Origin of the sequence: Dethiothermospora halolimnae, from assembly GCF_037577855.1 — a bacterium.
In the GTDB taxonomy this organism is placed as follows: Bacteria; Bacillota; Clostridia; order Tissierellales; family VENL01; genus Dethiothermospora; species Dethiothermospora halolimnae.
In genome coordinates, this window is the sequence record NZ_JBAKFX010000031.1 from 1 (window position 1) to 40,401 (window position 40,401).

54 protein-coding genes are annotated in these 40,401 nt (G+C 28.5%); 51 read left to right on the forward strand and 3 right to left on the reverse strand.

The window, feature by feature from the left end:
- Positions 1 to 236 precede the first annotated feature (236 nt).
- The 37 genes from V6137_RS12500 to V6137_RS12680 all read left to right on the forward strand — a co-directional run bounded on the left by V6137_RS12500 (position 237) and on the right by V6137_RS12680 (position 24,287).
- Positions 237 to 455, forward strand: coding sequence for an MBL fold metallo-hydrolase (locus V6137_RS12500; protein ID WP_425448280.1), 219 nt, complete (start codon positions 237 to 239; stop codon positions 453 to 455).
- Positions 456 to 736: 281 nt separating this feature from the next.
- Complete coding sequence (locus tag V6137_RS12505; protein ID WP_425448281.1) at positions 737 to 1,828, forward strand: radical SAM family protein; 1,092 nt, start codon at positions 737 to 739, stop codon at positions 1,826 to 1,828.
- Positions 1,821 to 2,648 (forward strand): multinuclear nonheme iron-dependent oxidase, encoded by an 828-nt coding sequence (locus V6137_RS12510; protein WP_425448282.1) that lies wholly within the window; start codon positions 1,821 to 1,823, stop codon positions 2,646 to 2,648. The genes V6137_RS12505 and V6137_RS12510 overlap by 8 nt, the downstream gene beginning before the upstream one ends.
- A 152-nt stretch (positions 2,649 to 2,800) precedes the next feature.
- Positions 2,801 to 3,580 (forward strand): alpha/beta fold hydrolase, encoded by a 780-nt coding sequence (locus tag V6137_RS12515; RefSeq protein WP_425448283.1) that lies wholly within the window; start codon positions 2,801 to 2,803, stop codon positions 3,578 to 3,580.
- A gap of 25 nt (positions 3,581 to 3,605) precedes the next feature.
- Positions 3,606 to 4,529, forward strand: a complete 924-nt coding sequence (locus V6137_RS12520; RefSeq protein WP_425448284.1) for a prenyltransferase/squalene oxidase repeat-containing protein — start codon at positions 3,606 to 3,608, stop codon at positions 4,527 to 4,529.
- A 153-nt stretch (positions 4,530 to 4,682) separates the two neighbouring features.
- Positions 4,683 to 4,907, forward strand: coding sequence for a hypothetical protein (locus V6137_RS12525; protein ID WP_425448285.1), 225 nt, complete (start codon positions 4,683 to 4,685; stop codon positions 4,905 to 4,907).
- 283 nt (positions 4,908 to 5,190) lie between these two features.
- Complete coding sequence (locus tag V6137_RS12530) at positions 5,191 to 5,535, forward strand: nitroreductase family protein (protein WP_425448286.1); 345 nt, start codon at positions 5,191 to 5,193, stop codon at positions 5,533 to 5,535.
- A gap of 45 nt (positions 5,536 to 5,580) precedes the next feature.
- Positions 5,581 to 5,748, forward strand: a complete 168-nt coding sequence (locus tag V6137_RS12535) for a nitroreductase family protein (protein ID WP_425448287.1) — start codon at positions 5,581 to 5,583, stop codon at positions 5,746 to 5,748.
- A 16-nt stretch (positions 5,749 to 5,764) separates the two neighbouring features.
- A complete protein-coding gene (locus V6137_RS12540) occupies positions 5,765 to 6,196 on the forward strand; it encodes an N-acetyltransferase (protein WP_425448288.1) in 432 nt (143 codons plus the stop codon).
- A gap of 47 nt (positions 6,197 to 6,243) precedes the next feature.
- Positions 6,244 to 6,744, forward strand: coding sequence for an NUDIX hydrolase (locus V6137_RS12545; protein WP_425448289.1), 501 nt, complete (start codon positions 6,244 to 6,246; stop codon positions 6,742 to 6,744).
- Positions 6,745 to 6,978: 234 nt separating this feature from the next.
- Positions 6,979 to 7,101, forward strand: a complete 123-nt coding sequence (locus V6137_RS12550) for a hypothetical protein (protein ID WP_425448290.1) — start codon at positions 6,979 to 6,981, stop codon at positions 7,099 to 7,101.
- On the forward strand, positions 7,076 to 7,852 hold the full coding sequence (locus V6137_RS12555; RefSeq protein ID WP_425448291.1) for a nucleotidyltransferase domain-containing protein: 777 nt from the start codon (positions 7,076 to 7,078) through the stop codon (positions 7,850 to 7,852). The genes V6137_RS12550 and V6137_RS12555 overlap by 26 nt, the downstream gene beginning before the upstream one ends.
- A 227-nt stretch (positions 7,853 to 8,079) precedes the next feature.
- Positions 8,080 to 8,784, forward strand: a complete 705-nt coding sequence (locus tag V6137_RS12560) for an HAD family hydrolase (protein ID WP_425448292.1) — start codon at positions 8,080 to 8,082, stop codon at positions 8,782 to 8,784.
- A 64-nt stretch (positions 8,785 to 8,848) separates the two neighbouring features.
- Positions 8,849 to 9,436, forward strand: coding sequence for a GrpB family protein (locus V6137_RS12565; protein ID WP_425448293.1), 588 nt, complete (start codon positions 8,849 to 8,851; stop codon positions 9,434 to 9,436).
- A gap of 48 nt (positions 9,437 to 9,484) precedes the next feature.
- The gene (locus tag V6137_RS12570; RefSeq protein ID WP_425448294.1) at positions 9,485 to 10,045 is read left to right on the forward strand and encodes a YdcF family protein; all 561 of its coding nucleotides are present in this window, start codon (positions 9,485 to 9,487) and stop codon (positions 10,043 to 10,045) included.
- 46 nt (positions 10,046 to 10,091) lie between these two features.
- Positions 10,092 to 10,853 carry a Nif3-like dinuclear metal center hexameric protein gene (locus V6137_RS12575; RefSeq protein ID WP_425448295.1) on the forward strand — a complete coding sequence of 254 codons (762 nt, stop codon included), beginning with the start codon at positions 10,092 to 10,094 and terminating at the stop codon, positions 10,851 to 10,853.
- A gap of 47 nt (positions 10,854 to 10,900) precedes the next feature.
- Entirely contained in the window at positions 10,901 to 11,620 is a 720-nt protein-coding gene (locus V6137_RS12580) for a hypothetical protein (RefSeq protein ID WP_425448296.1), read from the forward strand.
- A gap of 32 nt (positions 11,621 to 11,652) precedes the next feature.
- Positions 11,653 to 11,961: a nucleoside triphosphate pyrophosphohydrolase family protein gene (locus tag V6137_RS12585; protein WP_425448297.1), complete on the forward strand. Its 309-nt coding sequence runs from the start codon at positions 11,653 to 11,655 to the stop codon at positions 11,959 to 11,961.
- A 25-nt stretch (positions 11,962 to 11,986) separates the two neighbouring features.
- The gene (locus V6137_RS12590; protein ID WP_425448298.1) at positions 11,987 to 12,634 is read left to right on the forward strand and encodes a Type 1 glutamine amidotransferase-like domain-containing protein; all 648 of its coding nucleotides are present in this window, start codon (positions 11,987 to 11,989) and stop codon (positions 12,632 to 12,634) included.
- A gap of 30 nt (positions 12,635 to 12,664) precedes the next feature.
- Positions 12,665 to 12,940: a hypothetical protein gene (locus V6137_RS12595; protein ID WP_425448299.1), complete on the forward strand. Its 276-nt coding sequence runs from the start codon at positions 12,665 to 12,667 to the stop codon at positions 12,938 to 12,940.
- Between the two features lie 150 nt (positions 12,941 to 13,090).
- Complete coding sequence (locus V6137_RS12600; protein ID WP_425448300.1) at positions 13,091 to 13,660, forward strand: hypothetical protein; 570 nt, start codon at positions 13,091 to 13,093, stop codon at positions 13,658 to 13,660.
- A 17-nt stretch (positions 13,661 to 13,677) separates the two neighbouring features.
- Positions 13,678 to 14,592: a GNAT family N-acetyltransferase gene (locus V6137_RS12605; RefSeq protein WP_425448301.1), complete on the forward strand. Its 915-nt coding sequence runs from the start codon at positions 13,678 to 13,680 to the stop codon at positions 14,590 to 14,592.
- 50 nt (positions 14,593 to 14,642) lie between these two features.
- The gene (gene mraY, locus V6137_RS12610) at positions 14,643 to 15,605 is read left to right on the forward strand and encodes a phospho-N-acetylmuramoyl-pentapeptide-transferase (RefSeq protein WP_425448302.1); all 963 of its coding nucleotides are present in this window, start codon (positions 14,643 to 14,645) and stop codon (positions 15,603 to 15,605) included.
- A 72-nt stretch (positions 15,606 to 15,677) separates the two neighbouring features.
- Positions 15,678 to 16,145, forward strand: a complete 468-nt coding sequence (locus tag V6137_RS12615) for a VOC family protein (RefSeq protein ID WP_425448303.1) — start codon at positions 15,678 to 15,680, stop codon at positions 16,143 to 16,145.
- A gap of 67 nt (positions 16,146 to 16,212) precedes the next feature.
- On the forward strand, positions 16,213 to 17,250 hold the full coding sequence (argC, locus tag V6137_RS12620; protein WP_425448304.1) for an N-acetyl-gamma-glutamyl-phosphate reductase: 1,038 nt from the start codon (positions 16,213 to 16,215) through the stop codon (positions 17,248 to 17,250).
- Between the two features lie 48 nt (positions 17,251 to 17,298).
- A complete protein-coding gene (locus V6137_RS12625) occupies positions 17,299 to 17,841 on the forward strand; it encodes a GNAT family N-acetyltransferase (RefSeq protein WP_425448305.1) in 543 nt (180 codons plus the stop codon).
- 156 nt (positions 17,842 to 17,997) lie between these two features.
- A complete protein-coding gene (locus V6137_RS12630; RefSeq protein WP_425448306.1) occupies positions 17,998 to 18,318 on the forward strand; it encodes a hypothetical protein in 321 nt (106 codons plus the stop codon).
- A gap of 78 nt (positions 18,319 to 18,396) precedes the next feature.
- Positions 18,397 to 18,807: an SF0329 family protein gene (locus tag V6137_RS12635; protein ID WP_425448307.1), complete on the forward strand. Its 411-nt coding sequence runs from the start codon at positions 18,397 to 18,399 to the stop codon at positions 18,805 to 18,807.
- A 14-nt stretch (positions 18,808 to 18,821) separates the two neighbouring features.
- Positions 18,822 to 19,088 carry an LUD domain-containing protein gene (locus V6137_RS12640; RefSeq protein WP_425448308.1) on the forward strand — a complete coding sequence of 89 codons (267 nt, stop codon included), beginning with the start codon at positions 18,822 to 18,824 and terminating at the stop codon, positions 19,086 to 19,088.
- A gap of 39 nt (positions 19,089 to 19,127) precedes the next feature.
- A complete protein-coding gene (locus V6137_RS12645; protein ID WP_425448309.1) occupies positions 19,128 to 20,051 on the forward strand; it encodes a class I SAM-dependent methyltransferase in 924 nt (307 codons plus the stop codon).
- Between the two features lie 98 nt (positions 20,052 to 20,149).
- A complete protein-coding gene (locus tag V6137_RS12650) occupies positions 20,150 to 20,863 on the forward strand; it encodes an HAD family hydrolase (protein ID WP_425448310.1) in 714 nt (237 codons plus the stop codon).
- Between the two features lie 129 nt (positions 20,864 to 20,992).
- Entirely contained in the window at positions 20,993 to 21,304 is a 312-nt protein-coding gene (locus V6137_RS12655) for a TIGR04076 family protein (protein WP_425448311.1), read from the forward strand.
- Positions 21,305 to 21,322: 18 nt separating this feature from the next.
- On the forward strand, positions 21,323 to 21,769 hold the full coding sequence (locus tag V6137_RS12660; protein WP_425448312.1) for a hypothetical protein: 447 nt from the start codon (positions 21,323 to 21,325) through the stop codon (positions 21,767 to 21,769).
- A gap of 483 nt (positions 21,770 to 22,252) precedes the next feature.
- Positions 22,253 to 22,618, forward strand: a complete 366-nt coding sequence (locus V6137_RS12665) for a RidA family protein (protein WP_425448313.1) — start codon at positions 22,253 to 22,255, stop codon at positions 22,616 to 22,618.
- Positions 22,619 to 22,675: 57 nt separating this feature from the next.
- Positions 22,676 to 23,179, forward strand: coding sequence for a GNAT family N-acetyltransferase (locus V6137_RS12670; RefSeq protein WP_425448314.1), 504 nt, complete (start codon positions 22,676 to 22,678; stop codon positions 23,177 to 23,179).
- Between the two features lie 33 nt (positions 23,180 to 23,212).
- Positions 23,213 to 23,884 carry a nucleoside/nucleotide kinase family protein gene (locus V6137_RS12675; RefSeq protein ID WP_425448315.1) on the forward strand — a complete coding sequence of 224 codons (672 nt, stop codon included), beginning with the start codon at positions 23,213 to 23,215 and terminating at the stop codon, positions 23,882 to 23,884.
- Between the two features lie 22 nt (positions 23,885 to 23,906).
- Positions 23,907 to 24,287: a nuclear transport factor 2 family protein gene (locus V6137_RS12680; protein WP_425448316.1), complete on the forward strand. Its 381-nt coding sequence runs from the start codon at positions 23,907 to 23,909 to the stop codon at positions 24,285 to 24,287.
- Positions 24,288 to 24,322: 35 nt separating this feature from the next.
- Here the strand turns inward: V6137_RS12680 and V6137_RS12685 are convergent, their stop codons facing one another.
- Complete coding sequence (locus tag V6137_RS12685) at positions 24,323 to 24,826, reverse strand: NUDIX hydrolase (RefSeq protein ID WP_425448317.1); 504 nt, start codon at positions 24,824 to 24,826, stop codon at positions 24,323 to 24,325.
- Positions 24,827 to 25,146: 320 nt separating this feature from the next.
- On the opposite strand from V6137_RS12685, the gene V6137_RS12690 reads away from it, so the two are divergent.
- The 13 genes from V6137_RS12690 to V6137_RS12750 all read left to right on the forward strand — a co-directional run bounded on the left by V6137_RS12690 (position 25,147) and on the right by V6137_RS12750 (position 35,699).
- On the forward strand, positions 25,147 to 26,127 hold the full coding sequence (locus V6137_RS12690) for an alpha/beta hydrolase (RefSeq protein ID WP_425448318.1): 981 nt from the start codon (positions 25,147 to 25,149) through the stop codon (positions 26,125 to 26,127).
- A 249-nt stretch (positions 26,128 to 26,376) separates the two neighbouring features.
- Positions 26,377 to 27,141 (forward strand): MBL fold metallo-hydrolase, encoded by a 765-nt coding sequence (locus V6137_RS12695; protein WP_425448319.1) that lies wholly within the window; start codon positions 26,377 to 26,379, stop codon positions 27,139 to 27,141.
- 48 nt (positions 27,142 to 27,189) lie between these two features.
- Positions 27,190 to 27,684 (forward strand): GNAT family N-acetyltransferase, encoded by a 495-nt coding sequence (locus V6137_RS12700; RefSeq protein ID WP_425448320.1) that lies wholly within the window; start codon positions 27,190 to 27,192, stop codon positions 27,682 to 27,684.
- Between the two features lie 49 nt (positions 27,685 to 27,733).
- Positions 27,734 to 28,453, forward strand: a complete 720-nt coding sequence (locus tag V6137_RS12705) for a WecB/TagA/CpsF family glycosyltransferase (RefSeq protein WP_425448321.1) — start codon at positions 27,734 to 27,736, stop codon at positions 28,451 to 28,453.
- Positions 28,454 to 28,499: 46 nt separating this feature from the next.
- Positions 28,500 to 29,324, forward strand: coding sequence for a GNAT family N-acetyltransferase (locus tag V6137_RS12710; protein WP_425448322.1), 825 nt, complete (start codon positions 28,500 to 28,502; stop codon positions 29,322 to 29,324).
- 55 nt (positions 29,325 to 29,379) lie between these two features.
- Positions 29,380 to 30,378, forward strand: a complete 999-nt coding sequence (locus V6137_RS12715; protein ID WP_425448323.1) for a hypothetical protein — start codon at positions 29,380 to 29,382, stop codon at positions 30,376 to 30,378.
- Between the two features lie 40 nt (positions 30,379 to 30,418).
- The gene (locus V6137_RS12720) at positions 30,419 to 31,192 is read left to right on the forward strand and encodes a PIG-L family deacetylase (protein WP_425448324.1); all 774 of its coding nucleotides are present in this window, start codon (positions 30,419 to 30,421) and stop codon (positions 31,190 to 31,192) included.
- 56 nt (positions 31,193 to 31,248) lie between these two features.
- On the forward strand, positions 31,249 to 31,752 hold the full coding sequence (locus tag V6137_RS12725) for an NUDIX domain-containing protein (RefSeq protein ID WP_425448325.1): 504 nt from the start codon (positions 31,249 to 31,251) through the stop codon (positions 31,750 to 31,752).
- Entirely contained in the window at positions 31,737 to 31,913 is a 177-nt protein-coding gene (locus tag V6137_RS12730) for a hypothetical protein (RefSeq protein WP_425448326.1), read from the forward strand. Before V6137_RS12725 ends, V6137_RS12730 begins: the two co-directional genes overlap by 16 nt.
- Before the next feature lie 302 nt (positions 31,914 to 32,215).
- Positions 32,216 to 33,421 carry a GNAT family N-acetyltransferase gene (locus tag V6137_RS12735; RefSeq protein ID WP_425448327.1) on the forward strand — a complete coding sequence of 402 codons (1,206 nt, stop codon included), beginning with the start codon at positions 32,216 to 32,218 and terminating at the stop codon, positions 33,419 to 33,421.
- A 232-nt stretch (positions 33,422 to 33,653) separates the two neighbouring features.
- Positions 33,654 to 34,328, forward strand: a complete 675-nt coding sequence (locus V6137_RS12740; protein WP_425448328.1) for a class I SAM-dependent methyltransferase — start codon at positions 33,654 to 33,656, stop codon at positions 34,326 to 34,328.
- Positions 34,329 to 34,460: 132 nt separating this feature from the next.
- Positions 34,461 to 34,694 carry a hypothetical protein gene (locus tag V6137_RS12745; protein WP_425448329.1) on the forward strand — a complete coding sequence of 78 codons (234 nt, stop codon included), beginning with the start codon at positions 34,461 to 34,463 and terminating at the stop codon, positions 34,692 to 34,694.
- Positions 34,695 to 34,775: 81 nt separating this feature from the next.
- Positions 34,776 to 35,699 (forward strand): transposase, encoded by a 924-nt coding sequence (locus tag V6137_RS12750; RefSeq protein ID WP_425448330.1) that lies wholly within the window; start codon positions 34,776 to 34,778, stop codon positions 35,697 to 35,699.
- A 220-nt stretch (positions 35,700 to 35,919) separates the two neighbouring features.
- Here the strand turns inward: V6137_RS12750 and V6137_RS12755 are convergent, their stop codons facing one another.
- On the reverse strand, positions 35,920 to 37,362 hold the full coding sequence (locus V6137_RS12755) for a vWA domain-containing protein (protein ID WP_425448331.1): 1,443 nt from the start codon (positions 37,360 to 37,362) through the stop codon (positions 35,920 to 35,922).
- 49 nt (positions 37,363 to 37,411) lie between these two features.
- The gene (locus V6137_RS12760; RefSeq protein WP_425448332.1) at positions 37,412 to 38,623 is read right to left on the reverse strand and encodes an AAA family ATPase; all 1,212 of its coding nucleotides are present in this window, start codon (positions 38,621 to 38,623) and stop codon (positions 37,412 to 37,414) included.
- Positions 38,624 to 38,942: 319 nt separating this feature from the next.
- Here V6137_RS12760 and V6137_RS12765 point away from each other — a divergent pair.
- A partial coding sequence (locus V6137_RS12765; RefSeq protein WP_425448333.1) for a leucine-rich repeat domain-containing protein occupies positions 38,943 to 40,401 on the forward strand: 1,459 nt, incomplete at its 3' end.

Below are 40,401 nucleotides of genomic sequence, written 5' to 3' on the forward strand. Positions count from 1 at the left end.
TTAGACATTATACTTCTTTTCAAAATTAGTTAACATCTTATCTCATATTTATACGACGCTAGTCGCTTTTAAAAATTTTCGGATGAAAGTTTTGGTTTGAATAAATCTTCATGCGATTCCCGTGATTCAAAACTTATCATACTGACTGGTCTATAGGATATTTATTTCATTTTAGAGGTAGAAAAGTTGCTTTATTCGGGGATGTTGGGATACCACACAATAGGGCAAAGGAATCAATGATTAGAAGTATAAAAAAAGCTGACGTTGCAATTATCGATGGGGTTCATATTCCTGCCAAAGAATCAGCCATTATTGCTAGAAAGGCCAATGTAAAAAAACTTTATCTTATGCCTATACTTCTTAATAAAACAGAAGAAGAAGTACTAAAAGAGGTATCAACAATTTTTAATAATACATTTGTTCCAAATGACTATGAGGAGTTTATTGTGAAGTGATTAAGGAAGAAACCGGTTACTAGTTATAGATATGGACTTAATATTTAGATAATTTAAATAGAAGGAGAAATAATATGTTTTTGATTCAGATGGCAGGATTTCCTGGAGCGGGGAAGTCTACTTTAGCTAAAGAAATTTCAAAATTTTTTGACTTAGTGATTGTCGATAGGAATATTAGATATATAAAAATGTAAATATTGGACAAGCATAGGGACAGTTCATTATAAAGTATTATATATAGATAATAAAATTTCAAGAAATATTAATAGAGGTGATTATATATGCCAAAGTTTAAATCAAAAGAAATTATAATATCGATGGATATGGCGGGGTGCCCCAATAGGTGTAAGCACTGTTGGCTTGGACATGCTCCAAATAGGAAAGTGGATAAAAAGTTATTAAAAGAAGTAGTAGATACATTTAAAAACTGGGTTAAAGCAGGGGATACTGAACCATACTTTGACAAAGTAAATGTTAACTCATGGTATAGAGAACCGGACTTCTCTGATGACTATAAAGAACTTTATGAGTTAGAAAAAGAACTAGGAGATAAAGTAGTGAGATTTGAGCTCCTTAGTATATGGAGAGCAGCCAGAGACCTAGATTATGTTAAATGGGCAAAGGAAATAGGAACTAAAAAATGTCAAATAACCTTTTTTGGTATGGAAGAAAACACTGATTATTTTACTGGTAGAAAATGGGCTTTTAAAGATAATTTAATTGCTACAGAAAGATTACTGGACGCAGGAATTGTACCAAGATGGCAAGTGTTTTTAAATGATAAAAGTAAATATGACTTAAATGAACTGGTAAAATTAGTTTCAGAACTTAACTTAGAAGAAAGGGTAGCTAAATTGGGAGGTGAGTTTGAAATATTCACCCATATACCTAGCACCGATGGAAAATCCTTTGAGCTAGAGGATATAAGACCTAAGAAGGGAATAGACAAATTTATACCTGAATATATAAAAGAAAAATCAAAAAAACATTTTAGAGTAGAAGATTTTTCTGATATATTAGGCAAACCAGAAAAGGAATTGTTAACTGAACTTCTTAAAAGGGATGAACCATATAATAATTATCCTCCTTTAGCTTTTATGATAACACCAGACTTAGATGTTTACTCAAATATAGGGGAACCGATGGCTTGGTGGTGTCTCGGAAATATAGAAAAAGATGGCATTGATAAAGTCATGAATAGGTTTATCAATAATGAAGTTATAGGATTGAATGCTAATTTCGAAGTTTCCGTTTCACACTTAGCTAAAGAATATGGTAGAAGAGAAAGTGATTATTTATATACAGAAGATGATTTAATAATCAGGTGGTTAAGACTTTGGGGAGAAGATAGAAAGGATGAAATAATTGGTTAAATTAGCATGTAATTATTTAGTAGAAGCTGTAGAGTTATTAAATGAGGAGAAAATAAAATTTGATTATTTTAAATATCCTAGCTTAGGTAGTGATGATAGTTTTAGATCTTTTAAAGCATTTAGTGAAAAGATAAAACATATTAAAACTATTAAACCGGTGTTATATCATGGATTTTACCCCTATAAAGTAAGTATATGTAATCAGAGATTTCAAGAGAACTTTGACATTGAATCCTTCCGTAAATTGTGTAATATTTCAGAAACACCGGGGATATCATTCCATCTAAATGGAGCAGATTTAAATGACTCAAAAGATATGGTTATAACAAGTGCTATAGAAAATATCCTTTTTATTAAAAAACACTTTAAAGATATGGAGTTTATAACCTTTGAAAATGCTATGGGGAACCTTAATGAACATGAACTTAACCCAGAGGTAATATCTGAGATAATTAATAAGTCAGATTCAAAGTTTTTATATGATGTAAGTCATGCCTATTGGAGCTCTAAGAAACGAGGTGAGACATTTGACGATTATGTATCAAAATTACCTTTAGATAGAGTATACGAAGTTCATATAAATGGATGGCAGGAGTCTGATGGAGATATTCAGTCCCACATGAAGATACAAGATGAATTATATCCCCATCTTAAAGATATAGTGTCTAGATATCCAGTTGAGATTGTAACACTGGAATATGGGAGACATTATGATAGAATTAACTGTGGATGTCCAGTAGTAAATATTAATAAAGTTAACTTAGAGGCTAAGAAAGAAGTTAGGGAACAGTTGTTGAGATTAAAGGAAATAATAGGATAAAACTAAAAGGGTAGGGAAAATTAAATAGTTGAATAACAGGGACAGTTCATTACAAATGTTTGAACTAAGTAAGAATAAAATACGTTAGCTGAAGATTGTCTAGTTTAATATTTAATTTTAATAAAATCTATAAAAAGGGAGACAAGAGAATTATGAAATGTAATATAGGAAATACGGTAATTAATTATGAGGTTAAAGGTTCAGGAAAACCTATTTTATTGTTTAGTGGATTTGCAACTGATATGAATACAATGAAAAATTGTATGGAGCCGATTTTTAGTAAAAAAAGTGGTTGGAAGAGAATATATGTAGATCATCCAGGGGTGGGGGACACTTTAGTAGGTATTGATATTAAAGGACCTAAAGATTTCTTTAATACTATACTTGAGTTTGTTGAAGCAGTGATTGGAAAGAAGGAAAGGTTTGTGTTAGCTGGTTATTCATTTGGAGGTTATATTTCAAGGTATATATTAAATCATAAATTTAATATGGTTGATGGATTACTGTTAATAAACCCATTAATATTTCCAGGAATTGAAAACTGTGATATAGATACCAATGTTAAAGAAATAAAAAATGCTGATAAAGGGACTCAAGAAAAAATAGAGAAAAGAACAGCTATAGACATAGATAAGTCAATGGCTAAAACAAACTTTGAGTTTCTTAATATGTTAAAGGATACTGGACATGAATTTATTATAGAAATAGATAACTTTAATAAATCCTTTGAAAAACCAACCTTAATCTTAACAGGTAGGCAGGATAATGCGGTAGGATATAGAGATGCTTTTAAAATCATAGACAAATATCCTAGAGCAAGTTATTGTGTATTAGATAAAAGTGGACATACGATTCAAATTGAACAAGAAGAGCTTTTTAATAAATTGGTTGAAGAATGGTTATATAGAGTAGAGGAAAATGCAAATTGTTAAAAATATCAAGAGAAAGGGTGATAATATGAAAACAGTATCTAAAGAATTGTTTACTCAATTAGGAAACTACATGAATAAAAAATCTAGGTCTTTAGAAAAGGCATTATTTAACTATTACTTTAATAATTCTAATGGCGAAGATATATTAGATGCATTAGAAAAATTTCAAAATACAGACGGAGGATTTGGACAGGGGATTGAGCCTGATTTTAAATTAAAGGAATCATCCCCTATGGCAACATCAATCGGGCTAAGATATTTAAATTTAGTAGATAATAATGATAGATGTGAAAAGATGATAGCTAAAGCTATTAGATATCTTGAGAATACTTTTAATGATGATAAGAATGGATGGTATAGTGTTCCAAGCAGTGTAAATGATTATCCCCATGCACCCTGGTGGGAATATAAAAAGGATATAAACATGACAGTTATTGACTACTCTTGGGGTAATCCTACAGCTGAATTAGTAGGATATCTATATAAGTACAGGAGGTATTTAAAACATATAGATATTTATAAGCTAGTGGACTATGCAATAGAAAAATTAAATGAAAGGAAGGAATTTAAATCTGAACATGAAATATTTTGTTATATAAAAATGTATAATATAATAGACCAAGAGTTTTCAAGGAAGATGAAAGATACCTTAAAAATAGCTGTAAAGCAACTAGTTAACACAGATAAATGTCAATGGACAGATTATGTTCCCACTCCAGTAAGATTTATAGAGTTTAAATCTAAAGACTACTTTGGAATTGATAATAAATCTATAGATGATAATTTAGATTATTTAATAGATTTATTTGAGCAGCAAGGAAAGATACTACCTACTTGGGAGTGGGGAGTTTATTTAGAACAATGGGAAATATCAAGAGAAGAATGGACTGGAATTTTGACTTTTAGGGCTTTGGTATCCTTATTAAAGTTTAATAGGATAGAGATATAACATAAAACAGCAAAATATAAATTATTAAATGGACTAAGTAAGGAGACATTAAATCTTGAAGATTCAGCATCTTGTTATAATCATATTAATAAAACTTTATTTGTTGGAGATAACATAGACGATCCCATACCAAGTTATATTTGTTGGACTGAATTGAAGAAATATAAACAGACACTAGAGGGATATATTAAATTTGTCCCAGAGTTTGTAGTACAAAGTCATGGAGATGTCATGGAGAATAAAATAATAAAAAAGAATATAGATTATATTTCCAAACTTATAGAAAATGAAGAAATGGAATTTGAAGACAAAGAAGTATTAAAGAAACATTTAGGAAATGTAGAATATTTAGATTATATGAAAACAGAGTGTACTTAACTTCGATCTACTACAAATGTTATTATAATAACATTTGTAGTAGATCGTTTTCTATAGAAAACATAAAATGGAAACCTTTATAGAGGGGATTTAGGAAAAATGAAGAATATATATTAAGAGGACGTATTAAAGTTAATATCTGCTTTCTATAAGGGATATTTGTTTTTAAATAAGAGAGAAGCAATAAGTCATAAAATATTTGTAGACCTGATATATTTAGTAAATAAAATATTAATAGAATATTATGAAAAGCAAAAGAGAAGCTTAAGAGGGAGAGATATTATTGAATACTATAGATTCAATTTATAAGAGAAGGAGCATAAGGAGTTTCAAGTCTGATGTAGTTGATAAAAATATCCTAATTGATCTTATAAAGGCTGGAATGGCAGCACCAACTGCGTGTAATAATCAGCCATGGGAGTTTATAGCTATAAATGAACCTAATGTAATGAAAGAGTTAAGGGAAAATTTAATGTTTGCTAGATATAATGCCACAGCAGCTATAGTAGTATGTGGAAATATGAAACTTGCAAGAGGAGGATATAGACTTCATTGGGAACAAGATTGTAGTGCTGCCATGGAGAATATTTTGTTGGCTGCCACTTCTATTGGTCTAGGATCATTGTGAATCGGCGTGCATCCAGTAGAGAATTTTACAAGTTCAGTTAGAAAAGTGCTTGATATACCTGAATATGTGGTTCCCCTTGGAATAGCTTATATCGGTTATCCTGCTGAAGAAAAAGAGCCTAGGACACTATTTAATGAGAAAAGAGTATATTTTCAACAATATGATAAAACTAGAAAACATAGGTCAAGACCTAAGAATCTAAAGAAAAGCTGATTTACCAGGAGGAAATATGATTAGAGAATTAGAAAAGAATGAAATAGAAGATATAATGAACATTTGGGAAAAATCTACAATAGAAGCCCACAAATTTATTTCTGAGGATTACTGGATAAGAAATCATGCAGTTGTAAAAGAAAAATATATACCCCAGTCAAAGACATTTATATATGAAAAAAATAAAGAAATAAAAGCATTTATTAGTGTTATTAATAAAGGATTTATAGGTGCATTATTTGTTGATGTAGGTTGTCAAGGACAAGGGATAGGGACTAAGTTAATAAATTTTACTAAGGGAATTTATAATGAATTAAGTTTAGCAGTATATAAAGAAAATAAGAAGTCAGTAAAGTTTTACAAAAAAGTAGGCTTTACAATTGAAAAAGAGCAAATTAATGAGGACACCGGAGAAAAAGAACTTATTATGACTTGGTCTATTAATTGAAACTCAACTAAATGGTTTGAGGTTTTTATATAAAGGAGGAAATAAATATGGAATTCTGGGATGTATTCAACAAAAAAGGGAATAAAACAGGGAAAATGGTTAAAAGGGGTGAGTCATTGGAAAAAGGAGAGTATCATTTAGTTATATTTGCATGGATAAAAAATAGGGATGGAAAATTTTTAATATCGAAACGTAACCCTAATAAAGCCGGAGGGAACACATGGGAGACAGTAGGTGGATCAGCCATATCAGGAGAAGATAGTATCGATGCTGTGTTGCGGGAAGTAAAAGAAGAATTGGGAATAAATCTAAATGCTAAAGATGGTATCCATTTAAAAAGGCTTAGATATGACACTGAAGCACCATGGCTTAGTGATATATGGTCTTTTAATTATGATATAGATATTTCTGATGTTCACTTTCAACAAGAAGAAGTATGTGATGTAAAGTGGGCAACGAAAGAGGAAGTATTAAACTTAATTGCTAAAGGGGAATTTTTCAAAGGAGATATGCATTTAAAGAATATATTTGAAAATAATTTGATTTAGTTAAATAAAGAATGATTATACGAGGTAATGACATTGTGGGACAAGCTAGGGACAGTTTATTATAATAAATTAAAATTTTATATATTTAATTTTTGTGAAAATTCACTTTTATAGGTTTTATCTATCAACAAAGTATTTAAAGGGGCAAATCACTTTCTAATAATACTCATTTATAATGAACTGTCCCTAGCTTGTCCTATTGAGGGTATAAACATCTTAGCTTCAATATGAAGTTTGGAAAATTACTTACATGTAGTCATCTGTAAGGTTAATATAACTATGAATGATAGAAATAAAACTAGGGCCATGAAACAGGGAGGGATAGCAGAATATGAAAAATCAATTAGAGATGTATGATGAAGTAAATAATATTATCAAATTATTATTAAAAAAGATTAAAAAAGTTCTGCAACATGAGTTTGTAGGTATGTATATTCATGGCTCCATTGCCATGGGAGATTTTAATATTGACACTAGTGACATTGATTTTTTTGTGATAACAGAAGATATAATTTCAAGACAAAGGTTTGTTGATTTAGAAAAAATGCATAAGGATATTATAAGTAACTGTTGTGAGTGGGCTAATAGATTAGAGGGGTCTTATGTTCCAAAAAAGAATTTACTAAGTAAAAGTCCTCCATATATATCACGTCCCTATTTTAATAATGGCAAATTAATATTAGCACCCCATGGATATGAGTGGATTCTTGAACTATATACTATTAGAGAATATGGAGTTATTATAGATGGACCAAACCCTAAAAGTTTAATTGATACTATATCATCAAAAGACTTGCAACGAAGTAGTTTAAAAATATTAAACAACTGGTGGAAACCAATGTTAGCAGATTCTTCATACTTGGAGAATGGAGAATATCAAGTTTATGCTATTTTGACAATGTGTAGAATAATGTATATGTTTACTTATGGAAATATAGTTTCAAAGAAAGAAGCTGCAAAGTGGGTTCAAAAAGAAGGGAATAGTAGATGGGAAGGTTTAATTGAGCAAGCATTTTTATGGAAAAGAGGATATGATTTTAATAAAACAAACGAAACAAAGGATTTCATTAGATACATTATTGAATTTACAAAGGATAGTTTTAGATGAAAGAATGTAATAATAAAAAAATAAGGTAAGGGTTAAGTGGGAAAGGGTCTATATAATAATGTTTTTAATTTTTAAAGACTTTACTTTTAAAGAATCCTATTTACTAATAAAGTATTTAACAGGGGTAGTTTAATCTTTAGTCATATCGACTTTTTATAATGAACTGTCCCTAGCTTGTCCTTAAAAGATTATTAAATTAACAAACTTTTATTTATGAGGAGAATTATATGATAAAAGCAATAATATTTGATTTAGATGGGACACTTATGGATGATGAGAAGACAGAAAAATTAGCTATGACTAGATGGATAAAAAAATATATAGCAATATTTAATTTATCGACAGATCAAATAATAGATCTATGGCATAAAAAATCTAAAATATACTGGGAAAAATATTGGTCCAAAGAATTAACATTAAAAGAGCAAAAACTGTTAAGGGTACAAGTTTTTTTTAAAGAAATGGGACAAAATGTTTCAAAAAAAGTTGCTTACGAAAGATACAAAGATTTGGGTGAATTATATCCTTTGAGTTATACATTATATAATGATGTTATTGACTGTTTGGAAAAGCTAAAAAAATATAAACTAGGTTTAGTAACTAATGGAACTTCACAAATCCAAAGAGAAAAAATTAAAAATCTAAAAATTAAAAATTTCTTTTCATCTATAGTAATTTCAGAAGAGGTAGGAGTATCAAAACCAGATTCTAAGATTTTCGATACCTGCTTAAAAGAATTAGGGGTTAGCAGTGATGAGGCTATTTTTATTGGAGATAGATTGGAAAAGGATATAAGGGGTTGTGAAAGTACAGGCATTAGAGGAGTATTAATTAACAGAGATGGTAGTATGGACAAATGTAAACTAGGAGAAGTAGAAGTAGTAGATTCTCTTTATAGTTTTTTGCGGTTTCTCAAGAAGAAAGATAAATAATAGTCAAAGATGATAAGGAAAATAGTAATAAATTTTATAATATGGATTAAAAAAATAAAATAGATTGTATTATAAATTAAAGAAAGGCTATAGGAGGTGTTTAGTAATAATTGGTTTAAAAAGGGGTACAGTAAAACTATTACCATATGATAGCCAATGGAAAAAAGAATATGATAATGAAAAAGAACTATTGAACTTCACTATAGGAAAATATATTTTAGATATTCAGCATATAGGAAGTACATCCATAGAAGGACTTTGGGCGAAACCTATAATTGATATAGCTGTAGGGGTTGAATCTCTAGATTTAGTAACTGAAATCAAAAGTCTATTAGAAGATATAGGATATGAATACAGAGGTAATGCAGGAGTTGAAGGTAGAGTATTTTTTACAAAAGGCAAGGAAGAATTAAGGACACATTATTTACATATAATAGTTTTTAACGGATATATATGGAGAAATCAAATAAACTTTAGAGATTATCTTCGTGTACATAAAGAATATATAGACGAATATAGTAATCTAAAAGAGAAGTTAGAAGCAAAGTTTTCAGAGGACAGGGGTTCCTATACAAAGAAGAAGAGTGAATTTATTAATATGATATTAAAGAAGGCAACAAATGTGGACAAGCTCAGGGACAGTTCATTATAAATAATTATTTATAATGAACTGTCCCTGTGGGAGAAGGGAAGTGATAAAATGAGACAAGCAATTGATGGAATCACAGATTTTATTTTTATGGAAGATAAATTACGGACTTCGGATATAATTTTGATTCCCGGTGGAAGTCGCAGGGAATTGATGGAACAGGCTGCAAAGTTATATCATGAAGGTCTAGCTAAATACATATTACCCTCTGGTAGCTATAATAAAAAAATACCGAAATATAAATCGGAGTGGCAATTTCTATATGATGTAGGAATCGAATTAGGGGTATCAGATGAAGCCATATTAAAAGAGGATAAAGCAACTCACACATTTGAAAATGCAAAATGTTCATATGATGTTATTAAACAAAAGGGGATTAAAGTAGATAGAGTGATTTTAGTGTGTAAATCATTTCATGCTAGACGGGCATATCTAACATATAAGACAGCATTTCCTTCATCAATAGAAATTCTTGTTTCACCTATTATAGATGAAAGGGATATTAGAAAGGATAATTGGTTTTTGGACCCAGATAAAACTCATAGGGTTATGGGGGAAGTTATTAAGATAGGAAAATACTTTGAGAAACATATACCTAATTTAGTAAAATAACAAGTACTTAAATAAAAAAACATAATAAAATTGAGGAGGTAAGTACATGGATGTTACATATATCGTTGAAAGAATTAATGAGCTTTTTAATATAACAAATAAGGAAATCTACTCTAATGAATCTGGGATTACATACAATGGAGATAAAAAAGTTGAAAAATTAGGATACTGTGTTAACCTAACCCTTGAAACTATAGAGGAAGCAAGAGCTAATGGAGTTGATATGATGGTGACACACCATGATGCATGGGATGAAATATATGGACTAAAAGAGGCATGCATAGAAAAACTCGCAGAGTATGGTATAAGTCACTACTATAATCATTTGCCACTTGATGACTGTAATTTCGGAACAAATGATAGTTTATTAAAAAAACTGAATTTAAAAAATGTCACAAGAACCCACCAATGGGAAGGGTTATATTTTGGTAGAGTGGCAGAATATGATGAAGAAATTGAATTTAATAAATTAGTAAAAAATGTTGAAAATCTACTTGAAGAACCAGTTAAATCTTGGCGATTTAATAAGGAAAAGATTAAGCGGGTGGGATTAGTTTGCGGTAATGGAGGGCCAACGGCATGCCTTAAAGAAGCAGTTGAAAACAAGTGTGATGTATATATTACAGGGGAATGTGATTTGTATACAATTCAATATGCTCAGTTTAAAGGGATAAATCTTATCATTGGTAGTCATACTTTTACAGAATTCTTTGGAATTCAAAGTTTAGCATTGAAGTTGCATGAGAATGAAAAAGAACTTGAAGTAGTTAGACTTAATGAAGAGCATTATGAAGTAAATATAAAATAAGTCGGTGTAGGGCGTATTACAATATACATAGTAAGGAGAATGGTAAAATGGATTTTTATAGGGGCACAAAAAAACACTCAAGATATTTTAGATATAAGGAAAGTTTTATACATAATACTGGCTTAGTAGCAAGTGACAAAGAAAAAATCATAGGAGTATTTGAATATAATATAAAAAATATAGAAGAAGGGGAAATTATAAACTTTCATATGTTTAAACCCTACGATGAAACTATAGCTCTTAAAGGTTTTATTAATGAAATGCTATATTGGAATCCATATTTAAAGAAGATTAGATATAAAAAAGAGGGTAACTTTCTCACAAGTGAAGTTTTAACCTATTTTGGGTTTAAAGAAGATATTGTATGGACACTAAATACTAATAGTAATATTGAGGTTTTTAAAATTGGTATAGACAAAATAACTCCTGGGCAATTAACTGTTAGTAAAGATAAACTTAGCAGAGTAAATAAATGGATAAATAAATCAGAGGATATTGTGATTACCTGTATGAAAATAGGAGATAAATTAGTAGCCATAGATGGACATACCAGGTTAGTTGCAGCATATAATAAAGGATTTCAATATGTTTATGCTTTTTTAGATTTAGAAAATGATAATATGGATCTATATAAAACATGCGTCAAGTGGTGTGAAGAAGAAAACATTTTAACTATTGAAGACTTGGCTAACAAAGTAGTGACACCTAAAGAGCACCAAATATTATGGATTAATAGATGTCAAGAATATTTAAAAAATAATAAGTAATACCACATAACTATAGATTAGGGGTGGGTTAGGTGGATAAGTTGTATGATATGGTACAAGGATACTTTAAACGCTTCCCCAATGGGGTAGAACCTTTTCAAATGGTTACAAGGTTATTAGAGGAATGTGGAGAGGTAGCTAGTGAAGTTAACCACTTTGAAGGCAGTGGATTGAAACATCAAAAACATGGAGAGCCAAACAAAGAGGCTTTGGCTAGTGAAATAAAACAAGCTATTGTTGCATTAATGCAAATAGCTGTATATTATTCTCTTGAGGAAGAATTAGATAAGTCAATAGATGATTCATTGAGAAGAATGAGGAATGAAGGGTTAATTGATTAATTTATCAAAAACGGAGGAGATAATAATGATATATTTACTAGGCGGTGGACAGGGATTTAATAATAAAATAGGAGAAGATTTTAAAATAACTTTAAAGGACAAAAAAAGTATAATTTTCATACCTACTACACCGGAAGATAAAGAGAAATCTAATAAATATAAAAAAATAAACTTAGACTGGTTTAAAGATCTGGATATAAATTTTGAAGAATCATATATGATAAATTCAGATGATACATCTAAAGAAGTAGAAGAGAAGATACAAAATAAAGATGTTATTTTCTTAATGGGAGGAGACCCCATTGGACAACTTAAACTAATGAAGGATAAAGAACTTAAAAGTTACTTAAAGAATAGCAATGCAGTGATAATAGGAATAAGTGCTGGAGCCTTATCTATTTGTGATAAATGTATAATAACAAAGGATAAAGATTATCCAGAAAATATTGTACTAGAGGGATTGAACTTGACAAATGGAATCAATGTAGAAGTTCATTATGATGATAGTCATGACGAAGACATTTATGAAATAATGTCTGATAATTCTATCAGTGAAGTCTATGGAATCCCTGAGGATTCTGCAATAAAAATAGATGGAAATAATCTTCAATTTCTAGGCGAAGAAAAGTTTTATATATTTAAAGGTAGAGTAAAAAAAGAAATTAAGTATTAACAAAGAATATATAGGTTAGGAGGAGCACAAATGAAAAAGATTATTATTGATTTTGAAATTTCAGGATGTCTAAATAATTGCTATCATTGTCATTGTAATGGAGGAATTAAAGAAAGGAAGTTTATGAATCAAGATAAAGTTATGGATATAGCTTCTAAATTTAGGGACAAGCTAGATGTTGAGGTATCAGTTAGATTAGTTCAAGAACAAACCTATTATCCAGATTTCTTTGACTTAGTTACAAAATTAGAAGACAATGGATTTTTGAAAAAGGGTAATGAAAAGCTTCTTGTAACAAACTGTTGAGGATTAGCTAATAGAGATGGTTTCGTAAGTAAAGTAAAAGAGCATTTCAATGTTGTAAAACCAACACTATTTGGTCTTTCCAAAACCCATGATATCCACGCTGGAAGAAAAGGAAGTTTTGACGAGATTATTAAAGGAACAAAGCTTTGTTTGAAAGAAGGAATAGACATTGTATGGCAGATTATGGTTACCCAGAAGAATTCCACAGAAATTGATGAGTTATATAAGTTAGGTAGGGACTTAGAGGTCGAAAAAATATTTATAACAGCAGAACACTATTATGTTGGTAGAGTACAAAGTTTCAATAAAATGAATGAGTTTTTCCCAAGGATATCTAACTTAAAGGATGTAAAAAAAGAAGTATACCAATTAGAAAATGGGGTTATTAAACCAGAAAAAGAGTATATAGAGGATTTAGAAAAGAATATTAATTATAAAATAAGCAATGTAAATTTTAATGAAATATATATTGATAAAGACTTTAATGTTTATCCTATATTTCATCTTTCATCGGAGTTTTTATTGGGAAATGCAATTGATTCCTTTGATAAAGTAAGGGATAGAATTTTACATAATAAAGACCTTCCATCTAAAATGATAGAAAAGAATAGTTTGAACTTTATTGATTTGATAAGAAAATATGCAGATAAAGACTCAAATGAATTACATACACCCCAATCACTTTTTGATAAATTAAGTACAATAGAGTTACAGGGTTAACGAAAAGGAGAGATACTATGGATAAAAAAGTAAAAAGGCTAGAGAAAGATATTAAACTAGAATATAATATACAACTTAAGTATCAGACACCGGAAGTGTTTTTTAAATATTATTCTATTTACTACGGCAAAAAATACAGTAATTACTATTTTAGAAAATCTTCGGAGGAATTATTAGAAAAAGTTAAATATATAGACTCCGGTTATTTTATTTTAAAAGGTGAAAAAATTATAGGGGGAGTTTTAATTAAGCCTAATTTTATTAGTGATTTATTTATAGTTCCTCCTTATGATGATTATGGAGAAATATTAGAGAAGGTACTGAAATTGTTAAAAACAATATCAAATAAAAATGAAGATATATTAGTTCAAGAGGTTGTGGAAGAGTTAGTACCATTATATGAAAGTAAAGGGTGTAAAATTGGACAACAGGGTTTCTGGATGATTAGACCTACAGAGGAGATAGAGTATACTGTACCAGATAATTATATAGTTAATCCTATAGTTGAAGAAGATAAAGGGGAGATTGCCTCAGTAATAGTAGAAGCATATAAAGCTAACCCAAGTTTTAGATCCGTTGGAACAAAAAAAGATTATATTGGAGGTATTGAAAGCTTTATTAAAAATCATAAAAACAATAAAGTGCTTGATGATAGTTCAAAAGTAGTTATTAATAGAGATACAAAGGAGATTGTAGGAGTATGTTCCCATATGGAGTTTGAAGGTTTTCCGTTGATTACTCAATTAGCTGTGAAGCCTGGTCATCAAGGTAAAGGTATAGGATCTTATCTACTTAAGAATTCTATTAATCATACAAAGAAAAAATATTTAGCTATAAGGCTATATGTATACAAAGATAATCCAGCTATGAAACTGTATAGAAGTATGGGCTTTCTAAACGATGGCACATTAAATGATATGTTACTAGTATAGATTAGTAAGTAATGTTAAATCAAGAATATTTAAAAACGGGGGAGAGTTTAGTGGTAATTATATATATAAGTAGCTTATTATGTACCATCATATTTATGAGATGTTTTATAAGTTTTTTAAATAATAAAAAAGAAATTAGAAGTGACGAAAAAATTGATAGTATAAAAAAACCTTGTATAAAAGAATTACATAAGAATAAGCTTGGTACACCAACTATGGGTGGAGTAGTAATGAATAGTGTACTATTAATCATGTCTATAGTTTATTATTTATTAAATCGGGAGATTTTATGGGTTAATATCTTTATTTTACTATTTGGTATGATGGGGTTTGTTGATGATTACATAAAGGTAAGAAAAGTCAGAGACGGAGTAACCCCAAAGGAAAAATTAATAGGTTTAACTATTATAAGTACAGCCTTTATACTATTTTTAATGTATACAAACAACATAAATACAGATATTTTAATTCCTTTCATTGAAGGAACTGCCAAATTAAACACAATAGTTTATTCAATATTTATGATCATACTATTAGTGGGAACAACCAATAGCATAAATATAACAGATGGATTGGATGGATTAGTATTAGGTATATCTATAATAGTGTTAACCTTTATAGCTATCATTGCGTGGCAAACTAACAATGCTGAGATATTGTACAGTGCATTAGTAATACAATCTACTTGTATAGGTTCATTAATATTTAATAAATATCCAGCTAAAATATTTATGGGGGATACAGGAGCGTTATTTTTAGGAGGAGCTATTTCTATATTTATGATAAAGTTAAGAATTCCATTATGGATACTTATAGTACTTATACCATGTCTATGGAATACTTTGACAGTTATAATACAACTTACATCTTTGAAATTTTCAGGAAAGAAAGTATTTAAGATAGCACCCTATCATCATCACTTAGAAAAATGTGGATGGAAAGAAACCAAGATAGTATATAGTTTTTGGCTAAGTACGGCTGTAATGTGTGCTGTTGGATATATTGCACTATAGATTTTCTTGTTAAAGTTTAGTCATGTTTTAAGAGGATAATAATAAATAATGGGAATATAAGGAGGAAATATAATGAAATTTTTAAGTCCATTGATAGTTGTTTCAGATATTGAAAGGTCAAAGGAGTTCTATTATGATGTACTTGGTTTAGAAGTCGTTGATGATTTTGGTGCAAATGTAGTCTTAACAGGGGGTATGGCATTACAAACAAAGGATACTTGGCTAACTTTTATCCATAAAAAGGATAGTGAAATTAATTTTGGTGGAAATGTTTCAGAACTATATTTTGAAGAAGATGATTTCGATAGTTTTATTGAAAAGATTAGTAGTATTAAAGGGATTAACTATGTACATCCCACATTGGAACACTCTTGGGGACAACGGGTTGTTCGTTTCTATGATCCCGATAGGCATATTATTGAAGTGGGAGAAAATATAAATATGGTTGTAAGACGATTCATAAATAGTGGATTATCAATTAAGGAAACTGCTGCTAGAATGGATGTAGCCATTGATTATGTAAAATCTTGCTTAGAGTAGATTATGAATAGGACTTAATTTTTAAGCTTTGGAACATAAAAAAGCAAAAGAAAGGTAGGAAAAACAAATGATAGATGTGGGAATAATAGGAGCAACAGGATATGCCGGTGAAGAATTAATAAGACTTCTTCAGAATCATAGAGAAGTTAGAGTTAAAAAAATAATATCTAAATCCTATGAAGACAAGAAATTTAGTTATGTTTATAGAAATTTTGCAGGTATTCAGGAAAAGGTTTGCGAAAAATTAGATTGGAAAACTGTTGCCGACGATATTGATATATTATTTTCAGCTCTTCCCTATGGAGTATTAATGGAAAATCTAACAAAAAACATGATGGACAAACTAAAGATAATAGATATAGGGGTGGATTATAGATTTATGGATAAAGAAAACTATAGGAAATATTACGGCAGAGAGCATAAATCAATAGAAATATCAGAGAAATTTGTATATGGACTTAGTGAGTGGAATAAAGAGAAAATACAAACAGCTAAATATGTGGCCAACCCAGGATGCTATGCCACTGCTATACAACTGGGAATATTACCATTAATAAAAGAAAACATAATAAAACCGGATTTAATAGTAGATGGAAAATGTGGGTTATCAGGGGGAGGTAGAACCTTAACAATTGGAACCCATTATGTAGAATGTAATGAGTCAATGAAAGCATATAGAATAAACAATCACCCCCATACCCAAGAGGTTAAAAAGGGTATAGAATATTTTCTAGATAATAAGATAAACTTAACCTTCACCCCCCACTTGATACCAATGCAAAGGGGAATGTTAGTAACTGGGTATACACAATTAAAGGAAAAAATCAAGGATAAAGAAGTAAGGGAAGTATATCATAGGTACTATGGTAATAAAGAGTTCATACAAATATTGGATAAAGGAATTTACGTTGAAACTAAGTGGGTTAAAGGTTCAAATATGTGTCATATAAACTTTGAAATTGATGAAGAAACTAATAAGCTTATTGTAATAGTTGCAATAGATAATTTAATGAAAGGGGCATCGGGACAAGCTATACAAAACATGAATATTATGAGTGGATATAAAGAAAACATGGGATTAGGTTATGTGCCTATATGTATATAAATAGATTAAGATATAGGCTAAAATTTAATTTGTACAGAGAGGAGAAGTATGATGTGTTCAAATACGAAACATTCGATAAAGTTAATAGAGCCTAGTATGGACTATGAAGATAATTTCAAAGAATTGGTATCAGAATATAAGAAAGTAGGAGAAAAAAGGTATTTTGAAAAGTATAAAAAAGCATTAGAAGACTTCCCACAATTCATATCTGAGCTAGAAAAACAGTCTAAAGGATTACATGATGAAGATGTAGGGGCTAAAACTACTACATATTGGTTAACTGATGAAGATGAAATACTGGGAGTAATAAGAATAAGACATGTTCTAAATAGCCAATATTTTAGGACATATGTTGGACATATAGGGTGTGACATTTCTCCAAAACATAGAAACAAAGGTTACGGTGATAAGATATTAAATGAAGGGTTACATAAAGCAAAAGAAATAGGGTTAAATAAAATATTAATTACATGTGTATCTAATAATATAGGATCAATTAAAGTGATAGAAAAAAATGGAGGTATATTTGAGTCAGAGGTGTATAATAAAAAAATTGATAAAATCATGAGAAGATACTGGGTAGAAATATAATGTTAATTATAAAATATGGTTTAAAAATAGAAGCAAAGAAAAGGGGGTTCTGTAAACAATATAGAAAAAATCAGTTGAAATAGATTTGGAGGATTATAATTATGAGAAAGAGAGGAATATTAGGAAAAGTTTTAATTATTTTTTTTCGTATTAATTATGGCTACAGTATATGTAAATAAAACCAAAATACATGAACCTCAAATAGGAAAATATATTATAACAAATGCTGAAATAAAAAATTCCGTTTGGGTTTTACTTAAAAAAGATAATAAATTTGAATTTAAACGGGGATTTAATACATCCTATGTGCCTTCTGGAAACTATTTAGTTGAAAATAATATATTAAAATTAATTGTTAATAAAAATGAAATATACAAATTTAAAATTGATGGAGATAAGTTAATTTTTGAAGGCAGTAATGTTGATAGCAATTTAGTTGAAATCGGAACTATTTTTAAATTATATAACAGGAAATGATTTTCTATACTCTTTAAAAAGTTAGTATATACATTGTATAAAGAGTATAAATATTGTAAATGGAAAGGAAAAAATATTTTGTGGACTAAAACAAAAAAACGATTAGAAAATTTTATATGTGATTCACTAAAGGGTAGGGTTGAATTTCATTGCTCAAATTATAGGATACATGATGGAATAGGTAGAACCTATATAACAGTAGATGGCATAGAAGTGTATAATATGTGTACCTTAAAAAGAGATTACTATAGTAATCCTAAAAAGGGGTTAATATCTCAAGTTGAATTTATGAAGAGTGTAGAAAAATATTTTTTAAGTCCAATAGATAAATGTCTAGAAAGTAAGGATACTGCAATGAAGATTTTAGTTGTTTTAGATAAGAGAATAGGTAAAAGAAGACTTAAAAAAATGAAGGGAAAAATTAATAATGAAACAGATATAATAAAATATTTTTATAAGTTAAGGTGTGATGCAGAAGGATTGGATTAATACTATTAGCTGCCATGGTTTATGGGCCAGAAAAAGTGATAATTGTTGTAGGGAAAAATAAAGTTTGTGATACATTAGAAGCAGCAATAAAAAGGGCAAGAAACATTGCAGCACCATTAAATGCTAAAAGAGCAGGATATAACCCACCATGCATAAAGATGAAAAAATGTATAGATTGTAAAAGTGAAGAAAGGGTTTGTTTTAACCTAAATATTATAGAAGGTCAATATGATGCCAATAGAATGAAACTTTTTATAGTAAATGAAGATATAGGTTATTAAATGCATTGTAATTATATATTAAACATAAGGAGGTTAGTTATGCCAAATTTCATATGGTCTAAAAAGTTACAAGGTATCTTAAATCTTGACTTAAGTAGAGAAATAAGATTTAGGGATGATAAGAAAGATTTATTTATTAAAACTTTAGGGTTAAAACCTGAAATGACAATAGTTGATATTGGCTGTGGTCCAGGAGCAATAACAAGGAAACTTGCCATATGGTTAGGTGAAGGGACAAAAGTAATCGGGGTAGATAGGGATACTAACTTTATAGAATATGCTAAAGAAAAAGCGAAAAAATTAGATATTAAAAATATAAAATATATAGAAGGAGATGCATTGTCCTTACCATTGGAACATAATTCTGTTGATGCTTGTATTTCCCACACTGTTATAGAACATATACCAAATAAAGAGTTTTTATTAGAGCAAAAAAGGATATGTAAAGATGGTGGTATAGTTTCTGTTATGTATTGTAGACCAGATAAATATATAAAGGCGAAATCACCACACACACCTAAAATAACTAAAAGAGAATATGAATTATGGGAAAAATTAAATAAAGATTCAGAAGATATTGATAAAAAATACAAGGTTGGGGAGTATTGGCCAAAGGAATACGAACTTCCAAGTTTATTTGATGAATTAGGTTTTATAGAAGTAAAGGTGGATGCCTTTGCAATACCTGTATCAATAGATGATGCTAGAAATAGCAGTGAGGAAAAAGTTCGGTTAATTGAAATCGAAAAGAAACAACTATTAGAAAATCTTAACTTAAACTTAGAATTGAATAAGAATAACATTACAGATAGGGAAATTTATGAACTAAACAATTTAATAGAAGAAAGATTTTTAGAAAGGCTACACCTTTTAAGAAAAGGAAAAAAATTATGGGATTATACAATTGTAATGGTTCAAGTGGTATCTGGTGTAGTAAAAAAAGGGTATAATGATAAGTCCTAAAGTGTTGGACAAACTCTAAGGCAGGGACAGTTCATTGCAAAGAACTGAGTACAAAAATCATTTCCAAAATAAATAGTTATTAATGGAAGGGGGCAATGATGAAAAAATATAAAGCTATTTTCTTTGATAGAGATGGAACAATATCCACTAAAAATCAGGAGAAATTAGAAAAAAGAGACGAGTATTTAAGTAAGGTATTAGGTGAAGATAAATTTGAAGTTACACCAAAAATTTCAGGAGAAGCAATGAATAGAGTAGTTAAAAAAGCACCTGAATTAGATTTTCAGAAAAACTTAGTAAATACGATAGAAAAGGAAAACAGATATTGGGAATTATATTTTAAAGAAATTTTGCTTATGGCTGGATATAAAGGTAACATTGAAACTGAACCAAAGAAGTTAAATAAAAAATTTTCATTTACAGATATGCTACAACCCTATCCAGAAACTGAAGAGGTTTTTAGATACTTTAAAGATAGAGGCTATAAAATTGGGATAATAAGTGACACGTTTCCATCATTACAGGCTACAATTGAAAAGATGAATTTAGGAAGATATGTAGACTCTTATACATCAAGTTCTATTGTAGGGGTTTTTAAACCTGAGCCTAAAATATATATTCAAGCATTAAAGTCTCTTAATGTTACTGCCAAAGAAAGTATTTATGTTGATGACTATAAAGTCGAGTCAGATGGAGCTAGGGATATAGGGTTCACATCTTTTCATATAGATAGAAAAAGAAAAGGGGAATGTTGCAAAAAATGGGAAATCAATAACTTGAAAGATCTAATAGATTATGTGGAAAAATATTAAACTTTGAAATAGTAAGTACAAGCTTTTAAAATGAACTGTCCCTATGGAAAATTTATCTTATAAGGTTTATAATTAAATGGTGTATATATGAAAAATAATATAAAAAAATTAGTGTTTGGAGGAATAAAAATGGAAAATAAAAACTTTGATGTTAAGATTACAATATTAAAAAAACTAAAGGATGAAGATATACATAGGGAATATGCAAAGGACAATTTACCAGTAGTATGCGCAAAAGGAGAAGTGGGGGAAGAATATATATCAAAAAATTGTGACATGCCCAATGGATTTTGTCCCGGTGCTTGGGAAGGACTTAAAAGTAAAGTTTCTTTATTGGCATCGGGTAAAAATAGTCCCTATGTAAAACAAGAGGGAATTGCTATTCACTCTTGTAATGATGGACTACATCCGGTTATCTATAAACTAGAAAGAATAAAATAATATATCGGAGGTATAGAAATGAGATGCCCAGAATGTTATAGTGAGTACTCTAGAATTACCCCCTTAAGAAAACCAAAGGATTGTTTGGAAAATCATAAACAATATATATGTTCTGTTTGTGGAAGACATATTTGTATTAGCTTACAAGGAAAGAAAAGGGCGAGATGTTTTTTTCCATTTAGTAGTTTGGAACAAGCTATTTTATATTTGAAATGTGCAGAGATTATAACTAAAGGCTCTTGTGGCATATATGAACTAAAGGATAAGAAGTCAGGAAGAAAATCATATAAAATTTTTCCTAAAGTAGATGAATTAAAGGAGTACTTACATAAAAATCCGAAAAAAATCTGTGAGACAATGGAGCCAATATATGTTTCACCCAATTATATAAAAATTAAAGATAATCAGATAAAAAGATTGAATAAAGAAGAAATGGAGAAATACTTAGAAGAAATGGAAGTTTAATTTTATGCATTTTGGCAAATGTTAAAAAATATAAATGTTAGTAGAAGTTTTATCTTATGATATAATAAACTTATCCAGAACATACGTTTGTAAATATTTAGTATGCCGACCCAAAGGTTATATGAAATGCTATGATTAATTAATATCTTCAAAATGATCAGAGGAATAAATTTTATGTTTGAAGAAAATAGTTTTAAAAGTTTTATGATAGGATTTTTAAGTTATTTTGTGATATCTATTATTTTAGACTTTTTGGGTATAGAAAAACTGTTTATTAAAGTTATTATTTTGAGTATAATGCTATTGTTAAGTTATTTAATAATTAATCGTAAAAAAAGTAATAAATAAAAGAGGGGGTTAATTTTTTTAGATAAACCATATAATTGGGTATTAGACAACTTTCCACAAAAATATGGAGCATAAGTAATACGGTAAGTTATCTAAAATAAGACCTATCTTAATGAAGATAAGGAGCGAAGATAAATGAGAAAAATAATTAGAAACGACGTAAATGAAGATTGGGCTCATTCCGGGATTATTGAGGCTGGAGATTTTGCTTTTATAGGTTATTGTGTAGGTAATGTTGGACAATCTATTGAAAATCAGATTAATGGTGCTTTTGATCATCTGATAGAACGGCTGGAATCTATAGGTTTAAAATTGGAATCTGTTGTAAAGATTGATTGTATGTTTAGAGACATATGGAATATTCCCGTGTTAGAAGCTATAATAAAAGAAAGATTTGAAGGAAAATATCCAGTACGAAAATCAATACAAACAGAGTTTGCCCATCGTGGTGGTTCTGGTGGACTTCAGTTTCAACTAGATGCTGTAGCGTTCAAGGGGTAGAAAGAGAAAAAATGAAACAATATACTTGCCAGTATATTATTAAAAGGTGGAATACAAATGAAAAGAGAAGAAATAAGATATAATATTTACCAATTAAAAGATATAAATAATATTCCTTATAATTTACTATTATCAGCCGATCCCAGTGAAGAAGCCATAAGAGATTATATAAAAAGAGGATTTATTTATATATGTGAGATTAATGAAATAATTGGAGTTTATGTACTAATAAATACTAGACCTAATACAATGGAACTTGTAAATATTTCTGTTAAAGAAAATTTCCAGGGAAAAGGGATTGGAAAACAACTGGTTTTACATGCTATAAATACTGCTATAGATAAAGGAATTAAAACACTGGAAATAGGTACGGGAAATTCAAGTTTAGACCAACTTGCCCTATATCAAAAATGTGGATTTCGTATAGTAGGTGTAGACAAAGATTTCTTTATTAGACATTATGCTAAAGAGATTATTGAAAATGGAATCAAATGCAGAGATATGATTAGATTGAGTATGGATTTGGATAGTTATTTATTAAGAAAGGATGTGACTATCTAGTGATGTTTAACATAATATCACTAAAAATAATCTATGGATAATATAACTAAAGTTTTTCAAGAAATATATATAAATATAAAAGAATTAAATCCAATTGATCGACCTTGTATTATAGGGGTAAACGGTATTGATACATCAGGGAAAACTGAATTTGCTAAAAAGTTCAAACAATACCTAGAAGAAAAAGAACATAATGTTCAAATAGTACATATAGATGATTTTCATAATCCTAAAAAAGTAAGATATTCAGGAGAAAATCAAGTAGGAAATTATTTTAATAAAAGTTTTGATATAAAGAATTTAGTAGAAAATATATTAGTTCCAATAAAGGAAGAAGGATTTCTACATACAAAACTCAAGTTATTGGATCTAGGAACTGATGAATATAATATACAGAAAGAATTCTACATTGAAAAAAATACAATAGTGATTTTAGAAGGGGTATTTATTTTTAGAGAAGAAATATATCCATATTTAGATTATAAAATTTTTATTGACATTCCTTTAAATGAGTGTAAAAGAAGAGCCATAGAAAGGGATGTACCACTATATGGAGATGAAATTTTAGAAAAATATGATACAAAATATATACCCACTCAAAAATATTACTTTAAGAAATATCCTATTAAGAAGTATGCAGATGTCATTATAGATAATACAAATTGGGATAAGCCCAAAATAGTTTCTGATTTAAAGGAACAATAGTGCTGAAAAAAGGAGGTGTAGTATGGGGGAGAGAGTAGTAAAATTATTTTGGCAATATATAAATAATGCAGATTTTGATGGTCTTGATAATGTAATGACTAATGATGCAATGGTATGGTTACCTAATACAAAAGAAGTTTTTAAAGGTAAAAGTAAATATATAGAGTTTAATAAGAGATATCCAGATAGGTGGTATGTGGATTTAGAAAAGCTATATTCATCGGGAGAAACTATTATTTCAGTGGCTAAAATATTTAATAAAGAAAGGTCTATGAGTTTCTATGTAACATCTTTTTTTAAGCTTAAAGATGATTTAATAGAAGAAATAACAGAATATTGGGGAGAAAATGGAGAACCACCAAAGTGGAGGATAGATGAAAAACTATCTGAAAGATATAAATAAAAACATAGGGAAATTGAAAATATATAAAGATAAAGCTAGGTTCCTAGCTTTATCTTTATATATTTTTTTAAAGTAATTACATGCATTGGATAAAATTTATTAATATTTTCATCTAATAGTTTTTTCAAATCATTTAAAGATATCCACCTAATATTTTTAGTTTCATTTGTTTCTGATAAAGTTTGTCCCTTAACTTTACATATGAATGTTTGTACCATTATAGGATAAGTTCCTTGTATATTTTGGCTGGATGAAAATGGAGTATAGTTTAGTACTTTATAACCGTTGGATTCAAAAACAACAGCATCTTGTTCACCTTCTATCTCTAATACTTGTAATCCTGTCTCTTCCATGATTTCTCTTTTTAAACATTCATAAAGATTCTCAAACTCTCTTATCTTACCAGAAGGAATTTCTATTAGACCCTTTTCCAATGGAGCATCTTCTTTGAATCTTTCTTGAATTAGAATATAATCTATTCCCTTTACTGTTTTTTCTATTATGCCAGCAACCCCTGGTTTAGCAAATATTTCTTTCATGATATTCCTCCTAAAAAACTATTTAAAAGTTATTATTTAATATTATATTCCGAGCTTAATTAGAACAGTATATTAAAACAAGATGATTTTTTATTATACAACTTAATTTAACATATAATTTATTACTTTACCAATAATTTTTAGTTGTTAAATTTGGAAAAGCTTAGTTTATAATATTAGTTTTCAAAATATCATCATAATAAATGTTATCATAAATGATAATAAACTATGACTTTAAAAAGAACAAAAGTTATAATATAATTATCATTAATTAAAATAATAAGACATAAATAATAAATAACGGAAGGGAGGTGAATTATTTGAATAGCTTAAAAACCAATAATGAAAAAAAATCAATACATAAAAATAGAAAAAGAAAGAAACTAACTAAAATAATTATAGTTACTTTAGTTATACTAATTATATTAGCATTGGCTTTTTTGTTTATAGTACCCCATATGGTCATGAATGACATGGTTAATATCCATGTGAATTTTGATAAGATGTATTCTAGCGATGATTTTGGAGTAGATTCAGAAAAATTAAAATTAGAAACTTCAGATGGCTTGGATGTAGTGGCCTATGAAGTAAGCCTTGATAATCCTAAGGCAATTGTAATATTTACATCAGGGATCCATAATCCATCGGTTACTGCATTTTTTGGTCATGGAAAACTGTTAAAAGAAAATAATTATGGTTCTATATTATTAGAAATGAGAGCCCATGGAGAAAGCGATGGGAACGTAATAGGATTGGGGTATAAAGAACATCTAGATACTAAAGCAGCAGTTGACTACATAACTGAAAAATACAATGATATACCAATAGTAGTTCATGGCTTATCAATGGGGGCAGCAACAGCAATAAATTCCATAGGTGAAATTGAAGAGATAGATGGACTTATTAGTATGTCTTCATATTCGTCATATGAAGATGTCTTTTATGAAACTATGCTAGACATGGATGCTCCGAAGGCATATGCCATTATTCAAAAACCCTTTGTAAAAATATATAATATGTTTAAATACGGATTTAAGGTAGCCCATATAACACCAGAAAACCAGATAAAGAAACTTGGAAAAAGACCGGCATTAATCATGCATTCCACTGAGGATTCTCAAGTTTCATTTTCCAGCTTTAAAAGAATTATGAAGAATGCACCGAAACATGTTGAAACCTATATAGTTGAAGGGGATAGGCATCTTATTTTGAAAGATGATGATTATTTTTTACATCCAGAGAAAGATAAGGAATATTCTAAACGAATTTTAAAGTTTTTAGATGATAATTTTAAAAGATAGTATTTAAGTTAAAGTCATATTTACTAAATAAAATAGTAAGTATGGCTTTATTTTTAGCTTGTTTATATAGTATTTGATAAGTTTTATTTAGATGATTTTCCTTTATATGATATAATTTAAGGTAATTATAATAAAGAAGACAGTAATTAGTTTAAGTAAAATTAAAGAGATATTAAATTTTATGATAGCAGATTATTAGCAGGGGGAATAAAAATTGACCATTTTCTTTTTTTATGGGAGGCAATAAATATGAAGTGGTTTACAATAGAAAAACTTAATAATAATACTTATGCAATAAGTGAATATAATCATTGGGAAGAGGTTCATTCTTATTTATTATTGGGAGAAAAATCGGCACTTTTAATAGATACAGGTTTAGGAATTGGAAATATTAAAAAAGAGGTGGAAAAGTTAACTGATATGCATATCAAAGTTATTTCCACCCATATTCATTGGGATCATATAGGTGGTCATAAGGAATTTAAATATATCTATGCCCATGAAGATGAGGTTTCATGGCTTAAAGAAGGGATTCCAATTCCTTTAGAGGTTGTTAAGAAAAATGTAGTTAAAGATGTTAAAGAGTTCCCTAAAGGATTTGATATAGACAAATACAGTATCTATACTGGGGATCCTTTTAAAATAGTTAAAGATGGAGATATTATCGATATTGGAAATAGAAAAATTGAAATAATACATACCCCAGGCCATTCACCGGGACATATTTGTCTATATGATAGAAAATATGATTATTTATTTACAGGAGACTTAATATATTCGGGAACTTTATATGCATTTTATCCAAGCACAGACCCTTTGGAGTTTAAAAATTCAGTTGGGAAATTATTAAAATATAAAAACATAAAAAAATGTCTGCCATCCCATCATGACTTAGATATACCAGTTAAAATGATAAGAAAAGTTTATAATGGTTTTTTAAAAATAGAAGACATATGTGGGCTAAAACAAGGGGCAGGAGTATTTGATTTTGATGGTTTCAGTATTTATATTTAACTTGTAACGATTTTATATAGTTGGTAGGAAAATTTAGGGGGAATTGAAATGATTTTTGAATGGGAAGGCTTCTATGTAGATTTAATTAAAGATGAAGACTTAAATGATGTAATGGAGGTATATAATTCTAACAAAGATTTTTTATTAAGTCATATGAATACCGATAAAATAGATTACAAATGGATAATTAATGAACTAAATACTATGAAAGAAGCTAATTTTAAATCTTGCAAAATAATTGAAAAAAGTTCAGATAAGTTAATTGGAATAATAGATTATAAAAATGGTCAAGAAACTTATTTATCTTTATTAATGCTACATAATAACTATAAAAATAAAGGATATGGGAAAATAATCTATAACAAATTTGAACAATATATTAAATCATTAAATAGTAGTGGTATAAGAATAGACGTGGTTATTAACTATGATAATAATGTCCTTAACTTTTGGACTAAAAATGGGTTTAAAAAGATTAAGGATATAAAGTTAAATTGGACAGGCAAAGTTTTGTCGGCTGTTGAAATGAAGAAAAATTTATAATTTTTTATGACAGAATAGATATGAAATCCAATGTGGAGGGTGAAATATTATGAAAACTAATATATTAGAAGTACCATTTGATAACTTAACTAAGGAAGAAGCATTAACAAAACTTTTAGAATTTTTAGATAGTAATAAAAATAATTTGTTGGTAACACCTAATCCTGAAATTGTAATGGAGGCCAATGGTGATAAAGAGCTTTTAAAAATACTTAGTGAAGCTGACTTAGTAGTCCCCGATGGTATCGGTATAATATTAGCAGGAAAAATAATGAAGAATAAAATAAAAGAAAGGGTAGCAGGTTGTGATTTGATTTTTTCATTGTTTGATAAAATGAAGGATACTGATAAAACAGTATATCTATTAGGGGCAGAGCCTGGGGTAGCAGAGATAGCGAAAAGTAATATGGAAGAGAAATATAAAAATCTAAAAATTGTTGGAGTACATAATGGATACTTTGATGAGAAAGAAGAAGAATTGATAATAAAAGAGATCCAAGACTTAAAACCAGACATACTTTTGGTGGGATTAGGTTGTCCTAAACAGGAAAAGTGGATATATAAAAATAAAGATAGACTACCTGTAAAAATAAGTGCTGGAATTGGTGGCGGTATTGATACCATGGCTGGAAAGGTAAAAAGAGCACCTAAGATTTTTCAAAAAATTGGACTTGAATGGTTACATCGCCTTATATTAGAACCCCGCCGTATTTTTAGAGTGAAAAAGATTCCTTTATTTTTGATTAGATGTTTTAAGGCGAGATCATAAATTTTAAAATAATAACTTTAAATATCATAAAAGGGAGAAAATATATATGAAAAGAGTAGAAAATATTGATAAAGATTTGAAAAAAAGAATATTAGAATTGCTTTATAGAGATGAAATATATAATGCCATATTAATAGAACTGATTGAAAAATATCAAGATGACTTAGGAGAATTGTATATCGGGGAAGGAAATAATGAAGTTACTGATATTTTACATATTAAAAGTGATGGAAATTCAGACTTCACTAGCTTTTGTTCCAATAGAGAAAATGGTTTAGAAAATATTGCACTTCAAATTAAGAAATTAACCTATGAAAAAATTTTATTGGCTGGTAGACTTAAAGATATAAAAGCTTTATTAGATAAATTAGGAGTTAAAAAAGATATCACTCCTAATAATTTCTATAGATTAAATATAGATAAATACAGGGATTTGGACTTAGAATATAATAGTGAAGTCAGGGTTGCTAAATTAAATGATGAAGATATAAAGAAAACAAAAAATTTCACAATAGATTTTTTTGAAGCAGAGACAGAAGAAGAGATTGAAGAAGTATCTGATACTGAAAAAATAATAGATAAAATTAAAAAAGGGGTTTATCTTTTACAATACAAAGATGAAACAATAGGAATGGCAAGGTTTATAGGTGAAACTAATAATTTTGCAGAAATTACAAGTGTTTATATTGATCATAAATATAGAAATCAAGGCTTTGGCAAACAGCTAATAGGACATATGATAGATGTATCTATTAGGAAGGGAAAAGTACCAGTATTAGTTACATCATCGACTAATTTTCCTGCTAAGAAAACATATGAGACTATGGGATTTGAGAGATATGGGGATTATGCCTATGAATTTATCAATTAAATATCTATAATTATTTTAGTTTATATAGATTGTTTAACAGAGAGGAGAATTAATTATGGCAGTTCATCAATATGATAATGATATGAGGTCTGATACTGAATTTATCAATGGAAATATAGACTTTTTAGCTGAAGGGAATCATTGTAGACTCCTTGATGGTAGAAGGACCTCAGGAATTATAGAAAAATATTTTAAGGATAGTGCTATGTTTAGATGGAGAATTACTAAGTATGAAGATAAGGGCAAGTATTGGGACTTGCCAGCTGAAAATATAAAGAGATTTCAATTTGAAAAAGATTCTAAAAGGCTGAGTAGTAAAGAAATATTAGGGATAGAGAAGGCAATAGAAAATTATCAAAAAATAATCACTATAACAGTAGATGAAGATGAGAGGGAAAATATATTAGAAGAAGTTAAAGAAACTATGGAAGAAACTGTTGGATGGTTAAAGGAAAACTCACTATTTATTAGAAATGGAGAGAAGCTAAACTTTTCATCTGCTGAAGGTCCAGAGGATTTAGCAAAGGACTTAAAAAGCTACATGAAATACATAGGACTATCAAAGGAAGAAGAATTAACAGCTGATACTATGGTACTAAATCCCAACTCAGGGGAATGGATAAAAGGGATGAAAATTGTTCTTGCAGAAATGGGATTGGCTTCTTTTAAAGGTAAGGTGCCGCGAACCAAAGATATTTTTCAAGGGATAGGAAGTAAAGAAAATAGAAGAAAGTACATAATCAATAGATTAGCTTTTATAAGAGCTTATTTCAGTATACTAGGTATCAATGAAGTCATCTTATACAGGGGAATGTCCAATGAAAACTTATGGCAAGATATTTCAAGAACCCTGTTACCATGTACCTTTAGCTTAGAAGTAGGACAAGCCTTTAGTGATTTTAATAGAGAAAGTAAATATAGAAGTTCTTATCTAGTGAAGATGACAGTTCCTGTGGAAAAGTTATTTATGACCTATTTGGAAACTGAAGCTATGAATAGGCAATATAAAGAAGCCGAGGCATTAATACTTTATGATAAACCTATGAAACTTTAAAATGAAATTTCCATTGGGGGATTAGAAATGGGGGAGTAAAATGTTTAAAAAAGATAAAGTTAAAATACTTGGTGTTTTTGCTCATCCCGATGATGAGTTTACAATTAGTGGATTATTAACTGGAGCTTATAATAAGGGAATAGAAACTCATTTAATTTGTGCAACTCGAGGCGAGGGATGTAGAATTCGTCATCCAGAGATTATGAATGAAAAGAATAAAGCAGAAGTAAGAACGAAAGAATTAGAAGGTGCCTGTAATATACTAGAGGTTTCTTCATTAAATTTTTTAGATTTAGAAGATGGAAAGTCAAAGGACTGGAATTTAGATTATACTTTAAACAAACTTTATAATCATATGGAAGATATTGATCCAGATATAGTTATAACCTTCGATAGCAATGGTGGAAATGGAAATCCAGACCACATATCTGTATCTAAGATAACCACAAAGGCATTTGAAAAACTAGATAAAATAAAGAACAGAAGATTATATTATACTACACTACTTCCAAACTCAATAGCTAGTACAGCTATTGATAAGCTGGAAGTACCCCAGGGACATAAAGATAAGTTTCTTAAAAACCTTACAACAGATGATAAAAATGTAACTTCTATTATAAAACTTGAGTCAGGTGAATTAAAAAATAAGATGAAGTTACTACAAAATTATAAAAGTCAATTTCCTGACACAAAAGGAAATTACTGTGGTATGCCCCTAGATATTCTTAAGAAATTAGCTGTGTATGAATGTTATTATCTAAAGAGAAATTCAGAGATAAGTAATAGCGGTTATAATACTGTAGATATGCTTTAGTGAATCTACAGTATAATAGTTTATAATTAAGAAACACATAACAGGAGGAACCAGCTTTGATAAAATTAAGGACAATGACAACTGCATATTTAGTAAATAATAAAGATATTTTACTCATGAAAAGGGCATTAAATAGAAAATTTGCCCCTGGAGTATGGGTAGGTGTTGGTGGGCATGTGGAGCCTGATGAAATTAATGAACCTAAAGAAGCATGCTTAAGAGAAATATTCGAGGAAACAGGTATAAGTAGGAAAGATATAAAGGACTTTAAATTGAAGTATATAATTTTGCGTAAGAGCAAAGATGAAATAAGGCTACAATATGTTTATTTCGGAATATCAGAAAAAAGAGAATTTTTAGACACAGATGAGGGAAAATTGTTTTGGGTAAATAAGAAGGAACTGTTTAATAGGGAACTATCAACAACAACAAGATACTTGTTAGAACACTATATAGACTATGGGAATAGTTTCAAGGATGTTTTAGTTGGAACTGTAAAATGTGAAAGCAATAAACCAGTGATGAACTGGTGTCCAGTACAGGATTGGGAAGAAATATAATTGATAAATTTTTAAATTTATGTATATCTGTAGCTAGTCTTATCCCTATGAAAGTAAGGGCAGGAGGATTTTATACCGATGGAGGTAAATGGTTACGTATAATAAGAAATAAAAAGGATAGATTAATTAAAGTTGATTTATTTAATCTTAAAGAGATATAATAAGACTTTTTATTTGACAAAATAAACTAATAAAAATATAATATAGTATATAATAATATAAGAGGTGTCTTGTTTGAACGTAGTTTATTAATCTAATTAAAAAATAAAATATAATTCTCTAAATTTAAATAGATATATTTTGCTGTGGGTGGAGTATGTCCAATTTAGGTTATTTTAACTTAAGAGAATTATAAAATTTAGATTAATAAGCCTATAGTTTAAGAATAATGGAGAGTAAATTTATAATCATAGTCCATGGGTTTGTTAACCTATGGACTTTTATGTTTAAGGGGGAATTTATGATGAATAAAATCAATTATGGTATTGCAAAAACAGGAAAAGACTTTGAAGGGATATTAAAATTGGTTAAAGAGGTTTTTGACGATGATACAAAGAAATTAGCCAAAGACCTAATGTTTAATTCACCTAAGAAAGATAGAAATATCTTTTTTTATGCTTATGACCAAATTAAAGAGAAATATGTGGGCACAATATGTTTAATAGATGTATCAGTTAAATTTTCAGGTGTAAAAGTAAAGGCTGCTGAATACGGTATAGCAGCTACTGATAAAAGATACAGAGGTCTAGGGATAAATCAAAGATTATCAGAAATGTTTTTTGATGAATGTGTAAAGGGTGATTATAGTATAACCCTATTAGAGGGGATACCAAATTTTTATAGAAAATATGGATTTAATTATGCAGTACCTATGGAAAATGAAAGCTTAAATCTATCTGATATTGAAACTAATCATTATGAAAATATAAAGATCAGAAAAGCCAACAAGGAAGATATTAATTTAATAAATAAAGAGCATATAAAAGCAACAGATAAATTAGGATTTTGTAAATATAAAGAAAAAGAAATAATAGATGCTCAAATGCATAGTTATACTTCTAAGGTTACAACTAAAGAATACTATATACTTGAAGAAGACAATAATATTAAAGGATATTTTACTTTAAACGATGATAATGGAATTAAGGTTACTGACATTAGTTACAATCTACCCTTTAAGTTTTATGAGAAAGTATTAAGTTTTTTAAAAAAAGAAAAAAGTATGAAACAGCTATCAGCTAACATACCTAATAATACAAAGTTCACAAAGTTTCTCAGGATAAAAGGGTCAAAAAGAGAGGGGCAATATGCTTGGCAATTGAGAATAATTGACGATTATAAGTTCCTTAAAGATATCAAATCTATTTTGGAAAGTAGGTTAAACAAGTCTATATATAAAGATGAAGAGATAGAATTCTACTATAATAACTTCAAATATTTAGTTAAAGTTGCTATAAACAATGGTAAAATTCATTTAGAGAAACAAAAAAGAAAAGGATGCTTTGATTTTAACTTAACATCTCAAGGGGCAACTAAACTATTTTTTGGAGATAAAAATATGGATGAGATTAAGTCCTTTTTACCAGATTGTCATGTAGATCAGAAGTATAAAAACATAGTATATATCTTGTTCCCCAAATTGTTAACTCACTTTTATAATAACTATTAGTCAAAATTACATGAATTTGATGTAAGGGACAGTTCATTATAAATAACAGATAAACTTAAATCTCCCCGAATATAAATATTTATAATATATAAGAATATTCTTAATGAAAATTTATGGCATAAATTGCTTATTTTGTATCAATTGAATTCATATAAAGAAATAGAGAAGAATATTGTTATAAAGAATATGAATAGTATATGCGGGGGAATTGTTTAGAGGAGGTTTATAAGTTATGGTAAACAATTACTATACAAAAAATTTAAATGCACATAGATTACTACAAGTGTATGAAACTAAAATTCCTAGAATAAAACAGTACCTAGATAGGGAAATATCTTTTGTTAAAGATAGTTTAACTGGGAACGAAAAGATTTTAGAATTAGGAGCAGGTTATGGACGAATTGTAAAAGAATTGGAAGACAATTGTAAATCAATAGTGGGCATTGATATTTCTCATGAAAATGTTTTATTAGGTAAGGCATACTTAAAAGATAGTAATAACGCAGAAATCATGGTTATGGATGCCCATAATCTTGAATTTAAGGAGCAGTTTGATGTAATACTTTGTTTACAAAATGGTTTATCTGCAATGAATGTGAAATCCCAAGATTTTATTAAAAAAATATTGAATATGGTTGTTGATGGTGGAAAGGTTTACCTTAGTACTTACAGTATGAAATTCTGGAAATATAGACTGATGTGGTTTGAAGAACAGGCTAATAAGGGTTTATTAGGAGAGATTGATCTAGATAAAACAAAAAATGGGGATATAATTTGTAAAGATGGTTTTAAAGCTACTACCCACAGTATAGAAGATTTAAAAATGATTGGATATTTATCAGGATATAAATACGAAATTCAAGAAGTAGATGAATCAAGTGTTTTTCTTATTATCCATAAAAGATAGAATTATATATAATATTAGTACAACTTGATTTATGGCATAATAGAAAATATAATGTAAAAAACAAAAAAGGATAATATTGTAAGTGTAGAAAGTATATAAAGAGAAATTAATCAATCAAAGGGGAAAAAATATATGATAATATTGTTACAGTCTTTATTTTTACTTGTTATATTTAGCATTGTAGGTGGTGCCATAGCAGGAGAATTAGGAGTGTTAATAGGGATTATATCTGGTATTATAGTTCCTGTTATATTAGCTTTAAAGGATATTGAAAAAAGAATAAATAAAATAGAGAAATATATCTATAAAGAAGATGAAGATAACGAAGAAGTATATAAAGAAGATGAAGATAACGAAGAAGTATAGGGACAGTTCATTATAAGTAATTATGTATATAAATCTATATTTTGCCAATAATATCACTTATAAAATATGAGGAGTGATATTATGCCACGAACAGCTCGTAAGAAAAGTGCCGAATGTATATACCATATTATGGTTAAAAGTGTTGGAGGTACAAGATTATTTAGAGAAGATAATAATAGAGAAATGTACCTAAGTATAATTAAAAAATATCAAAATATATTTGATTTTAAGCTCTATGCTTATTGTTTAATGGATAATCATGGGCACTTAATGATAGATGCCAGTGGAGCAGATGTATCAAAATTTATGCACAGAATAAACCAGTCTTATGCCCAAAGATATAACAGGATGTATAAAAGAAAAGGACATCTATTTGCTGATAGATTTAGAAGTGAGATAATAGAAGATGAAAAATACTTAAGAGTATGCTTTGGATATATACATAACAATTGCAAAGATATTCCTGGATGGAAAGGCAAAGAAGAGAGATATCCATATTCTAGTTTTGGAATATATATGGGATTAGTAGAAAATAAATACTCTATACTAGACATGAGTTTTATGTTAAGTTTATTTAGCCAAGATTCTAGGAAAGCCCAAAGAAGATGTAGAGATTTTATGGAGGAATATATTAAAAGTAAGGATAATGCAAAGGAAAAAAGACGAGTCGAATTTAAAGAACAAAAAACTGAGTATAGAAGTGAAAGATATATAATAGCTAGGGACTATAAACCGGAAGATGTTATGGAATTTGTATGTGATTATATAAAAATAGATAAACAAATATTAATGCAAAGATATAAAAGGGAAGCCACAAAGGGAAAAGCCATATTTATACTTTTATTGAATAGATATTGTGATATAGGTAGCAAAGGGATATGTGAGATAATAGGAAATATAAGTCAATCTAGGGTGTCAACTTTATGTAGTATGGGTTCTAGAATTATAGAGGAAGAAGGGTATAATGACATAATTGATGACTTTATGAAGCTAAAAGTTACATAGATTGTAAATTATAAACTTGATTTTAATTTGATTAACTATAGTCATAGAGGGAATTGTTTAAAATAAAAGTTGGACAAGTTTATAAAGTCATATGTATGATATTGTGTAGGGCTTGGAAGTGATAAAGAAAATATAAGAGGTACAAGCTTTTAAACTGAACTGTCCCTTAAATTTAAAATTAACATAATGAACTGTCCTTTGCTTTGCACCTCCACATAATTTAAATCGAAAATAAAGTATCATTGACTCCTTCTATCTCCTCATCAGTTAGGTCTTTTAATAATATCTGAATATCATTAATCTTATCTAAATCTTTTTCAATTTTATCGGAAACATTTACAGATATCATCCTAAATTGCTTCTTTTCTTTTATAATGTTAAACTCTTCTACAAATTCTTCTTCTATATCAGCTTCTCCGTCGGTTATAAAAATTATATCTGAATATTTATATCTGGCTCCACTTATTAATTGTAGAGACTTTTCCAATGGCTCTACAAAGTTAGTACCACTGCCATAGAAAAAAGTGGCTAATTGATAAAGTTTATTCGGTTCAATTTTACATTTGTTAAACTCTATAACCCTATAAACCTTATTAGAAAACAATATGGCAACGAAATCTCTATTTTGCTTAATAGCCATATCAAGCAAAGCTATGGCTACGGATTTAGACCAAATTTCTAGTTCTCCCTCCATAGATGCAGATGTATCCAAGCAGCATATAATAGGACCCTTAGATTTTGCTTTGTTGTTTCTATATTTATAAGACAATAATTCTTTTTGGGTATACTTTTTATAAAAATTTCTTTTAGTGGACTTTCTGATTAATAGAAGTTTTTCTGAAGGTAAAATCTTATGGATTTCATTACCCAGCTGAACACCACAAATTTCTTGTCCTTCTTCCTTTGTCTTTCTTTTTTGTAATTGGCTTGCCGATGCTTTAAATCTTCCTGCCATTTCTGATATTTCCTTTACTTTTTTTAATTTTCTCAGTTTGGCAGAAACTTCAATCTTTTCCTCATAGGAAGTTGGAGTAAGAATACCATCATTTAAGCCCCAGGATTTTATTGTGTTTGAAACAGTAAAAAATTCTTTAGAAGCATTTGAAACACTTTTAAAGATTAAATTATCATTTGATATCATTTTTTCTATATTAATTATATTATTATTAAGTTTTTCTTCTAAAACTTGGGAGTCTTCTCCTTTAAGAAATAGAGTTTTTATATATTCTTTGCACATTTTATTATGTTCTTGTAATTCATTATTAAAACTTTTATCTGTTTCACATAAGGCTTCAAAATGTTTCATTATCTCTTGACCAATCAAATCGGCCACTAAAATTGAGTCAAAATGTTTAAGAGAACATGTATATCTTAAAGAATCAAATTCATCTATTTCAAATAACTTTTTTATCAATATATTATTTAGTTGATACTCTAAACTCATATCCTCTGTGATTTTGACTACAGGACTTTTTTTAAATAAAGATAGATAAATATCTTCGCTTAATTTATCAAAAGTAGTTATTATATTTTTAAATTCTTTAGCATTTTCCTTGAGTCTAGGTGAATTATTAAATATATTACTATAAATGTCTAAGTCTAGTTCAAAGACTTCTATAGAATTATTCATACTAAACTGGTTGTTTGATATTGGATTATTCACTATTACACTCCCTAAATATATTTTATTAATTATTCCTTAGAGTTAATCATTAACCCATACTAAACATAAGGTCCTCTTCATCATCACCTATTTGTTTTGATAAAATATCTAGATAATCGGATAATTCTTTATTAAGCATCATAAACTTATTTTTCATATCATTTTCCATTAACTCAGATTCCTTTAGTAATCTATTAGTTTTTTCGTATAAGTATTCTACGGAACCTTTCATTTCCACAATCACTCTAATGTCATTAAGATTTTTAGATGATGAGGATATTTTACTATACATCTTCTTAATATTGTTGTATTCCTTTTTGTAAGGAGATACTACCCTTTCCCTTAATATTTGGTCTATTTTTTCTATATCCCCAATATCATTCCAAAGAATATCCCTAAGGGAATGGAAATCCGATATATTTACTTTTTTTCTTTTATCAAGTAATGCACTTGCCTTTAGGACTTTTAAACATTCATTTTGCCTTCTATCTGATATTATAATTCCATGTTGCAGAAGAATATTCATTAAAGAAATATACTCCCTTAGTATAGTGTCATCTATGGTGATATATGAGAGAGTTTTTTTCAATAACTTTAATTCATCTAAAGTAATCGTAGTGACCCTTTTTTGATTATTTTCAGCATTTAAAAAGTTTTTAAACATAGTAGCTTTATTTTCAATGTCTCCCACATAATCCACAAACATTCTAAACATCATCCTGTCGTATAGAGCCATTAGTGATTCATCCTCTGGAAATTCATTGGAAGCAGCAAATAAAGTTACTAAAGGAACATCGGTTTGACGGCCATCATTATAAAAAACTTTTTCATTTATAATAGGTAATAATATATTCAAAGTAGGTTCATTACATTTAAATATCTCATCTAAAAAAACAATTTCAGCTTCAGGTAGTTTACTTTTAGTTACCCTTACAAATTTATCATTTTCCATTTCCCTTATACTAAAGGGGCCTAATATTTCAGATGGGTCAGATGTTCTATTCAAAAGCCAAGAAAAATATCGTCCATTTTCTATTCTATTACATAAGTCATTGGTCAAGGCACTCTTGGCAGTTCCCGGTGGTCCTATTAATAAAACTGCTTGTCCAGTAATTAAAGCTTTTATACTATTATCAATAACATTATCTCTTTCAACAAAGGATTCCTTTAATTCATTTGATATATTATGGAGTTTATCAATAGCATTTTCTACATACTCCTGATTACTTAAATTATTAAAATCTATATTATTTTGATTCATTTAATCTCCTCCTAGTCAAATTGATTATATTATACTCTATCGTTTTTCAGATATATATATTTACAACAAAATTTTATATGGAAAAGGAATTTTAATAGAAGATATAGCAGGTATATCCTAGAAAAAACTTTATAAAATATATGGAAAATGATAAAATAGATAGTAAACAAATACTAATTTAGTAAATTTACATATAGTATAATATATTTGGGTATTACAATGAAGCTTAAAATAAATTGTACTAGTATTAGATTTAATTATTATAGTATATGGGATTTTTGTTATATATGTAATTCTCTAGTCTAAGGAGGAGTTTTGAATGAAAAAATATATTATTACTATTCTTATAATAGCATCTATTTGTATTATATGGCTAGGTATACATCATAATCAATATTCAGTAAATAAATTAAATCAAAATTTTAACACTATAAAGAAGGATCACAATAACGATTCCATTACTTTTTCAGATCCTTATTTGGAAAAAGGGATCAGAGAAAAAATATCAAAACCAACAGGTGAAATATATAAAGGGGACTTAGAAAAAATTACTGTTCTTGAAATTAGATCAGCTAATATTAAAGACTTGAGTGGAATTGAGAATATAACCAATTTAGAAGAGCTAGACTTATCATTCAATGATATTGCAGATATAACCAGTATAAGTAATTTAACTAATTTAACTAAGTTAAATTTATCATATAATCCTATGGATGATATAAATGCATTTAACACATTAAAAAAATTAACTGAATTAAATATAAGTCATACTTTTGTTAAGGATATAACCCCTTTAACTAATCTATCAAATTTGAATATACTTAATCTTTCAGAATGTGAGTATATTGATTATACAAATATTAATGTATTGGGAGAGTTAAGCAATTTAACGGAATTATATTTCTATTCTTATGAAATTAGCAATATAAACTTCTTGAGTAATTTAACAAATTTGACTAAACTTAGTTTATTCCTTAATAAAGCTAACGATGAAGAAGTTTTAAGTAAATTAACAAATTTAAATTGGTTATGTTTAGGATTTAATGAACCTATTGATTTGAGTTTTTTTAAAACATTAACTAATTTGACTGAACTACATTTAGATTGTGATGGGGATGTAGATATAAGTCCTATAGGCAATCTATCCAACTTGCGTAAATTACATTTACCAGGTTATATTTATCGAGGTAAAAGTAAACTAAAGGATATAAGTGCTTTAAGTAGCTTAAAAAATTTAACTGAGCTAGATTTATTTAATGGAGAAATAAGTGACATAAGTCCTTTACGTAATCTAACTAATTTAACTAAATTGAATTTATCCTTTAATCAAGTATCTGACATAAGTGCACTTAGGGATTTAGTAAATTTAACAGAGTTAGATTTAGGTGAAAATAAAATATACAATATAACCCCCCTAAACAACCTAACAAATTTAACTAGACTAGATTTATCTTATAATGAAATCTCCGACATAAGTGACCTTGGTGATTTAGTAAATTTAACAGAGTTAGATTTAGATGAAAATAAAATATACAATATAACCTCCCTAAACAACCTAACAAATTTAACTAGACTAGATTTATCTTATAATGAAATCTCCGACATAAGTGACCTTGGTGATTTAGTAAATTTAACAGAGTTAGATTTAGGTGAAAATAAAATATACAATATAACCCCCCTAAACAACCTAACAAATTTAACTAGACTAGATTTATCTTATAATGAAATCTCCGACATAAGTGACCTTGGTGATTTAGTAAATTTAACAGAGTTAGATT

Excerpts from the sequence above, each read along its gene's own strand:
- V6137_RS12500 (WP_425448280.1), top strand. The coding sequence starts at position 237 with ATGATTAGAAGTATAAAAAAAGCTGACGTTGCAATTATCGATGGGGTT.
- V6137_RS12505 (WP_425448281.1), top strand. The coding sequence starts at position 737 with ATGCCAAAGTTTAAATCAAAAGAAATTATAATATCGATGGATATGGCG.
- V6137_RS12515 (WP_425448283.1), top strand. The coding sequence starts at position 2,801 with ATGAAATGTAATATAGGAAATACGGTAATTAATTATGAGGTTAAAGGT.
- V6137_RS12520 (WP_425448284.1), top strand. The coding sequence starts at position 3,606 with ATGAAAACAGTATCTAAAGAATTGTTTACTCAATTAGGAAACTACATG.
- V6137_RS12540 (WP_425448288.1), top strand. The coding sequence starts at position 5,765 with ATGATTAGAGAATTAGAAAAGAATGAAATAGAAGATATAATGAACATT.
- V6137_RS12545 (WP_425448289.1), top strand. The coding sequence starts at position 6,244 with ATGGAATTCTGGGATGTATTCAACAAAAAAGGGAATAAAACAGGGAAA.
- V6137_RS12555 (WP_425448291.1), top strand. The coding sequence starts at position 7,076 with ATGAAAAATCAATTAGAGATGTATGATGAAGTAAATAATATTATCAAA.
- V6137_RS12560 (WP_425448292.1), top strand. The coding sequence starts at position 8,080 with ATGATAAAAGCAATAATATTTGATTTAGATGGGACACTTATGGATGAT.
- V6137_RS12570 (WP_425448294.1), top strand. The coding sequence starts at position 9,485 with ATGAGACAAGCAATTGATGGAATCACAGATTTTATTTTTATGGAAGAT.
- V6137_RS12575 (WP_425448295.1), top strand. The coding sequence starts at position 10,092 with ATGGATGTTACATATATCGTTGAAAGAATTAATGAGCTTTTTAATATA.
- V6137_RS12580 (WP_425448296.1), top strand. The coding sequence starts at position 10,901 with ATGGATTTTTATAGGGGCACAAAAAAACACTCAAGATATTTTAGATAT.
- V6137_RS12590 (WP_425448298.1), top strand. The coding sequence starts at position 11,987 with ATGATATATTTACTAGGCGGTGGACAGGGATTTAATAATAAAATAGGA.
- V6137_RS12595 (WP_425448299.1), top strand. The coding sequence starts at position 12,665 with ATGAAAAAGATTATTATTGATTTTGAAATTTCAGGATGTCTAAATAAT.
- V6137_RS12605 (WP_425448301.1), top strand. The coding sequence starts at position 13,678 with ATGGATAAAAAAGTAAAAAGGCTAGAGAAAGATATTAAACTAGAATAT.
- V6137_RS12615 (WP_425448303.1), top strand. The coding sequence starts at position 15,678 with ATGAAATTTTTAAGTCCATTGATAGTTGTTTCAGATATTGAAAGGTCA.
- argC (WP_425448304.1), top strand. The coding sequence starts at position 16,213 with ATGATAGATGTGGGAATAATAGGAGCAACAGGATATGCCGGTGAAGAA.
- V6137_RS12625 (WP_425448305.1), top strand. The coding sequence starts at position 17,299 with ATGATGTGTTCAAATACGAAACATTCGATAAAGTTAATAGAGCCTAGT.
- V6137_RS12630 (WP_425448306.1), top strand. The coding sequence starts at position 17,998 with ATGGCTACAGTATATGTAAATAAAACCAAAATACATGAACCTCAAATA.
- V6137_RS12640 (WP_425448308.1), top strand. The coding sequence starts at position 18,822 with ATGGTTTATGGGCCAGAAAAAGTGATAATTGTTGTAGGGAAAAATAAA.
- V6137_RS12645 (WP_425448309.1), top strand. The coding sequence starts at position 19,128 with ATGCCAAATTTCATATGGTCTAAAAAGTTACAAGGTATCTTAAATCTT.
- V6137_RS12650 (WP_425448310.1), top strand. The coding sequence starts at position 20,150 with ATGAAAAAATATAAAGCTATTTTCTTTGATAGAGATGGAACAATATCC.
- V6137_RS12655 (WP_425448311.1), top strand. The coding sequence starts at position 20,993 with ATGGAAAATAAAAACTTTGATGTTAAGATTACAATATTAAAAAAACTA.
- V6137_RS12660 (WP_425448312.1), top strand. The coding sequence starts at position 21,323 with ATGAGATGCCCAGAATGTTATAGTGAGTACTCTAGAATTACCCCCTTA.
- V6137_RS12665 (WP_425448313.1), top strand. The coding sequence starts at position 22,253 with ATGAGAAAAATAATTAGAAACGACGTAAATGAAGATTGGGCTCATTCC.
- V6137_RS12670 (WP_425448314.1), top strand. The coding sequence starts at position 22,676 with ATGAAAAGAGAAGAAATAAGATATAATATTTACCAATTAAAAGATATA.
- V6137_RS12675 (WP_425448315.1), top strand. The coding sequence starts at position 23,213 with ATGGATAATATAACTAAAGTTTTTCAAGAAATATATATAAATATAAAA.
- V6137_RS12680 (WP_425448316.1), top strand. The coding sequence starts at position 23,907 with ATGGGGGAGAGAGTAGTAAAATTATTTTGGCAATATATAAATAATGCA.
- V6137_RS12685 (WP_425448317.1), bottom strand. The coding sequence starts at position 24,826 with ATGAAAGAAATATTTGCTAAACCAGGGGTTGCTGGCATAATAGAAAAA.
- V6137_RS12695 (WP_425448319.1), top strand. The coding sequence starts at position 26,377 with ATGAAGTGGTTTACAATAGAAAAACTTAATAATAATACTTATGCAATA.
- V6137_RS12700 (WP_425448320.1), top strand. The coding sequence starts at position 27,190 with ATGATTTTTGAATGGGAAGGCTTCTATGTAGATTTAATTAAAGATGAA.
- V6137_RS12705 (WP_425448321.1), top strand. The coding sequence starts at position 27,734 with ATGAAAACTAATATATTAGAAGTACCATTTGATAACTTAACTAAGGAA.
- V6137_RS12710 (WP_425448322.1), top strand. The coding sequence starts at position 28,500 with ATGAAAAGAGTAGAAAATATTGATAAAGATTTGAAAAAAAGAATATTA.
- V6137_RS12715 (WP_425448323.1), top strand. The coding sequence starts at position 29,380 with ATGGCAGTTCATCAATATGATAATGATATGAGGTCTGATACTGAATTT.
- V6137_RS12720 (WP_425448324.1), top strand. The coding sequence starts at position 30,419 with ATGTTTAAAAAAGATAAAGTTAAAATACTTGGTGTTTTTGCTCATCCC.
- V6137_RS12735 (WP_425448327.1), top strand. The coding sequence starts at position 32,216 with ATGAATAAAATCAATTATGGTATTGCAAAAACAGGAAAAGACTTTGAA.
- V6137_RS12740 (WP_425448328.1), top strand. The coding sequence starts at position 33,654 with ATGGTAAACAATTACTATACAAAAAATTTAAATGCACATAGATTACTA.
- V6137_RS12745 (WP_425448329.1), top strand. The coding sequence starts at position 34,461 with ATGATAATATTGTTACAGTCTTTATTTTTACTTGTTATATTTAGCATT.
- V6137_RS12750 (WP_425448330.1), top strand. The coding sequence starts at position 34,776 with ATGCCACGAACAGCTCGTAAGAAAAGTGCCGAATGTATATACCATATT.
- V6137_RS12760 (WP_425448332.1), bottom strand. The coding sequence starts at position 38,623 with ATGAATCAAAATAATATAGATTTTAATAATTTAAGTAATCAGGAGTAT.